Origin of the sequence: Streptomyces sp. NPDC090994, from assembly GCF_044768905.1 — a bacterium.
GTDB lineage: Bacteria > Actinomycetota > Actinomycetes > Streptomycetales > Streptomycetaceae > Streptomyces.
In genome coordinates, this window is record NZ_JBIVWS010000003.1 from 168,577 (window position 1) to 224,324 (window position 55,748).

Sequence of the window (55,748 nt, forward strand, 5' to 3'; positions counted from 1 at the left end):
CCCGGACTTCGACGAGTACCGCGCCTGGCTGGAGCGGCACGGCGTCGACACCGACTCGGTCCGCATCTCCGAGACCCTGCACACCGCCCGCTTCGTGTGCACCACCGACGCCGACCACAACCAGATCGGCTCCTTCTACACGGGTGCGATGAGCGAGGCCCGCCTCATCGAGCTGAAGACCGTCGCCGACCGCGTGGGCGGCCTCGACCTGGTCTCCATCGGCGCGGACGACCCGGAGGCGATGCTCCGCCACACGGAGGAGTGCCGGACGCGGAACATCCCGTTCGCCGCCGACTTCTCCCAGCAGATCGCCCGCATGGAGGGCGACGAGATCCGCATCCTGCTGGACGGGGCGACGTACCTCTTCTCCAACGAGTACGAGAAGGGGCTCATCGAGACCAAGACCGGCTGGAGCGACGAGGAGATCCTCGGCCGGGTCGGCCACCGCGTCACCACCCTCGGCGCGCGGGGCGTGCGCATCGAGCGGGCCGGCGCGCCGGTCATCGAGGTCGGCGTCCCGGACGAGGAGCGCAAGGCCGACCCCACGGGCGTCGGCGACGCCTTCCGCGCCGGGTTCCTCTCCGGCCTGGCCTGGGGCGTCGGCCTGGAGCGCGCCGCCCAGGTCGGCTGCATGCTGGCGACGCTCGTCATCGAGACGGTGGGGACGCAGGAGTACCAGCTGCGGCGCGGGCACTTCATGGAGCGCTTCACCAAGGCGTACGGGGACGAGGCGGCGGCGGAGGTCCGGGGGCATCTGGGCTGAGTTTTCCGGGTGCGGGTGCGGGTGCGGGTGCGGGTGTGTGGGGGGCTGAGCGCGCAGTCCCCCGCGCCCCTGAGGTCAGTCACCCGAGCCGGCGGATCACGTAAGCGGTTCCCCTCTCCTCCCTCTCCTCACCTACGTACTCCTGCCCCCGCATCGCGCACCACGCCGGGATGTCCAGGCGGGCCGCCTCGTCGTCGGCCAGGACGCGGACCGTGCCGCCCACCGGGACGTCGCCGATGACCTTGGCGAGTTCGATGACCGGGACCGGGCAGAGCTTGCCGAGCGCGTCCACCACCAGGGCGTCCCGCTCCACCACGGTGGCCGGCGTCGGAGCCCCCAGCTTCTCCCGCACCCCCGCCACCGCTCCCGGCAGCACCTCCAGGAACCGCTCGACCTCCGCCTCCTCCGCCCCGAACGGCAGCGAGACCCGCACATTCCCCTCACTGAGCACGCCCATCGCCCGCAGCACATGACTCGGCGTCAGCGTGCTGCTCGTGCAGGACGACCCGGAGGAGACGGAGAAGCCCGCGCGGTCCAGCTCGTGGAGCAAGGTCTCCCCGTCGGCATAGAGACAGGAGAAGGTCACGATCCCCGGCAGCCGGCGCTCCGGATCGCCGACCACCTCCACGTCCGCCACCAGTTCCGGCACCCGCGCCCGGACCCGGTCCGTCAGTTCCCGCAGTCGCGCCGCCTCCTGGGCCGCCTCCGCGCGCACCGCCCGCAGCGACGCCGCCGCCGCCACGATCGCCGGGAGGTTCTCGAACCCGGCCGCCCGCCCGGACTCCCGCTCGTCCCCCGGCCCCACCGGCGCGAACCGCACGCCCTTGCGCACCACGAGCAGCCCGACCCCCGACGGCCCGCCCCACTTGTGGGCGCTCCCCGTCAGCAGCGACCAGTCCCCCTCCACCCGCCCCCAGGCCAGCGACTGGGCCGCGTCCACCAGCAGCGGCACCCCGGCCGCCCGGCACGCCTCGGCCACCCGCGCCACCGGCTGTTCGGTACCCACCTCGTGGTTGGCCGACTGGAGACAGGCCAGCGCGGTGTCCTCGCGCAGGGCGGCGGCGTACGCTTCCGGACCGACCGCGCCCGTACGGTCCACGCCCACCTGGGTGACCGTCCCGCCCTCGGCCTCGTGCGCCTCACCCGCATGGAGCACCGACGAGTGTTCGACGGCTGACACGACCAGGTGACGCCCGACCCGCCGGCGCCCGGCCAGCGCCCCCGCCACACCCGCGTGCACGGCGCGGGTCCCGGACGGCGTGAACACCAGCTCGTCCGCCCGGCACCCCACCGCCTCCGCCGCCGCCTCCCGCGCCGCGTCCAGCAGCATCCGCGCCCGCCGCCCCTCCCTGTACAACCGCGAAGGATCGGCCCACCCCTCGTCCAAGGAGGCCAACAGCGCCTGCCGAGCGACAGGATGAAGAGGAGCGCCGGAAGCAGCGTCGAAGTAGCCCATACGGCAAACGCTAAACGCCCGCTCACTCAAACGCCGGAAAGGGGCGCGGGCAGTATCGATATGCGGCTCCGCCGCGGGGCGCGACCAGCCCCCGCGCACCCGCACCCGCCAAACCAGCGAACCACCCTCCCCACTAGGCACCCCTCCCCGCGAACCCTCGGAGAGCGTCGGCTAGGGTTTGGTCCGCATAAACATCCAAACCCCTGCCCGACGCAGGGCGGCGACCGACCAGCGAGAAGGCCGCAGCCGACCGCGCGGGCGAGACTCTCGGGAAGGCGCTACGTGAGTCCCAACGGCTCCGACCGCTCGCCGCGGCGCCCGATGCGGCGGAAGCTGCTGCAGGCACTGACCGCGGGCCTGGTCCTGGCGACCGCCACCGGTTGCACATGGGAGGACTTCCCCCGCCTTGGTATGCCCACCCCCACCACGGAAGAGGCTCCGCGGATCCTCTCCCTCTGGCAGGGTTCCTGGGCTGCCGCGCTCGCCGTCGGCGTGCTGGTGTGGGGCCTGATCCTGTGGAGTGCTTTCTTCCACCGGCGCAGCCGCACCAAGGTCGAGGTTCCTCCGCAGACCCGGTACAACATGCCCATCGAGGCGCTGTACACCGTGGTTCCGCTCGTCATCGTCTCGGTGCTTTTCTACTTCACCGCCCGCGACGAGTCCGAACTGCTCAAGCTCGACAAGAAGCCGGCCGTCACGGTCAACGTGGTCGGCTTCCAGTGGAGCTGGTGCTTCAACTACGTCGAGAACGTCGACGGTTCCACCGGTGACGCCAAGACGGCCACGGAACTGGACGCGATCCCGGACCGCTACAAGGAGGCCTTCCCCGACAACGCGGGCGGCGTCTACGACTGCGGTACCCCGGGCACCCGCAACGAGCAGACGAACAACCCCGGCCCCACCCTGTGGCTGCCCGAGGGCCAGCGCGTCCGCTTCGTCCTGACCTCCCGTGACGTCATCCACTCCTTCTGGGTGGTGCCGTTCCTGATGAAGCAGGACGTCATCCCCGGCCACACCAACGCCTTCGAGGTGACTCCCAACAAGGAGGGCACCTTCCTGGGCAAGTGCGCCGAGCTCTGCGGCGTCGACCACTCCCGGATGCTGTTCAACGTCAAGGTCGTCTCCCAGGAGCGCTACGAGCAGCACCTGAAGGACCTCGTGAAGAAGGGGCAGACCGGTTACGTGCCCGCGGGCATCGCCCAGACGGACCACGAGAAGAACCGGGAGACGAACAACCTGTGAGCATCCTCAACGAACCCCAGGGTGCCGCGGCAGGGTCCCACTACGCGGACGAGCTGCCGGTCCGGCGCCAACGGCGCGGCGAAGTCGTCGTCAAGTGGCTGACCACCACGGACCACAAGACGATCGGCACGCTGTACCTGGCCACGTCGTTCGCCTTCTTCTGCATCGGCGGCGTCATGGCGCTGCTCATGCGCGCCGAGCTGGCCCGTCCGGGCCTGCAGATCGTGTCGAACGAGCAGTTCAACCAGGCGTTCACGATGCACGGCACGATCATGCTGCTGATGTTCGCGACGCCGCTGTTCTCCGGTTTCGCGAACTGGATCATGCCGCTGCAGATCGGCGCGCCCGACGTGGCGTTCCCGCGGCTGAACATGTTCGCCTACTGGCTGTACCTCTTCGGCTCGCTGATCGCGGTGGCCGGCTTCCTCACCCCGCAGGGCGCGGCCGACTTCGGCTGGTTCGCGTACTCCCCGCTGTCCGACGCGGTGCACTCGCCGGGCGTCGGCGGTGACCTGTGGATCATGGGTCTGGCCTTCTCCGGCTTCGGTACGATCCTCGGCTCGGTCAACTTCATCACCACGATCATCTGCATGCGCGCTCCGGGCATGACGATGTTCCGCATGCCGATCTTCACCTGGAACGTGCTGCTGACCGGTGTGCTGGTCCTGCTCGCCTTCCCGGTGCTGGCCGCGGCCCTGTTCGCCCTGGAGGCGGACCGCAAGTTCGGTGCCCATGTCTTCGACGCGGCCAACGGCGGCGCGTTGCTGTGGCAACACCTGTTCTGGTTCTTCGGGCATCCAGAGGTGTACATCATCGCGTTGCCGTTCTTCGGCATCGTCAGTGAGATCATCCCGGTCTTCTCCCGCAAGCCGATCTTCGGTTACATGGGCCTGATCGGCGCGACCATCGCGATCGCGGGTCTGTCGGTCACGGTGTGGGCGCACCACATGTACGTCACCGGTGGCGTGCTGCTCCCGTTCTTCTCCTTCATGACCTTCCTGATCGCGGTCCCGACCGGTGTGAAGTTCTTCAACTGGGTCGGCACCATGTGGAAGGGCAGCCTGTCCTTCGAGACGCCGATGCTGTGGTCGACCGGCTTCCTGATCACCTTCCTCTTCGGTGGTCTGACCGGTGTCCTCCTCGCGGCCCCGCCGCTGGACTTCCACGTCTCGGACTCGTACTTCGTGGTGGCCCACTTCCACTACGTGGTCTTCGGCACCGTCGTCTTCGCGATGTTCGCCGGCTTCCACTTCTGGTGGCCGAAGTGGACCGGCAAGATGCTCGACGAGCGCCTCGGCAAGATCACCTTCTGGACGCTGTTCATCGGCTTCCACGGCACCTTCCTGGTCCAGCACTGGCTGGGCGCCGAGGGCATGCCGCGCCGGTACGCCGACTACCTGGCGGCCGACGGCTTCACCGCCCTGAACACGATCTCGACGATCAGCTCGTTCCTGCTCGGCATGTCGATCCTGCCGTTCTTCTACAACGTCTGGAAGACGGCCAAGTACGGCAAGCCGGTCAATGTGGACGACCCGTGGGGCTACGGCCGTTCGCTGGAGTGGGCGACCTCCTGCCCGCCGCCGCGGCACAACTTCCTCACGCTGCCGCGCATCCGCTCCGAATCCCCGGCCTTCGACCTGCACCACCCGGAGATCTCCGCGCTCGACCAGCTGGAGAACGTCGGCCACGGTGACAAGGCCCTCGCTGGCGGCAAGGAGGCCGGCAAGTGAAGATCCAGGGCAAGATGTTCATCTGGCTGAGCGTCTTCATCCTCGTCATGGCGATCGTCTATGGCGTGTGGTCGAAGGAGCCGGCCGGCACCACGGCGCTCTTCCTGGCCTTCGGGCTCTCGATCATGATCGGCTTCTACCTCGGCTTCACCGCCAAGCGGGTCGACGCGAGCGCCTCGGACAACAAGGAAGCGGACGTCGCCGACGAGGCCGGCGAGGTCGGGTTCTTCAGCCCGCACAGCTGGCAGCCGCTCTCCCTGGCCATCGGCGGCGCGTTCGCCTTCACGGCCGTGGCGATCGGCTGGTGGCTGATGTACTTCTCGGCCCCGCTGCTGCTCATCGGTCTGTTCGGCTGGGTCTTCGAGTACTACCGCGGTGAGAACCGCACCCAGTAGCACACCCGGTCATCCGAAGGGCCCGGACACTCCGCCAGGAGGGTCCGGGCTCCTTCTTTCGGCGCAGCGCGCCACCCGTCCGGCTTACCCACCGCGCCGCACCGCGCCGGGCTTCCTACGTTGAGGCCATGAGCCACTTCGTTCACTTCCCGGCACGGAGGCGCACCGCCGTCGGCTGCACGCTGCTGGTCATGGCGCTCGGCGCGGGCGCCACCGGCTGCGACGGCGACGAGAACCCGCTGGCGGCGGCGCCGTACGACGCGGCCGGCACCATCACCTTCAACGGTCCCGTGGGCGCGGGGAAGAAGGCCGACCCCGACAAGCCCCTGGAGGTCGTCGCCGAGGGCTCCGACGGGCGCATCACGGACGTCACGGCCAAGGACGCGGCGGGCCGCTACGTGGCGGGCGAACTCTCCGCCGACGGCGCCCGCTGGCACAGCACCTCACCGCTGGCCGCGAACGCCTCCTACACGGTCCGGGTCAGCACCGAGAGCGCGGACGGCGCACCCGGCCGCAAGGTGCTCACCTTCGACACCGGCAAACCCGCCGCCAAGAAGCGCCTCGACATCACCTTCGGGCCCGAGGCGGGCACCTACGGCGTCGGCCAGCCGGTCACCGCCGAGCTGAGCGAGCCCGTCAAGGACCCGGCCCAGCGCAGGACCGTCGAACGGGCCCTCAAGGTGGAGTCCACGCCCGCGGTCGAGGGCGCCTGGCACTGGGTGGACGACGAGGAGCTGCACTACCGCCCCAAGGACTACTGGCCCGCCCACGCCACCGTCCGGGCCCGCTCCACCCTGGAGGGCATCAAGATCGGCGACCGGATGTGGGGCGGCCGGACCGAGGAGCTGAAGCTCTCCATCGGCGACCGCGTCATCGCCGTGACGGACGCCGCGTCCCACACCATGACGGTGTTCCGCAACGGCGAGGAGATCAAGCAGATCCCGGTCACCACCGGCAAACCCGGCTTCGAGACCCGCAACGGCGTCAAGGTCGTGCTGGGCAAGGAGCCGTTCGTCCGGATGCGCAGCACCACCGTCGGCATCGCCGAGGGCTCCTCGGAGTCGTACGACCTGCCCGTGCACTGGGCCACCCGGGTGACCTGGAGCGGCGAGTACGTGCACGCCGCCCCCTGGTCGGTCGGCTCCCAGGGCTCGGCCAACGTCAGCCACGGCTGCACCGGCATGAGCACCGGCAACGCCGAGTGGTTCTTCGACACCGTCCGCGAGGGCGACCTGGTCGAGGTCGTCAACTCCTACGGCGACACGATGGAGACCTTCGGCAACGGCTTCGGCGACTGGAACCTCGACTGGGACAAGTGGCGCACGGGCAGCGCCCTCACCGGCGGCAACCCGAAGGCGACCCGGCCGGAGGACACGGCCCGTCTGCGCCCGACGGTCGCGTGAGGAGCTCTTTCGACGAGCCGAGCTACTACGCGCTCTGCAACTTCCGCTGCCGCAGCAGCGACGCCAGCGCCGAGGCGAACTCCACCGGCTCCACCGGCAAGGTCACCGCCGCGTCCGCCCGGCTCCACGTCGCCAGCCACGCGTCCTGCGGACGTCCGATCAGCAACAGCACCGGCGGGCAGGCGAACACCTCGTCCTTGATCTGCCGGCACACCCCCATTCCCCCCATCGGCACCGCCTCGCCGTCCAGCACGCACACGTCGACCCCGCCCCGGTCCAGCTCCTTCAGGACCGCGGCCGGCGTCGCGCACTCCAGGAACTCCACGACGGGCACGTCCGGAGCGGGCCTGCGGCCGGTCGCCAGCCGCACCTGCTCCCGCGTGGTGGAGTCGTCGCTGTAGACCAGTACCGTGACGGTCGGCTGCATGCTTCCTCCGAGAGGTCGTAGCCCGTTGGGCGGTAGCCCGTTGCGCGGGATGCTACTCCCTCCCACACCCCGTCAACACCGGGCGAAACACGGCTTCCCGCGGCCTTTCGCTGGGCCATACGGGCAGTCCGGGAGGGGTGAACACTCCGAACGGCACCCCCGGGAGTGAGGGCGGGATAAGCGACCGACATAATGTCGGTCGTGGCGACAGCAACGACAGTAGATACCGGGCACGCGCACCCGTCGGTCAACCGGCCGAACCTCACCAGTGTCGGAACCATCATCTGGCTGAGTTCCGAGCTGATGTTCTTCGCGGCCCTCTTCGCGATGTACTTCACCCTCCGATCGGTGACGGGTCCCGATCACTGGAAGGAAATGGCGTCCGCCCTGAACTTCCCGTTCTCGGCGACCAACACCACGATCCTGGTGCTCTCCTCCCTCACCTGCCAGCTCGGCGTGTTCGCCGCCGAGCGCGGTGACGTGAAGAAGCTCAGGATGTGGTTCATCGTCACCTTCATCATGGGTGCGATCTTCATCGGCGGTCAGGTGTTCGAGTACACCGAGCTGGTCAAGAAGGACGGCCTCTCGCTGTCCTCCGACCCCTACGGCTCGGTGTTCTACCTGACCACCGGCTTCCACGGCCTGCACGTGACGGGTGGTCTCATCGCCTTCCTGCTGGTCCTCGGCCGTACCTACGCGGCCCGGAGGTTCACCCACGAGCAGGCGACCGCCGCCATCGTCGTGTCCTACTACTGGCACTTCGTCGATGTCGTCTGGATCGGCCTCTTCGCCACGATCTACATGATCAAGTAGGCGCGGACCGCTCCCGCGCACACATCCAGAAGCATCGACGCAGAAGATCCTGACACCGGGGTAATCCGTGAAAAAGCTCTCCGCACGACGACGCCACCCGTTGGCGGCGATCGTCGTCCTACTCCTCGCGCTGGCATGCACCGGGGGGCTCTACGCCGTGTTCGCGCCCGCGGACAAGGCGCAGGCCGATGAAACGGCCCAGTCCCTCGCCATCGACGAGGGCAAGAAGCTCTACGCCGTCGGCTGTGCCAGCTGTCACGGCACCGGCGGTCAGGGCACCACCGACGGCCCCAGCCTGGTGGGCGTGGGCGCCGCGTCCGTGGACTTCCAGGTGGGCACCGGGCGCATGCCGGCCCAGCAGCCGGGCGCGCAGGTCCAGAAGAAGAAGAACATCTACTCGCAGGCCGAGATCGACCAGCTCGCGGCCTACATCGCCTCGCTCGGCGCCGGTCCCGCGATTCCCTCCGAGGAGAAGTACGGCACCGAGGGCGCGGACGTCGCCGAGGGCGGTGAGCTCTTCCGCACCAACTGCGCGCAGTGCCACAACTTCACCGGCAAGGGCGGCGCGCTGACGAACGGCAAGTACGCCCCGTCCCTCGAAGGCGTCTCCGCGAAGCACATCTACGAGGCCATGCAGACCGGCCCGCAGAACATGCCTTCGTTCCCCGACACCACGCTGACGGAGCAGAACAAGAAGGACATCATCGCGTACCTGAACGCGGTCAACGGGGACGAGACCGTGGACCCGGGCGGTCTTTCGCTGGGCGGCCTCGGGCCGGTCAGTGAGGGCCTCTTCGGCTGGATCTTCGGGCTCGGCTCCCTCATCGCCGTCGCCGTGTGGGTCGCCGCTCGGACCGCAAAGGCCAAGAAGTCATGAGTAGCCAAGACATTCCAGAAGAGAACCTGCCCGCAGCGCGGGACCACGCCCACGGCGAGGTGGCGGACGAGCAGCACCCGTTCGCCGACCCGGGGCTGCCGCCCCACGAGCACCGCATCCAGGACATCGACGAGAAGGCCGCGAAGCGCTCCGAGCGCGCCGTAGCCTTCCTGTTCACCCTGTCGATGCTGGCCACGGTCGCCTTCATCGCCGCGTTCGTGGCGATCGACCACGAGAAGTCGATCTACGTCTTCCCGATCGGGCACATCAACGCGCTGAACTTCGCCCTCGGCCTGACCCTGGGCGTGGCGCTGTTCTGCATCGGCGCGGGCGCGGTCCACTGGGCCCGCACCCTGATGTCCGACGTGGAGGTCGCCGACGAGCGGCATCCGATCGAGGCGTCCCCCGAGGTCCGTGCCAAGGTGCACGCCGACTTCAAGCAGGGCGCCAAGGAGTCCGGCTTCGGCCGGCGCAAGCTGATCCGCAACACGATGTTCGGCGCGGTCGCCCTGGTGCCGCTCTCCGGTGTCGTGCTGCTGCGCGACCTCGGCCCGCTGCCCGAGGACAAGCTGCGCCACACCCTGTGGAACAAGGGCAAGCTGCTCGTCAACATGAACACCAACGAGCCGCTGCGTCCCTCCGACGTCGCGGTGGGCTCCCTCACCTTCGCCAAGCCCGAGGGCCTGGAGGAGCACGACGAGGAGTTCCAGAACGAGATCGCCAAGGCGGCCCTGATGATCGTCCGGCTCCAGCCGGACAACATCAAGGACAAGCGCGAGCTCGAGTGGTCGCACGAGGGCATCGTGGCGTACTCGAAGATCTGCACCCACGTCGGTTGCCCGATCTCCCTGTACGAGCAGCAGACGCACCACGTGCTCTGCCCCTGCCACCAGTCCACCTTCGACCTCTCCGACGGCGCCCGGGTGATCTTCGGTCCCGCCGGTCACGCCCTGCCGCAGCTGCGCATCGGCGTGAACGACGAGGGTTACCTCGAAGCGCTCGGCGACTTCGAGGAGCCCGTCGGTCCTGCATTCTGGGAGCGCGGATGAGTACACATGAGAGCACCACGGCCCGCTCTCGCGGGAAGGCACCGGCCGGCGAACGCGTCGCCGACTGGGCCGACGGCCGGCTCGGGATCTACTCCCTGGCCAAGGCCAACATGCGCAAGATCTTCCCCGACCACTGGTCGTTCATGCTGGGCGAAGTGTGCATGTACAGCTTCATCATCATCATCCTCACGGGTGTGTACCTGACGCTGTTCTTCCACCCGTCGATGAACGAGGTGGAGTACCACGGCAGCTACGTCCCGCTGCAGGGCCAGCTGATGAGCGAGGCATTCAAGTCGACGCTCGACATCAGCTTCGACGTGCGCGGTGGTCTGCTGATCCGGCAGATCCACCACTGGGCGGCGATCATCTTCCTCGCCGGCATGTTCGTGCACATGATGCGCGTCTTCTTCACCGGCGCGTTCCGCAAGCCGCGTGAGATCAACTGGCTGTTCGGCTTCCTGCTGTTCGTCCTCGGCATGTTCACCGGCTTCACCGGTTACTCGCTCCCGGACGACCTGCTCTCCGGCACCGGTGTCCGCTTCACGCAGGGCGCGATCCTGTCCGTGCCGATCGTCGGCACGTACATCTCGATGTTCCTGTTCGGCGGGGAGTTCCCGGGGACCGACTTCGTCGCCCGGTTCTACTCGATCCACATCCTGCTGCTGCCGGGCATCATGCTCGGGCTCATGGTGGGCCACCTGATCCTGGTCTTCTACCACAAGCACACCCAGTTCGCGGGCCCCGGCAAGACCAACAAGAACGTCGTCGGCATGCCGCTGCTGCCGGTGTACATGGCCAAGGCCGGAGGCTTCTTCTTCCTGGTCTTCGGTGTGATCGCGGCCATCGCCGGCATCGCGTCCGTCAACCCGATCTGGGCGCTCGGCCCGTACCGGCCCGACCAGGTCTCCACCGGCGCCCAGCCCGACTGGTACATGGGCTTCGCCGAGGGTCTGGTCCGCGCCATGCCGGGCTGGGAGATCAACTTCTGGGGCCACACCCTCGTCCTGGGTGTGTTCGTCCCGCTGGTGATCTTCGGCATCTTCCTCGCGGCGATCGCCGTGTACCCGTTCATCGAGTCCTGGGTCACCGGGGACAAGCGCGAGCACCACATCCTGGACCGCCCGCGCAACGCCCCGACCCGTACGGCCTTCGGCGTCGCCTGGGTCACGGCGTACATGATCATGCTGATCGGTGGTGGCAACGACATCTTCGCCACCCACTTCCACCTCTCGATCAACGCCGTCACCTGGTTCGTCCGCGTCGGCTTCTTCGCCGGCCCGGTCATCGCCTTCGTGATCACCAAGCGGATCTGCCTCGGCCTGCAGCGCCGGGACAAGGAGAAGGTGCTGCACGGCCGCGAGTCGGGCATCATCAAGCGCCTGCCGCACGGTGAGTTCATCGAGGTGCACGAGCCGCTCAGCCAGGAGCAGCTGTACACGCTCACCGCGCACGAGCAGTACAAGCCGGCCGAGATCGGTCCGACCGTGGACAAGAACGGCGTCGAGCGGAAGCCGAAGAGCACCGAGAAGCTCCGGGCCAAGCTCAGCAAGTCCTACTACGGCGAGGAGTCGCAGATTCCGAAGCCGACCGTCGAGGAGTACCGGGAGATCACCAGCGGCCACGGCCACCACTGATCCCCGAGCGTCGCCACGCCACGGCGAAGGGCCCCGTCCGATCTTCGGACGGGGCCCTTCGTCATGCCTCCGGGCTGGATAGGGTGGACCCGGTTCCGAACGCGGTTCCGGATCCGGTTCTTTCCGATCTCACTCTCACAGGAGCGGCAGATGAGCGCTGTGACCCCCGCTGGAGGCGACACCGCGGCGGGCCGCTCCTGGCCCGTCCTGCTGAACGGACTGCTGGGCGGACGGGACCTGTCCGCCGACGAGACCGCGTGGGCGATGGACACGATCATGCGCGGCGAGGCGACCGACGCGCAGATCGCCGGGTTCGCGGTGGCGCTGCGGGCCAAGGGCGAGACCGTGGACGAGATCGGCGGCCTGGTCCGCGCGATGTACGAGCACGCCCATGTGATCCAGGTGCCCGGCGACACGGTCGACATCGTCGGCACCGGCGGCGACGGCGCCAAGACCGTCAACATCTCCACCATGTCGGCGATCGTCGTCGCCGGCACGGGCGCCAAGGTCGTCAAGCACGGCAGCCGCGCGGCCTCCTCGGCCTCCGGCGCCTCCGACGTCCTGGAGAAGCTCGGCGTCAATCTGGAGCTGACCCCGAAGCGGGTGGCCGAGGTCGCCGAGGAGGCGGGCATCACCTTCTGCTTCGCGGTGAAGTTCCACCCCGCGCTGCGCCACGTCGCCGCCGCCCGCGGCCAGCTCGGCATCCGCACGGTCTTCAACTTCCTCGGCCCGCTGACCAACCCGGCCAAGGTCCGCTCCCAGGCCATCGGCGTCGCCGACGCCCGGATGGCCCCGATCATCGCCGGGGTCTTCGCCGAGCGCGGCAACTCCGCGCTGGTCTTCCGCGGCGACGACGGCCTGGACGAGCTGACCACGACGGCCACCTCCCGGGTGTGGGTGGTGCGGGACGGCACGGTGACCGAGGAGGTCTTCGACCCGCGCGACGTCGGCATCGAGATCGTGCCGGTCGAGGCGCTGCGCGGCGCCGACGCCTCCTACAACGCGGACGTGGCCCGCCGGCTGCTGGGCGGCGAGCCGGGCCCCGTCCGGGACGCGGTGCTGCTCAACTCGGCGGCGGCCCTGGTGGCCCTGGAGCCCGGCGAGGGGCCGCTGACCGACCGCATCCGGGCCGGCATGGCACGGGCCGCCGAGTCGATCGACTCGGGGGCGGCCCGGCACGCCCTGGAGCGCTGGGTGGCCGCCAGCAACGCCTGACGGCGCCTGTGACGTCCGTCCCGTGATCCGGACACGGGTTGCGGGACGGCGATCACCTCACGTACGTTTTCGAACCAGGTCATGAGTGACAGTCATGAGGCCCCGGCCGACTGTCCGGCAACCCTCCGTCCGTGGCGGGGTGCCCCGGGTGAAGACCAGGCCGTGGACAGCAAGGTCCACGGCAAGCGCGGACCCCTCGCGTACCAGGGGTCCTGGGTCGTCCGAGGGAGTCTCCCGTGAATCAGCGAATGCGCTAGGGCCGCCGAGCCCCGCCTCCGCACCCCCCTTTCTTTCTCTTTCTTCGCCTCGCGCGTCGTACTCACGGGAGTCCGCCATGTCCGTGCCCACCGCTGTCCTCGCCCCGCTGCCCGTCCTCGGCCGGGACGTCACCGTGCCGCTCGTCACCGGTGGCGAGGTCACCTACGCCGCCCTCGACTACGCCGCCAGCGCCCCCGCGCTCCAGAGGGTCTGGGACGACGTGGCCGCCTACGCGCCGTACTACGGCAGCGTGCACCGGGGCGCCGGGTACCTGTCGCAGCTCTCCACCGACCTGTTCGAGAACGCCCGGCGGACCGTGCACGACTTCCTCGGCTGCCGGGACGACGACCAGGTGGTGTTCACCCGGTCCACCACCGACTCCCTGAACCTGCTGGCCGCCGCGCTGCCCGCCGGCTGCCGGGTCTTCGTCTTCGAGACCGAGCACCACGCCTCGCTGCTGCCCTGGCGCGACGCCGAGGTCACCTTCCTCGACGCCCCCCGCACCCCCGCGCAGGCCGTCGAGACCCTGGAGCGGGCCCTCGCCGACCGGGAGCCGTACGGCCCGGCCCTGGTCTGTGTCACCGGCGCCTCCAACGTCACCGGCGAGCTGTGGCCGGTGCGGGAGCTGGCCGCCGCCGCGCACGCGCACGGCGCCCGGATCGTCCTGGACGCCGCCCAGCTCGCCCCCCACCACCCGGTGAGCGTCCGCGACCTGGACGTCGACTGGGTCGCCTTCTCCGGGCACAAGCTGTACGCCCCCTTCGGCTCGGGCGTGCTGGCCGGCCGCGCCGACTGGCTGCGCGAGGCCGAGCCGTACCTCGCGGGCGGCGGCGCCAGCCGCAAGGTCGCCCGGCGCGCCGACGGGGGAGTGGACGTCGAGTGGCACGAGGGCGCCGCCCGGCACGAGGCCGGCTCGCCCAACGTCATCGGCGCCTACGCGATCGCCGCCGCCTGCAAGGCGCTCACCGAGGCCGGGTTCGAGGCGCTGGTGGCCCGGGAGGAGTACCTGATCGGCAAGGTGCGGGAAGGGCTCGCCGAGGTGCCCGAGGTGCGGGTGCTGTCACTGTTCGGGGACGACGCGCCGCGCGTCGGGGTGCTCTCCTTCGTCGTCGACGGCTGGAACAGCTCCCACTTCGCCGCCGCCCTCTCCGCCGAGTACGGCATCGGTGTGCGCGACGGCCTGTTCTGCGCCCACCCGCTGGTGCGCACCCTGCTCGGCAGCGACCCGGGCGGCCAGGGCGAGTGCGGCGCCCCCGAGGCGGCGCCCGGCGAGAAGTCGCTCAACGCGGTGCGGGTCAGCTTCGGCGCGGGCACCCCCGACGAGCACGTGGAGCGGTTCGTGACGGCGGTGAAGGAACTGGTGCGGGACGGCGCCCGCTGGAACTACCGCACCGAGGACGGCCGTTGCGTGCCCGACACCTCCGCCGAGGCGGCGTGAGCGGGTAGCCGGGCGCCCAGCAGGATCATCCTGAGGGCCCGCTCGGTCGCGTCGGTGAGCAGTTCCGCGCCCCGGGTCAGCGCCTCCGCCAGGGCCATCGGCGCGGGCAGGATGCCGTGGCAGGCGTCCACCCCCGGCACGTCGTACGCGCCCTCGCCCAGCGTGCCCGCCAGCGCCAGCACCGGGCGTCCGGACAGCTTGGCGCGGCGGGCCACCTCCGCCGGGATCTTGCCGCGCGGCGTCTGGTGGTCGAGCGCGCCCTCGGCGGTGATCACCAGGTCGGCGCGGGCCAGCCGGGCGTCGAGGTCGAGCTGGCCGAGGAGGACGTCGAAGCGGGGCAGCAGCCGCGCGCCGAGCGCCGCCAGGCCCGCGCCCAGCCCGCCGGAGGCCCCGGTGCCGGGGCCGGTGCGCAGGTCGAGGCCGGTCGGGCGGAGGTCGCGGGTGAGGACGTAGGCCCAGTTCTCCAGGCCGGCCGAGAGGTGCTCGACCTGGGCCGGGGTCGCGCCCTTCTGCGGGCCGAAGACGCGAGCCACGCCGCGTTCGCCGCACAGCACGTTGAACGGGTTGCAGGCGACGAGGAGTTCGGTGTCCCGCAGGCGGGGGTCGAGGCCGGCCGGGTCGACGCGGGCCAGCCGGGTCAGCTCCCGGCCGCCGGGCGGCAGTTCGAAGCCGTCCGCGTCCAGCAGGCGGGCGCCGAGGGCCTGGAGGGCGCCCGCGCCCCCGTCGGAGGTGCCCGAGTCGCCGCAGCCGACCAGGACGCGCCGCACCCCGGTGTCCAGCGCGGCGCGGATCAGCTCGCCGACGCCGTACGTGGTGGTGGCGCCGGGGTCGCGCAGGGTGCGCGGGACCAGGGAGAGACCGGCGACCGCGGCCATCTCCACCACCGCCGTGTCCCGCGTGCCCAGCAGCGCGAAGTGGGTGCCGATCCGCTCGCCGAGCGGGCCGGTCGCGGCCAGCGCCACCAGCCGTCCGCCGGTCCCGGCGGCCAGCGCCACGGCCGTGCCCTCACCCCCGTCCACCAGCGGCACCCGGTCGATCTCCGCGCGGGGCAGCACCCGGCGCACCCCGGCCGCGATGGCGTCGGCGGCTGCCTGGGCGGACAGCGACTCCTTGAAACCGCTGGGGGCGACGACGACTCGGTTCAGCATGGCGGGCTCCTCAGCGGGTCACGGGTACGCCGAGCAGCGGCCACACCGCGGCGGCGAAGAACAGGACGAGCGCGGCGGTCAGCGGGGCCAGCACGGCGGACAGCCGCAGCAGGTCGCGCGGGGTGTAGGTGGGGACGCCGGGGACGTCCGCGAAGAGGGCGACCGGTTTCGCGGAGGCCGGCAGGGTGTGGCAGAACCCGGCCGCGGCGGTGGAGGCGAGGGCGGCGGCCACCGGGTTGACGCCCGCCGAGACGGCCGCCGCGATCACCAGCGGGACCAGCACCGAAGAGCGGGCGGAACGGGACTGGAGGAGCAGGTGGGCGGCGGTGCTCACCACGACCACGACGGCGAGGAAGACGGCCGGCCCGGTGTCCGAGGGCAGCCCGGACACCAGCCACTTCGCCGCGCCGGAGTCGGCCAGCGCCACGCCCATCGCCATGGTCGCCGCCATGAACAGCAGCAGCGACCAGGGCACCGTCTTCAGCGCGTCCTTCAGGCGTACGGTGCCCAGGGCGGGGGAGGCGGCGACGACCGCGCCGATCAGCGCGACGACGGCGGGCGGCACCCGGTGCAGGGGCTCGCCGCACCACAGGGCCACCACCGTGGCCAGCAGCAGGGCGCAGCGCCGCTCCGCCTGCGTCCACTCCCCGGTGACCGGCGACTCCGTGTGCCGCTGGATCTCCTCGGGGGTGATCCGTACCGGGCCCGCGCGGTCCGCCCGCCGGGTGGTCGTCAGCAGGACGGCCTCGGCGGCCAGGTGGGAGGAGACCACCGCCAGCGGGAGGCCCAGCAGCAGCCACTCGGTGAAGCCGATCCGGTCCCCGGTCGTCTCCCACAGCACCGACACGGTGATCAGGTGCGCGCCCGCGCCGATCAGGGTCGCCACCGCCGACAGAAGGATCACGGTCGGGAACAGCAGTGCCAGCATCACGACCAGCCGTCTCCGGTCGGCCAGGGCCTTGGCGAGGGCGAGGAACACCGGGAGCGCCAGCGCCGCCCGGCCCGAGGTCGCCGGCACCGCGAACGCCGTGACGACCAGCGCGGCCGTGGTCAGGTGGACCAACTGCCGCACCGTGCGCGCCCCGCCGACCAGGAACACCGCCGCCCGCCCCGCGAGCCCGGTCCGGGTCACCGCCGCCGCCAGCACGAAGGCGCAGATCAGCAGCCACACGGTCGGGTCGCCGAGGGTGCCGAACAGGGTGTCGCTGCTGATCACCCCGGTGGCGGTCAGGGCGAGCCCGGCGCCCAGGGCGATGTACGTGTCGTCGACCGGGGTGCCGATCCAGGCGCAGGCGGCCAGTGCGAACACGGCGAGGGTGAGGCGGGCGTCGCCGCCCAGGGCGGGGAAGACGCCGGGTATCGCCAGCGGTGCGCACAGGGACAGCGCCACGCACAGCGTCGCGGTCAGCCGGAGGTTCGGGGTCACGTCATCGAGGGTTCACCCGGGCGGTGAGCCGTCGATGAGCCGCACATGAAGGAAACTTCACCGGCCGTCACCAGGAGGGCAGCCGGTACCCCATCCCGCGCACCGTCTCCACCGCCTGCGCCCCGAGCTTCTTGCGCAGCGCCCGTACGTAGACGTCCACGATGTTGGAGCCGGGGTCGAAGTCGTAGCCCCACACGTGGGAGAGGATCTGCTCCCGGGACAGTACCTGCCCCGGATGTCTCAGGAACAGCTCCAGGAGCACGAACTCACGGGCCGTCAGGTCGACCCTCCGCTCCCCGGCGCGGGCCCGGCGGGTGCGCAGGTCCAGGGTGAGCGTGCCGGACCTGAGCACCGTCACCTCCGGGGCGCGGGCCGCCGTACGCAGCCGGAGCCGGATCCGGGCGAGGAGTTCCTCGAAGCGGAACGGCTTGGTCATCCAGTCGTCGGCGCCGCCCTCCAGGCCGGCCACCGTGTCCCGTACCGAGTCCCGCGCGGTCAGCACGATCACCGGGGTGGTCACCCGGGCCTCGCGCAGGGCGCGCAGGACGGTGAAGCCGTCCCGGCCGGGCAGCCCGATGTCCAGTACGACCAGGTCGAAGCCGCCGGTGAGGGCGTACTCGTAGCCGGCCTCGCCGTCGGCCGCCACCGTGGTGGTGAAGCCGTTGGCGCGCAGGCCCTTCTGGACGAAGGAGGCGATGCGTTCCTCGTCCTCGACGATGAGGATGCGGTTCAAGGGTGTGCCTCTTCCAGAGTTCCCGGAGTCGCCAGGGGTCCCGGGTTTCCCGGAGTTCCCGGATTCCCCAGGGTGAGGATGAAGGTGGCGCCGCCGCCGTCGGTGTCGTGCAGCCGGACCCGGCCGCCGTGGCCCTCCGCGATCGCCTTGACGATCGACAGACCGAGCCCGGCGCCCGAGCCGCGCGCGCCGCGCCGGGCGGTGCCGCGCCGGAACCGTTCGAAGATGACGCCGGCGTCCTGCGGCTGGACGCCGGTGCCGGAGTCCGCGACGTACAGCTCCACGTGTCCCTGCCGGACGCGGGAACCTATGCCGACCCGCTGGCCGGGCACGGTGTGCTGGACGGCGTTCTGCGCGAGCTGCACCATGGCCTGGGTGATCCGCTGGGCGTCCAGCAGGGCTTCCCCGTCGGCGACTTCGGCGAGGACCCAGTCGCGGTCCCCGAGGGTGCGGGCCTTGACGTAGACGTCGGCGGTGAGTTCGGCGAGCTGGACCGGCCCGGGGCGGACGAAGTCGGGGCGTTCGGCCTTGGCGAGCAGCAGCAGGTCCTCGACGATCCGGCTCATCCGGTCGAGTTCGTCGGTGACCAGGCGGACGGTCTCCTCGCGTTCGGCCGGGTCGTCGCCCATCAGCTCCAGATGGCCGCGGACGATGGTGATCGGGGTGCGCAGCTCGTGCCCGGCGTCGTCGACGAACTCGCGCTGCGCGGCGAAGGCCCGCTCCAGCCGGTCCAGCATCGCGTTGAACGTCTCGGCCAGCGCCGCCACGTCGTCGTTGCCGTGCACCGGGATACGGCGGGTCAGGTCCTGCTCGGTGAGCTGGGCGGCGGTGGCGCGCACCAGGCGTACCGGTTTGAGGATGCGGCCGGCGACCACCCAGGCGATGCCGGTGGTCATCAGCAGGGCCACCCCCGAGATGGCGAGCAGCACGCGGAACACCTGGTCGGCGCGGGCCTGCTCCCGGCCGGGGTGGAAGGCGACCACGAACGCGGCGGCCGTCTCGCCGCCGTACCGGGCGACGTTGACCTTGGCCCAGCGGATCTCGCCCTCGGGGCGGTGCAGGGTGCCGGTGGGGTGCGGGGAGTCGAAGACGCGGCGCCGGGCGTCGGCGTCCTTGTGCAGGGGCAGGGCGACCGGGATGTCACGCTGCTGGATGAGCTGGGCGGGGGCGGTGCCCGGGGCGCCGACCAGGCCGATGAGTTCCTCGTCGAGGTCGGCGTACTGGCGTTGCAGGAAGACCCGCAGCAGCCGGTCCGGCTCGGTGAACCGGCGGCCGGTCTCCGGATCGAACCCCTGCTCCTCGAAGTTGGCGAACTCCCCGGCCTCCTGCGCCAGCAGGTTGTTGATCCGCTGGTCGGTGTCGCGCAGCAGGATCGACCGGGTGGTCGCGGCCACCGAGGCGAGCGCCACCGCCATCACCAGCAGCAGCCAGAGCAGGATGCGGACCCGGGCGGAGATGCGCCGGCGTTCCCGGTCAGCCGTCGTCACCGGCGCCGTCGTCGTCCCCGTCCCCGTATCCGTCGTCGGAGGTCCGGCCGGGCTCGTCGTCATCGTCGTCGTCCGGGGGGCTGTCGGTCACCGGGGGCCGGGAGACGACCTCGTCCGGGGACACGGAGGCGGATGCGGAGTCGGATGCGGAGGCGGAGGCGGATGCGGACGGGGACACCGGGGTGGGCGTGGGCGTGGGGGTCGGGGAGCCGCTCTCCAGCTCCACCTTCGCCGGCACCTCGGGCTCCCCGGGACTGTCGGTGAGCGCGAAGCTGGTCGCGGCGATGCCCAGGGGGATCAGTACGACGGCCGCGAGCGCGGCCATCCGGCGGGAGAAGACCATGCGCCCGATCCTGCGCCCGGCACCCGGCGGCCCGGATGAGCCGCGGATGAAGAACCCTTCATCCGCGCGCGGGACGGGGTCAGTTCTCCAGCCCGATGGAGAACGCCGCCTCCAGGTCGTGCTGCGAGTACGTGCGGAACGCCACATGGGTGTCCGTGCCCTCCACGCCCGGGATCTTGCTGATCCGCCCGGGGATGACCTCCGCCAGCTCCTCGTGCTCGCGCACCCGCACCATGGCGATCAGGTCGTAGGTGCCGGTGACGGAGAAGACCTCGCTGACGCTCTCCAGCGCGGCGATCCGTTCCGCGATCTCGGGGATCCGGTCCACGCTGGTCTTGATGAGGACGATCGCGGTGATCACGGCAGGTTCTCTCCCTCGGGGGCGGGCGCTGGGGCGGCCTTCACTCTAGCCCGCCGCCCGAAACGCACCCAGGCGTAGAGGAAGCCGAGGCCGAAGCCGACCAGGTGCGCCAGGTACGCCACCCCCGGCCCGTCCCCGGCCCGCCATGCCGACAGCCACTGCAGCACCGCCCAGAACGGCAGCACCACCCAGGCCGGGAAACGCAGCGGCATGAACAACAGGAACGGCAGGAGACTGGTCACCCGCGCCCGGGGGAACAGGTACAGGAATGCGCCGAGGACCGCCGAGATCGCCCCGGAGGCACCGACCAGGGACTGCCGGGAGTCGTCGTTGGCGATCGCGTACCCCAGCAGGGCCAGATACCCGCAGCCGAGGTGGAACAGCAGGAACCGGACGTGGCCCATCCGCTCCTCGGTCATCGCCCCGAAGACATAGAGGAAGAGCATGTTGCCGAACAGGTGCACCCAGCCGCCGTGCACGAAGAGCGCCGTGACCGGGGTCAGCAGCGCCCGCGGCGCCCCGTCGAACAGCTCCGCGGGGATCACGCCCCAGCGCTGGAAGTAGACGCGCTGCGCGGCGAGCAGTTCCTCGCCGGAGCCGTCGTACCGCGGGTCGAGGCCCGCCGCGGGGCTGACCAGGAACAGCAGACAGCACAGGACGATCAGGCCGTGCGTCACCGGCGCCGCGCCCCGGGCCGGACGGCGGAACCCGGCCGTCCGCACCGCGCGCAGCGCCCGGCCGGCCGCCGAGCTCCAGTTGCGGATCATGGGTACAGAGCATGACGTAACCGGACGCAAGCCCACGGAACGCCTCGCCGCCGTGGACAGGCGGGCGGCCGGTACCCGCCAGGCCGTAGGGTTACGAGCCACACGTACCGGGGAGGCCGGTGCGTCGGGCGACACTGGAAGAGAGCGAACAGCCACGATGACGGTTCCCCAGCCGACCGGCACGACGCGGTGGCGCTGCACCCTCTGCGGCAACCTCACCCGCTTCGACGTGACCCGCGCCTCGAAGGTCGTGGAGTACGTCCACCTCGATCTGGCCGGCGAGCCGACGGTCGAGGAGCGCGAGGTGCTCAGTGAGACCATCGAGTCGGTGCGGTGCCGCTGGTGCAACGCCGTGGACCAGGTGGAACTCGTGGACAGGCCGGGTGCCGGCTCCTGACGGAGCGGGCACCCCGCACAGGCATTGGGGTGACGGATGGCGGAGACACAGGGCGGGGAGCCGGGCGACGGCGCCGCTGAGGTGCTCGACCGTCCGCTGCCCGACGGGGTGCGCCGCAGGGTCGTACAGCTGGCCGCGGACGGCTTCGGCGGGCTGACCCTCGCGGAACTTCCCGCGCAGCTGCGGCAGTACGCGCGCTTCACACCGAACCGGCGGGCCAAGTTCGCGGGCAACGCGATGGCCGCCGCGCTGGAGACGGACACGCTCTTCCGCCAGCGCATCGGCGAGAAGCTCAGGGAGTCGCAGCCGGAACTGGCCGACGCCCTCGCCTCCGGTTCCCCGCCGCCGGCCGCGGACCCGCTCGACGTGGCGGCCGCGGCCTACGTACTGCGCCCGGCCGGCTGGGTCAAGCTCGTGGCCGCCGCCGGCGAGGAGGCCCAGCGGGCCGACGCCGAGCGCGCCGACGAGGAGACCCGCGCCGAGCTGGAGCGGCTGCGCGCGGAGCTGGAGCGCGCCCGGGAGCACGGCAAGGGCGAGACCGAGCGGCTGCGCACCGAGCTGGACGCCGCCAGGAAGGAGGCGGAGTCGCTCCACCGCAAGCTGCGCGGCGCGCTCAGCGACGTCAAGCGCGGCGAGGCGGCGGTGCGCAAGATGCGCGGCGAGCTGGACGCCGTACGCACCGAGGCGCAGACCCAGGTGTCCGCCGCCGAGAGCGAGACGCGGCGGCTCAAGGCCCGGCTCGGCGAGGCGGAAGCGGCCCTGGAGGCCACCCGCAAGGCCGCCCGGGAGGGCCGCAGCGTCGAGGACATGCGGGTACGGCTGCTCCTGGACACCCTGCTGGACGCCACCCAGGGGCTGCGCCGGGAACTGGCGCTGCCGCCGGTCTCCGTGCGCCCCGCCGAGACCGTGGACGCCGTGGAGCCCGGCCGGATGACGCCGAAGGACATCGCGGCCCGCGCGCTGTCCGAGCACGACCCGGCCGTCCTGGACCAGTTGCTCGCGCTGCCCCAGGCCCATCTGGTCGTCGACGGTTACAACGTCACCAAGACCGGCTATCCGCAGATGCCCCTGGAGAAGCAGCGGCTGCGGCTGCTCGGCCAGCTCTCGCAGCTCGCCGCGCAGACCGGCGCCGAGGTGACCTGCGTCTTCGACGGGGCCGAGCTGGCCGCCCCGGTGCTGCTGGCGCCGCCGCGCGGGGTCCGGGTGCTGTTCTCGAAGCCCGGCGTCACCGCCGACGAGCTGATCCGCCAGCTGGTGCGGGCCGAGCCGCCGGGCCGGCCGGTCATCGTCGCCTCCACCGACCGCGAGGTCGCCGACGGGGTGGCCCGCGCGGGAGCCCGCCCGGTGGCCTCGGCGATGCTGCTGAAGCGGCTTTCCTGACCCGCTGCCTGACGTAGTGTCAATCATGCGTCACTGCTGGTGATATTGAGGTAAAAGATGCTGTCGGTGACCGGGTTTTTCCTGAGAAGGATTTGAACTGATCACGAGTAGGTCACTAGGGTCTGGCTTCGAACCCTAGAACGGGTGATCACTCACACGAAGGAGTTCGCCTCCCGTGGCGTCCCACCGTCGACCCAAGCAGCCCAGCCGCGCGCGCGTCACCGTGCTCACCACCGCGGCCGCCGCCGCCGTTGTGCTCAGCTCGCAGGCAGCCAACGCCGCTCCCAGCGAGAAGCAGAGCAAGGACGAGGTCAAGTCCGAGGTCGACAAGCTCTACGACGAAGTGGAGCAGGCCTCCGAGAAGCTCAACGGGGCCACGGAGAAGCAGGACAAGCTCCAGAAGGAGATCTCCACCCTCCAGGACAACGTCGCCCGCGGCCAGGAGGAGCTCAACGAGCTGCGCGACGGCCTCGGTTCGATGGCCAGCGCCCAGTACCGCTCGGGCGGCATCGACCCCTCCGTGCAGCTGTTCCTCTCCGCGGACCCGGACGACTACCTCGACAAGGCGTCCACCCTCGACCAGTTGAGCGCCCAGCAGGTCGACGCGCTCAAGGAGATCCAGGACAAGCAGCGCGACCTCGCCCAGCAGCGCAAGGAGGCCGCCGAGAAGCTCAAGGACCTCTCGGCCACCCGCGCCCAGCTGAGCGAGAACAAGAAGGAGATCCAGGGCAAGCTCTCCGCCGCGCAGAAGCTGCTCAACAGCCTCACCGCCGCCGAGAAGGCCGAGCTGGACGCCGATGAGCAGCGCGCCACCCGCAGCAGCGAGCGCACGGCCCTCTCCGGCTCCACGGCCTCCGCCTCCGGCCGCGCCGGCGCCGCCTTCTCCGCCGCCCAGAGCAAGATAGGCAGCCCGTACGTCTACGGCGCCACCGGCCCGTCCTCGTACGACTGCTCGGGCCTGACCTCCTGGGCCTACGCCCAGGCCGGCGTCTCCATACCGCGCACCTCCGAGGCCCAGTCGCAGATCGGCACGCGCATCACCAGCCAGAGCGACCTCCAGGTCGGCGACCTGGTCTTCTTCTTCAACGACCTGCACCACGTCGGCCTCTACGCCGGCAACGGCCAAGTGCTGCACGCCCCGCGCACCGGCACCGTCGTGCGGTACGAGTCGATGAGCACCATCGGCGGCCCCTTCATGTGGGGCGTCCGCGTCTGATCCCGCGTCCGGCCCCCGGTCTTGCTCCGAGGGCCGTCCGGATCAACCCGACATGCCGCCCGAACGAGCGAATCACAGAACCCTCCTGTGACCCGGCGCCCCGCCGCTGACCTGCGTCAGCGGCGGGGCGCCCGGCTGTGCGGACGCCGAGGCCGTTGGCCGTGGCCTCGCGGCGGGGCTACTGTCTGCCGCGTTTCCCGTCCGCCAGCGGAAGGAGTGCGGCTTCCCGTGGGGTCCCATCGCCGCCTTGCACCAACCGGGTCCGACCGGGGCGCCACCGCCGTGGCCGGCTTCCTGTCCGCCGCCGCAGCCGTCCTGGGCGCCGCCGTACCGGCCGCCGCCGCACCGCACGACGACACCCGTGCCGAGGTGGACCGCCTGCACACGGAGGCCGAGCAGGCGACCGAGGCCTACAACGAGGCCGCCGAGCGCACCGACGCCCTGCGGGAGGAGGTCGGCGTCGTCCAGGACCGGATCGCCCGCCAGCAGGGGCGCATCAACACCATGCGGGACGCGCTCGGTTCGCTGGCCGGCGCCCAGTACCGCTCCGGCGGCCTGGACCCGTCCGTCGCGCTGCTGCTCTCCGCCGACCCGGACGACTACCTCGACAAGGCCGCGGCCCTCGACCGGATCGGCGCCCACCAGGCGGGCGAGCTGCGGCGGTTGCAGCACGCCCTGCGCCACCTCGCCCAGGACCGCGCCGAGGCCGGCCGGACCCTGGAGCGGCTGAACAAGAGCCTGCGCACGGTCGCCGCCCACAAGAAGACCGTGGAACGCAAGCTCGCCGAGGCCCGGCGGCTGCTCAACTCCCTCTCCGCGACCGAACGGGAGGCCGACCGGGCCTCCCGCTCCGGCCGCGCCGGCCTGCCCGACCCGTCCGGCGGCGCCGCCGCCTCGGGCCGCGCGGCGTCCGCCCTCGCCGCGGCGCAGTCCGCCCTCGGCAAGCCGTACGTCTGGGGCGCCAACGGCCCCTCCGGCTTCGACTGCTCGGGCCTGACCCAGTGGTCGTACGCGCAGGCCGGCATCGCCCTGCCGCGCACCTCCCAGGCGCAGGCCGGCGCCGGGCAGCGGGTCCCGCTGGACCAGGCACGCCCCGGCGACCTGGTCGCCTACCGCGACGACGCCAGCCACATCGGGATGTACGCGGGCAACGGCCAGGTGATCCACGCGCCCTACCCCGGCGCCCCCGTGCGCTACGACCCCGTCGGCATGATGCCCGTCTCCTCGGTCACCCGGCCCTGACCGCTCCGGCCCGCCTCCCCGTACCCTCGGGAGATGGCTGGTCGCAGGCGGGTGTCGAGGTCCTCGGTGGTGCTGCTGTGCCTGCTGCTGCTTTCTCCGGTGGCCTGTGGCGGCCGGCCGGCCGCCGACTCCGTCCGCACCGAGGTGCAGGGCGTGCTGGACCGGCGGGCGCGGGCCCTCCTCGACCGGGACCGGGCCGCCTACGCGGCGACCGGCACCCGGGCCGGGTTCGACCGGGTCGGCGCGGTTCCGCTGGCCGACTGGTCCTACCGGGTCGGCGAGGTGACCCGCGCCGGCGCCACCGCCACCGCCGCCGTCGAACTGCGCTACCGCCTCGCCGGGTACGACGCCGGAGCGGTCGGCGCCGGCCGCACCGTCCGCCTGGAACGCGCGGACGGCGCCTGGCGGGTCACCTCCGACCGGCCCGCGGAGAAGGCCGGCCGGCAGCTCTGGGACCAGGGCACGGTCCACGTCGTACGCGGCGCGCACAGCCTCGTCCTGGGGGTCGGCCGGTCCGACGGGGCGCTGCGCGGCTACGCGGCGCTCGCCGACCGCGCGGTGCCGGCCGTGTCGGCGGCCTGGGACGGCGGCTGGGCGGAGCGGGTCGTCGTCATCGTGCCCCGCTCCCTGGCGGACATGGCGGGGCTGCTCGGCTCGCCCGCCTCCTCCTACCGGGGCATCGCCGCGGTCACCACGGGCGAGACCGGCGGCCGGGCCGACGCCCCCGCCGACCGGATCGTCGTCAACCCGGACGCGTACGGCCTGCTCGGCTCGCTCGGCAAGCAGGTCGTGCTCACCCACGAGACCACCCACGTCGCCACCCGCGCCCACACCACCGCCGCGACGCCCCTGTGGCTGTCCGAGGGGTACGCCGACTGGGCCGGCTACCGCGGCACCGGCCGCACCCCCGCCCAGGCCGCCCCGGAACTGGCCCGCGCCGTCGCCGACGGCCGGGTGCCCGACGCCCTCCCGGGCGACGACGACTTCGGTTTCACCGACGACGCGACCGAACTGGCCCGGGCGTACGAGGGCGGCTGGATGGCCTGCCGCCTGATCGCCGAGGAGTGGGGCGAGGCCCGGCTCGACGCGTTCTACCGCGCCGTGGGCGCGCATCCGGAACGCGACGGGGCGGTGGAGGACGCGATGCGCCGGGTGCTCGGGACGACGCCGGAGGATTTCACGTTGCGGTGGGGGGAGTATCTGCGGGAGGAGTTCGGGTGAGGTGAGGTGAGGTGAGGTGAGGTGAGGGGCGGGCCCGTGGGTGGGGTTCGGGTGCGGCCGTACGGTGGGCGGGCTGGTCAGGAGGAGACCGGTGTCCCGCTCGCCCGCGCGGACGGCCGCTCGGGCAGCGGTGCCGGCTCCGAGCCCGGCACCGTCCCGTGCCACAGCACCCGCGCCGCGGCGACCGCGGCCGCCACCAGCAGGCCGTTGCGGACGAACATCAGGGTGACGCCCAGCGTGTCACTGGCGACCACGTGCGCGAACCACAGCGGGAACTCCAGCACCGTCACCGCACTCGCCGCCAGCACCAGCGCGGTCGGCAGCCCCATCCGAGAGGCCCGGAAGCACAGGCACACCGCCCCCAGCCCGATCAGCCACACCATGTACTGCGGACTGATCACCCGGCTGGTCACCGTGAACATCAGCACCGCCGTGAACGCCGCGTCCGCCGCCGTGTGCGCCTCGAACCGCGTGGCCCGCAGCCGCCACAGCAGCAGCCAGCCGAACGCCATCCCGGTCAGCGTCAGCGCCCCCGTGCTCACCCAGTCCACGTACGGGCCGAGGAACTCCACCGAGCCGTAGTTGAGCAGCACCTGCCCGTCCCAGCCGACGTTCCGGGCGACGTGGAAGACCAGCGCGCCCAGCGACTCCACCTCGGTGCCCCGGTCGCGCTGGAACGTCAGGAAGGCGAACGCCCCGGGCATGGCCACCGCGAACGCCCCCGCCAGCACCACGCCGGCGACCACCGCGGCGGCCCAGGAGACGCGCCGCCGCATGCCGAGCAGCAGCAGCGCCGGCCACACCTTCAGCAGCGCGCCCAGCGCCGCCAGCGCCCCCGCCACCCGGGGATGCCGGGCGACGGCGGCCAGCGCGGCCACCGCGACCGCGGTGACCATCAGGTCGTAGCGGGCGTACACCGTCGGACCGAGCAGCGGCACCCCGGCCACCCACACCCAGGCCCCGCGCGGGGTCCCGCCCGGCCGCAGGCCCACCCGCAGCAGCATCCCCAGCACCACCAGGTCCGCCACGCAGACCAGGACGAAGAACGCCGTCGCGTAGTCGAGGAAGGGCAGCAGCCCGGGGGAGAGGATCGCCGTGGCCGCCGCGGGCGGGTACTGCCAGGTGACGTCGTTCAGCGGAAACGTTCCGCTGCGCAGCACCTCGTACCAGCCCTGGTAGATCACCGACACATCGCTGGTGACGTCCGGGCCGGGGAAGACCCACACCTTCAGCACCCACAGAAGCAGCACCAGCCGGGTCGCGCACCAGGCCACCGGAAGCCATGCCAGGGACCGCCCGGTGCTCGTCGTCTCCACGTGTTCCCTGCCCGCCCGTCCGGTGCCGTCCGACGCTGTCATGATGTCCCGAACTGCTGTGTGTCTGCCACACGCACAGCCGGAGGCTGCTGTGAACGGGGGCTTCGATAGGGTCTCGGGCGATGCACAAGACCTTGATCGTGACGAACGACTTCCCGCCCCGCCCCGGCGGCATCCAGGCCTTCCTGCACAACATGGCCCTGCGCCTGGACCCCGACCGGATCGTCGTCTACGCCTCCACCTGGAAGCGCACCCGCGAGGGCGTGGCGGCCACCGCCGCCTTCGACGCCGAGCAGCCCTTCACCGTCGTACGGGACCGTACGACGATGCTGCTGCCGACACCGGGGGCGACCCGGCGGGCGGTCGGGCTGCTGCGGGAGCACGGGTGTACCTCCGTGTGGTTCGGAGCGGCGGCACCGCTCGGGCTGATGGCGCCGGCGCTGCGCGGGGCGGGCGCCGAGCGGATCGTCGCCACCACCCACGGGCACGAGGCCGGCTGGGCCCAGCTGCCCGCGGCCCGGCAGCTGCTGCGCCGGATCGGGGAGGCGACGGACACGATCACGTACCTGGGGGAGTACACGCGCTCCCGGATCGCGGACGCGCTGACCCCGGCCGCCGCCGCGCGGATGGTCCAGCTGCCGCCGGGCGTCGACGAGAAGACCTTCCACCCCGGCTCCGGCGGCGACGAGGTCCGCGCCCGGCTCGGGCTGGCCGGCCGGCCGGTCGTCGTCTGCGTCTCCCGCCTGGTACCGCGCAAGGGCCAGGACACCCTGATCCGGGCGATGCCCCGCGTCCTGGCCGCCGAGCCCGACGCGGTGCTGCTGATCGTCGGCGGCGGGCCGTACGAGCAGGACCTGCGCCGCCTCGCCGCCGAGACCGGCGTCGCCGCCTCGGTCCGCTTCACCGGCTCCGTCCCCTGGTCCGAGCTGCCCGCCCACTACGGCGCCGGCGACGTCTTCGCGATGCCCTGCCGGACGCGGCGCGGCGGCCTGGACGTCGAGGGCCTCGGCATCGTCTACCTGGAGGCGTCGGCGACGGGGCTGCCGGTCGTGGCGGGGGACTCCGGCGGGGCGCCGGACGCCGTGCTCGACGGCGAGACCGGCTGGGTCGTCCGGGGCGGCTCCGCCGAACAGACCGCCGACCGGATCACCACCCTCCTCGCCGACCCGGAGCTGCGCCGCAGGATGGGCGAGCGGGGGCGGCAGTGGGTGGAGGAGCGGTGGCGCTGGGACCTGCTGGCGGAACGCTTGAGAACGCTGCTGTAGCCGACCAGGGGGGCGGGGCCGCGACAGGTGCGGCTCCGCCGCGTGGGCACGGGCGACCACCGGTGACCCGCACCCGCCGACGGCGATCAAGTGGCACGCCTACTTGGCGTAGATCGCCTCGATCTCCCCCGCGTAATCCCGCGCGACCACACCCCGCTTCAGCTTCAGCGACGGGGTCAAGTGCCCCGACTCCTCCGTGAACTGGGCGGGCAGCACCCGGAACTTGCGTACGGACTCCGCCTTGGACACCGCCGCGTTCCCGTCGTCCACCGCCGACTGGATCTCCGCCAGCAGATCGGGGTCGTCCCGCAGGGACTCGGCCGTCGCGCCGGCCGGCTTGCCGTGGTCCGCGCACCAGCGGGCCAGGAACTCCTCGTCCAGCGTGACCAGCGCGCCCACGAACGGCCGCCCGTCCCCGACGACCATGCACTCCGCCACCAGCGCGTGCGCGCGGATACGGTCCTCGATCACCGCCGGGGCGACGTTCTTGCCGCCCGCGGTCACCAGGATCTCCTTCTTGCGGCCGGTGATCCGCAGGTACCCGTCCTCGTCGAGGGTGCCGATGTCGCCCGTGTGGAACCAGCCGTCGGCCAGCGCCTCGGCGGTCGCCTCCGGGTTGTTCCAGTATTCCTTGAACAGGTGCTCCCCGTGCAGCAGCACCTCCCCGTCGTCCGCGATCCGGATCACCGAGCCCGGCAGCGGCTGCCCCACCGTGCCGATCTTCTGCCGGTCCCAGGGGTTGAACGCGGTGGCCGCGCAGGACTCGGTCAGGCCGTAGCCCTCCAGGACGGTGAAGCCGATGCCGCGGAAGAAGTGGCCGAGCCGCTCGCCGAGCGGGGCGCCGCCGGAGATGGCGTACTCGCCGCGCCCGCCGAGGACGGCGCGCAGCTTGCTGTAGACCAGCTTGTCGAAGATCTTGTGCTTGAGCCGCAGGCCGAAGGACGGGCCCGACGCGCCGTCCAGTGCCCGGCTGTAGGCGATCGCCGTGTCCGCGGCCTTGTCGAAGATCTTGCCCTTGCCGTCGGCCTGCGCCTTGGCCCGCGCCGAGTTGTACACCTTCTCGAAGACGCGCGGCACGCCGAGGATCAGCGTGGGCCGGAACGACGCCAGTTCGTCGGTGAGGTTCTTGATGTCCGGCAGGCAGCCCAGCCTGATCGGCGCGAGCATCGGGGCGACCTGCACCAGCCGTCCGAAGACGTGCGCCAGCGGAAGGAAGAGGAGCACGCTGCACTCGCCGGTGCGGAACAGCGGACGCAGCCGCTCCACCACGTTGCCGCACTCCGCGAAGAAGGAGCGGTGGGTGAGGACGCAGCCCTTGGGGCGGCCGGTGGTGCCGGAGGTGTAGACGATGGTCGCCGGGTCGTCGGCCTTGGCGGCCGAGCCGCGCTCCTCGACCGTCTCGTCCGTGACGCCCTGGCCGAGCCGGCGCAGCTCCTCCACGGCCCCGGCCTCGATCTGCCAGACGTGCTTGAGGGCGGGCAGCCCCTCGCGCACCGACTCCACGGCCTCGGCGTGCGCGGCGGACTCCACGACGCACGCGGTGGCGCCGGAGTCGCCGAGTATCCACCCCACCTGCTCCGGCGAACTGGTCTCGTACACCGGCACGGTGACCGCGCCCGCGCTCCAGATCGCGAAGTCGAGCAGCGTCCACTCGTAGCGGGTCCGCGACATCAGGGCGACCCGGTCGCCCGGCTCGACGCCCGCGGCGATGAGCCCCTTCGCGGCGGCGTGCACCTCGGTGAGGAAGTCCCGCGCGGTCACGTCCTGCCAGGCACCTCCCGCCTTGCGGGAGATGACGGCGACATCAGGGTGCTGCGCGGCGTTTCTGCGGACGATGTCGGTCAGATTGCCGTCCGCGGGGACCTCGTACAAAGCGGGAAGGCTGAACTCGCGCAAGACTGCTGCTCCTCATAGGGCGCCGGCGCCACGACGTTGTGTGATGCGACGGTGCGGTCCATGGCTGGGGCGGGTGCTCGGGGGACAAGGGACACGGGTGCGGGGTTTCTGAGCACGACTGGACTGCCTGGACGTTACCCGCCGGTATGGCGTCTTTGACAGGGGGGCCCGGCGAGATGTTCGCTGCGTCACACAGCTGCTGTTCTCTGGGCGCACAGTAGTCGACACGCCGACCGACCAGCCAGTAACCGCAGGTCCGGCCACCACTGTTCACAGGGGACCTGCTGCTCCTACTCTTGATCGCCATGACTTCCACACCGGCCCGGAACGCCCCGGACACGAAGACGCGCGTGCATGTGGTCAGCGACGTGCACGGCAACGCCCGCGACCTCGCCCGGGCCGGTGAGGGGGCGGACGCACTGGTCTGCCTCGGCGACCTCATCCTCTTCCTCGACTACGCCGACCACTCCCGCGGCATCTTCCCGGACCTGTTCGGCGTGGAGAACGCGGACCGCATCGTCGAGCTGCGCACCGCCCGCCGGTTCGCGGAGGCGAAGGAGTTCGGCGCCCGGCTGTGGGCGGGTGTCGAGGAGGACCGCGCCGCCGTGATGGAGAAGGCGGTGCGCAAGCAGTACGCCGAGCTGTTCGCCGCGTTCCCCACCCCGACGTACGCCACCTACGGCAATGTCGACATGCCGGCGCTGTGGCCGGAGTACGCCCGCCCCGGCACCACCGTGCTGGACGGCGAGCGCGTCGAGATCGGCGGCCGGGTCTTCGGCTTCGTCGGCGGCGGCCTGCGCACCCCGATGCGCACCCCCTTCGAGATCAGCGACGAGGAGTACGCCGCGAAGATCGAGGCGGTCGGCGAGGTCGACGTGCTGTGCACGCACATCCCGCCGGAGGTCCCGGAACTGGTCTACGACACGGTGGCGCGGCGCTTCGAGCGGGGCAGCCGGGCGCTGCTCGACGCGATCCGGCGCACCCGCCCCCGGTACGCCCTCTTCGGCCACGTCCACCAGCCGCTGGTGGGGCGGACGCGGATCGGGGCGACCGAGTGCGTGAACGTCGGGCACTTCGCGTCGACCGGCCGGCCGTGGGTGCTGGAGTGGTAGCCGTGCGGGCGGACAGGGGTGACGGCCGTCCTCCTGGTGCGCGGTAGCCTTCACGCTGCACGCACATCCGTACGCGCGTACGCGATGTCTCAACCGGCCCGCATCTGGAGGACCCACCGCGATGGCGGAACACACCAGCTCGAGCATCACGATCGAGGCGGCACCGGCCGACGTCATGGCAGTGATCGCCGACTTCGCCCGCTACCCGGACTGGACCGGCGAGGTGAAGGAGGCCGAGGTGCTCGCCACCGACGGGCAGGGCCGCGCCGAGCAGGTCCGGCTCGTCATGGACGCCGGGGCGATCAAGGACGACCAGACCCTCGCCTACACCTGGGCCGGTGACGACGAGGTCTCCTGGACGCTGGTGAAGTCCCAGATGCTGCGCTCCCTCGACGGCTCCTACCTGCTGCGCCCCGCGGGCACCGGCACCGAGGTCACCTACCGGCTCACCGTCGACGTCAAGATCCCCATGCTCGGCATGATCAAGCGCAAGGCCGAGAAGGTCATCACCGACCGCGCGCTGGCGGGACTGAAGAAGCGGGTGGAGTCGGGCGCCGCCTAGCTCGTCCGGCGCGCAGGTACCGTTCACCCTCATGCGCACCCTCCTGATCATGGGCCCGGGCGGCAGCGGCCGGACGACCGTGGCCGCCGCCACCGCGCTCACCGCAGCCCGGTCCGGAACCCGCACCCTGCTGCTGGGCGCCGACCCCGAGGACACCCTCGGCGCCGCGCTCGGGGTGCCCACCGGCTCCACGCCGGCCGCCGTCGAGGCCAACCTCACCGCCTGGCGGCCCGACCCGGCCCGGGGGTTCCGGGACGGCCTCGCCGCCCTCCAGGACCGCGCCTCCGCCGCCCTCGACCTGCTCGGCGCCGCCCGCCTCGACCCCGAGGAGCTGACCCCGCTGCCCGGCGCCGGGGAACTGGCGCTGCTGCGCGCCCTGCGCGACGCCGCCCTCGCCGAGGAGCACGACCTGCTCGTCGTCGACCTGCCGCCCGCCCCGCGCGCCCTCGCCCTGCTCGCCCTGCCCGAGGAACTCCGCCGCTACCTGCGCCGCCTGCTGCCGCCCGAACGGCAGGCCGCCCGCGCCCTGCGCCCAGTCCTCGGCCGCCTGGCCGGCGTCCCCATGCCCACCGAGGCGCTCTACGAGCACGCCGCCCGCTGGGACCTGGAACTGGCCGCCGTCGAAGCCGTCCTCACCGACCGGGACACCGTCGTCCGGCTGGTCGCCGAACCCGGCCCGGCCGGCCTCGACGCGGTGCGCACCGCCGCCCTCGGCCTGGCCCTGCGCGGCCTGCCCGTGGAACTGCTGGCCGCCAACCGGACCCTGCCCGAGGACGCCCCCGCCGACAGCTGGCTCGCCGGACCCGTCGCCCAGCAGCGCAAGGCCCTGGAGGAGTGGCAGGGCGCCCACGACGTCCGCACCCTGCCCCACCTGGGACACGACCCGCGCGGCACCGACGACCTCGCCGCCCTCGCGGCCCCCGGCGTCAACCCGGACACCGCCCCCGTCGAGTGGCCCGTCACCGACCGGCTCCCCGACGACGGCGTCCTGGTCTGGCACCTCCCGCTGCCCGGCGCCGCCCGCGGCGAACTGGACCTCGTCCGGCGCGGTGACGAACTCGTCGTCACCGCCGGCCCCTTCCGCCGTATCGTTCCGCTGCCGTCCGCGCTGCGCCGCTGCACCGTGGACGGGGCCGCCCTGCGGGAGGGCCGGCTGAGCGTACGGTTCGCGCCCGACCCGCGGCTGTGGCCCCGGAGCCGGTGAAGCCGTGGCGGCCGTTCGGGTAACGTCGTAGGGACGAACCGTAGTCAGGAGTCCGTCATGAGCGAAGAGCTCCCGCAGCCCGGCGCCGCGGGCGACGAGGCCGCCGGACAGGAGCGGTCGGCGGCCGGCGAGCGGCGGGCGGCCGACGCCGACGCCTGGGCGACGGCGGCCGCCGAGGACCTGGAGGCGGAGAAGGCCCGCCGCCGCGCCGCCTACGGGCCGCCCCCCGGCTCGGCCGCCGAGGAACTGCGCCGCCTCGTGGACACCGTGGCCGACAAGCTGTCCGGCCTCCAGGCACCGCTGCTCGGCCCGGTCGCCGGGACCGCCGCCCAGCAGGTGGTCCGGCAGGTCGTCCAGCAGGCCAAGGCCGCCGTCGAACCGGTCATCGAGCGCAACCCGGACGTCTTCGACCACCTCGCGGCGGCCGGCGGCGAACTGCTCGCCGCCTACCGCTCCGCCGTCCAGCGCCAGGAACAGCGCTGGACCAGCCAGGAGCCCGGCCCCCGGGACGGGGACCCGCGGGACGACGAGGGCGGCCCGGACGCCGGTCCCGGCCAGCGCATCGACCTGGACTGACGGGCCCCGGCGGCGGCGCCTCGGGTACGGTTGGCCATAGCGGGGCTCGACCGAAACTGAGGGATTCATGGGACTCACCATCGGCGTCGACATCGGCGGCACGAAGATCGCGGCCGGGGTGGTCGACGAGGAAGGCAACATCCTCTCGACCTTCAAGGTGCCGACTCCCACCACGCCCGAGGCCATCGTGGACGCCATCGCCTCGGCGGTGGAGGGAGCGCGCGCCGGGCACGAGATCGTCGGCGTGGGCATCGGCGCGGCCGGCTACGTCAACCGGCAGCGCTCCGAGGTCTACTTCGCGCCCAACATCGACTGGCGCAACGAGCCGCTCAAGGAGAAGGTCGAGGCCCGCGTGGGCCTCCCGGTCGTCGTGGAGAACGACGCCAACGCGGCCGCCTGGGGCGAGTACAAGTTCGGCGCGGGCAAGGGCCACCGCAACGTCATCTGCATCACGCTGGGCACCGGCCTCGGCGGCGGCATCATCATCGGCAACAAGCTGCGCCGCGGCCACTTCGGCGTGGCCGCCGAGTTCGGCCACATCCGCATGGTGCCCGACGGCCTGCTGTGCGGCTGCGGCTCGCAGGGCTGCTGGGAGCAGTACGCCTCAGGGCGTGCCCTGGTGCGCTACGCCAAGCAGCGCGCCAACGCCACCCCCGAGCGCGCCGAGACGCTGCTCGGCCTCGGCGACGGCAGCCCTGACGGCATCGAGGGCAAGCACATCTCGATGGCCGCCCGGCAGGGCGACCCGGTCGCCGTCGACTCCTACCGCGAGCTGGCCCGCTGGGCCGGCGCGGGCCTGGCGGACCTGGCCTCGCTCTTCGACCCGTCGGCGTTCATCGTCGGCGGCGGTCTGTCGGACGAGGGCGACCTGGTCCTCGACCCGATCCGCAAGTCGTACAAGCGCTGGCTGGTCGGCGCCCACTGGCGCCCGGTGGCGGACGTGATCGCGGCCCAGCTCGGCAACAAGGCCGGGCTCGTAGGAGCAGCGGACCTGGCCCGCGAACCCGACCCGATCATGTAGACAAGCGGTCTTCTCAAGGGACGCGGGGGGCTGTGTCGATGGGCGGCCGGCGCCGCGTGGCGCCGGCCGGCCACGACGTACCGTCAGCCGCGCACGCACCCCCGCGCCCCACCCCCTTGGGCGTACATTGATCGACATGCCGCAGTTCCCCGACTCCCGTACCGAACCCGACGGTTCCGCCGTCGTCCGCGTCCTGAGCTACAACATCCGCTCGATGCGTGACGACACCGACGCCCTCGCCCGCGTCATCGGGGCCTGCGCCCCCGACCTGGTCCTCCTCCAGGAGGCCCCCCGCTTCTTCCGCTGGCGCAAGAAGCTCGCCCGCCTCGCGGCCGCCTCCGGCCAGGTGATCCTCTCCGGCGGCGGCACCGCCGCGGGACCCGCGCTGCTGTGCTCCCTGCGCGCCACCGTCGAGCGCACCGAGGACGTCCTGCTGCCGCTCACCCCCGGCCAGCACCGCAGGGGCTTCGCCACCGCCGTCGTCCGCTTCGGCGGCGCCCGCGTCGGCGTCCTCAGCTGCCACCTGTCCCTCCAGAAGGACGAGCGCTACGAGCAGAGCGGCCTGCTCCTCGACCGGCTCGCCGCCCTCGGTGTCCCGCACGCCGTCGCGGGCGGCGACCTCAACGAGCGCCCCGACGGCCCCGCGTTCCGGCGGATCGCCAAGGACCTCCAGGACTGCTGGGCCACCGCCCCCTGGGGCGACGAGCACACCTCGACCCCCAGCCGCCCGCACCAGCGCATCGACGCCCTCTTCGCCACCCCGGGCGTCGAGGTCCTCGCCTGCGGCGTGCCGCGCGGCCTGCCCGGCGTACGGGAAGACGACCTGAGGGCGGCCACGGACCACCTCCCGGTCCTGGCCGCCCTCAGAATCCCCGCAGGCCGTTAGCGGTCCGCGTCAGACCACCGCACCCCGGCCGGGATCGTCGTCCTCGTCGTCGTCCGTGCGCATCCGCATCACCAGCGTGGCGAAGCCGCCGAGGAAACCGCCGATGCACACGGTCGCCAGCCACCAGGTCATCTCCCAGCCCAGCAGGATCGCCACCAGCAGCAGGAGCGGGCCGCCCAGCACACCGAGCCAGGCGAACCGGGCGGTGACGTCGCCCTCCGGCAGCGGCGGCGGCTCGGGCGGCACGAAGTGGCCCTCGTCGTCCTCGCCGAGGTCGTCCTCGGCGGGCTCGGCCAGGCTGTGGTCGCGCGGACCGATCCCCGGCGCGAACGCGACCGAGCTGCCCAGCGGCTCGGCCGGGGCGGGTTCCCCGGGCTTCTCGGGCTTGTCGGACTTCTCGGCGGGCTCGGGTGCCCCGCCGTCGTCGTTGGTCTCCGGCTCCAGCAGCGCCAGGTCCTCGACCGACTTGAACGGCTTGGCGCCCGGCGGGTCCGGCGGCTCCTCGCCGTAGCCGGCGACGATCGCGGCCCAGGCGGCGTCCTCGTCGAACGGCACGTGCTGCTCCTGCGGGGCGCCCGTGCCCGTACCTTCGCGCTCTGCGCGCTCCCCGCGCTCCTCGCGGTCCTCACGGTCGGAGTCGTGCTCAGCCACCTGCGGCCGTCCCTTCCTTGCCGAGACCGGGCTCCGGCTCCTTGACGAGACCGGGGGCGAGCCGGGCGACGAAGGCGACGCTCTCCGTGTGGATCCGGTCCGCGTCGTGGTCCAACGTCGCCACGTGGTAGCTCTGTTCCAGCAGGATCTCCGTCACGTCCACCGACGACACCCGGCTCAGGATCCGGGCCGAGTCGGCGGGCGGCACCACATGGTCGCGCGGGCTGCGCATCAGCAGCAGCGGCTGGGTGACCTGCGGCAGATCACGGTCGACGACCCGGAAGAAGTCGCGCAGGGAGTACGCCGCGTGCAGCGGCACCCGGTCGTATCCCAGTTCGGCGCTGTTCGGCTTGGCGATGTCGCTGGCGATGCCCTTGGTGGCCGGTACCAGGTGGCGGACGACCGGGAGGGCGTGCGGCGCCAGGCCGTGCATGCGGTTGGCCGGGTTGACGACCATGACACCGCTCACCACGTCACCGTGGCGCGCCGCCAGCCGCAGCGCCAGCGCGCCGCCCATCGACAGCCCCGCCACGAACACCCGGGAGCACCGCTCGCGCAGCACGCGCAGCTCGCGGTCCACCTCGGCGTACCAGTCGGGCCAGCCGGTGAGCTGCATGTCCTGCCAGCGGGTGCCGTGTCCGGGCAGCAGCGGCAGCGCGACCGTCAGACCGTGCCCGGCCAGATGCCGGGCCCAGGGGCGCAGTGACTGCGGGGAACCGGTGAAGCCGTGACAGAGGAGGACGCCCACCTCCCCGCCCTCCTGGCGGAACGGCTCGGCTCCTGCGAGGACCGGCACGTCTTCGACTCCTGTTCGTCAAGGGGCTGGCGCCGCTGGCACGTCGTGGTGCGGGTACTTCACCGTACGCGACCCCACGGACACCGACCAGGGCCGCAGGGCCCTTTGCCGGTGCTCCGGGTTATGGTCTGTGCGACACATACAGGAGGCACTCGGTTGTTGTACGGCGCGATGAAGGTCACCGTCGGCGGTTCGCTGAAGCTAGCCTTCCGACCCTGGGTGGAGGGACTGGAGCACGTTCCCGCCACCGGGCCCGCCATCCTGGCCAGCAACCACCTGTCGTTCTCCGACTCGTTCTTCCTGCCGGCGGTGCTCGACCGCAAGGTCACCTTCATCGCCAAGGCCGAGTACTTCAACACGCCGGGCGTCAAGGGACGGCTGACCGCAGCGTTCTTCAAGGGCGTCGGCCAGCTCCCGGTGGACCGCTCCGGGGCGCGCGGCGCCGGCGAGGCCGCGATCAAGAGCGGCATAGAGGTCCTGGAGCGCGGCGAGCTGTTCGGCATCTACCCCGAGGGCACCCGCTCGCCCGACGGCCGCCTCTACCGCGGCAAGCCGGGCGGCCTCGCGCGCGTGGCGCTCGCCACCGGCGCCCCCGTCCTCCCGGTCGCCATGATCGACACCGAGAAGATCCAGCCGCCGGGCAAGGTGGTGCCCAAGCTGATGCGCCCCGGCATCCGCATCGGCAGGCCGCTGGACTTCACCCGCTACCAGGGCATGGAACACGACCGGTTCGTGCTCCGCGCGGTGACCGACGAGGTCATGTACGAGATCATGAAGCTCTCCGGCCAGGAGTACGTCGACATGTACGCGACCGCCATGAAGCGGCAGCTCGCGGACGCGGCGAAGGCGGAGAAGGAAGCGGAGAAGGAGGCGGCCAGGGAGGCCAAGGAGGCCAGGGCCGCCCTCGCCCGCGCGGAGAAGGAACAGGCCGAGAAGGAGCGCGCCGCGCAGGCGGACGACGGGGACGAGAGCCCCGGGTCCTGACGGGACCCGGACGGGGGTGGGGGAGATGGCCAGGCGCGAGCGGGTCATGCGGATGTCGGTCGAGCAGCCCCTGTGGCGCGCGCTGACCGCCTACCGCGTGCTCACCATGGTCTACGCGATCGGTCTCTTCACCACCGCCTACGAGCACTTCACCCGCCCCTGGCTCGCCATCGGCTACTACGTCGTCCTGGTCGCCTGGACGCTCGCCACCCTGCCGCGGGTCGCGAACGCCGCCGCCTGCACCAAGCGGTTCCTCACCCTCGACCTCACCGTCGCCCTCACCGGCATCCTGCTCACCCCGCTCGCCGACACCCACGAGCGCATCACGGCCGGCGGCCCGACCCTGCCGTCGATATGGACCGCCGGTTCCGTCCTGGCCTTCGCCATCAAGGGCGGCTGGCGCTGGGCCGCCGTCGCCTCCACCCTGGTCGCCGCCGCCAACCTGGTCGAGCGCGGCAGCCCGGCCCGCGACACCGTCCACAACGTCATGCTCGTCTGGGTCGCCGCCATCGCCATCGGCTACGTCGTCGAGGTCGCCCGCGCCTCCGAGCGCACCCTCGCCCGCGCCCTGGAGATCGAGGCCGCCACCCGGGAGCGGGAACGCCTCGCCCGGGACATCCACGACAGCGTGCTCCAGGTGCTGGCCATGGTGCAGCGGCGCGGCGCCGTCCTCGGTGGCGAGGCGGCCGAGCTGGGCCGGATGGCCGGCGAGCAGGAGATCGCCCTGCGCACCCTCGTCTCCGGCGGCCTGGTCCCCGTCTCCCGGGTGTCGGAGGACGCCGCCGACGGCGCCGTCGTACGGGCCGTGGACGAACCCGGGGACCACGACCCGGACGCCCCGGACGCCCCGGCCGACCTGCGCGCGCTGCTCGCCCCGTACGCCGGCGCCCGCGTCAGCCTCGCCGAACCCGGGGCGCCCGTGGAGCTGGCCCCCGCCGCCGCCCGGGAGGTCGCGGCGGCCGTCGGCGCGGCCCTGGACAACGTCCGCGCGCACGCCGGCGAGCACGCGCGCGCGTGGATCCTCGTCGAGGACGAGCCGGACGAGGTGATCGTCACCGTCCGCGACGACGGCCCCGGCATCCCCGAGGGCCGCCTCGCCCAGGCCGAGGGCGAGGGACGGATGGGCGTGGCCCTGTCGATCCGGGGCCGCCTGCGCGACCTCGGCGGCTCCGCCGAACTGATCTCGGTGCCGGGCCAGGGCACGGAGGTCGAGCTGAAGGTACCGAAGGACGCGACGGGCGTGACACACGCGCACGTGCGGGGGAAGGCGGCAGGACATGACTGAACAGCGGGGGCCGATCAAGGTCATGGTGGTCGACGACCACCCCATGTGGCGCGACGCGGTCGCCCGGGACCTGGCCGAGTCCGGCTTCGAGGTGGTCGCCACCGCCGGCGACGGCGACCAGGCCGTACGCCGGGCCAGGGCCGCCGCGCCCGACGTCCTCGTCCTCGACCTCAACCTGCCCGGCAAACCCGGCGTCCAGGTCTGCAAGGAGGTCGTCGGCGCCGACCCCCGGGTGCGCGTCCTGGTGCTGTCCGCGAGCGGCGAGCACGCCGACGTCCTGGAGGCGGTGAAGTCCGGCGCCACCGGCTATCTGCTGAAGTCCGCCTCGACCGGCGAACTCCAGGACGCCGTCCGCCGCACCGCCGCCGGCGACCCCGTCTTCACCCCGGGCCTGGCCGGACTCGTCCTCGGCGAGTACCGCCGCCTCGCCTCCGAACCGGCCCCCGCCCCCGACACCGACACCCCCGGCGCGCCCCGCCTCACCGACCGCGAGACCGAGGTACTGCGGCTGGTCGCCAAGGGCCTGAGCTACAAGCAGATCGCCGAACGCCTGGTCATTTCCCACCGCACCGTCCAGAACCACGTCCAGAACACCCTCGGCAAACTCCAGCTGCACAACCGCGTGGAACTGGTGCGGTACGCGATAGAGCGGGGTCTGGACGACGCGTGACCCGCGGGTCCGGACGACGCGTGACCCGCGGGCCCGGACGGCGCCTGACCCGCGGGCCCGGCCGAGCGGCACCGCCGCGCCGGGCGCCCTGTGGCCGGGCGCCCTATATTCGGGAGCACCAGCCCAGCGAGACGGGAGCGTCCGCGTGGAGATCCTCGCCTTCGGGGTGCAGGCCGACGAGCAGCCCCTCATCGAACGGGCCTTCGCGGGCCGCGCCGAGGTCCGCTGCCTCGACGTCTTCCTCAACGAGGACACCGCCCCCATCGCCGCCGGCCACGAGACCGTCTCCACGTCGGTCAACGCCGACCTCGGCGCGTCCGTCCTGGAGATCCTCGCGGCGGGCGGCACCCGGATGGTCGCCCAGCGCTCCACCGGCTTCAACAACATCGACCTGGACACCGCCGAGCGCCTCGGCCTGACCGTCGCCCGGGTGTCGTCCTACTCGCCGTACTCGGTCGCCGAGTTCGCCTGGGCGCTCGCGATGGCCGTCAACCGCCGTATCGTGCGCGCCTCCACCCGCACCCGTGACTTCGACTTCCGCCTGAACGGCCTGATGGGCCGCGACATGCACGGCCGCACCGCGGGCGTCCTCGGCACCGGCAGGATCGGCGAGGCGTTCGCGCGGATCGCGCACGGCTTCGGCATGCGGCTGCTCGGCTGGGACGCGGTGGAGAACCCCGCCTGCCTGGAGCTGGGCATGCGCTACGTCCCCAAGGACGAACTCCTCGCCGCCTCCGACCTGGTCACCCTGCACGTCCCCCTGATGCCGGAGACCCGCCACCTGATCGACGCCGCCGCCCTGAAGGTGATGCGGGACGACGCGATCCTGGTCAACTCCAGCCGCGGCGGTCTCGTCGACACCGCCGCCCTCGTCGGCGAGCTGCGCGCGGGCCGCTTCACGGGCGTCGGCCTGGACGTGTACGAGGCGGAGGCGGGCCTGTTCTTCCTCGACAAGTCCCTCACGGCCGTCGAGGACGACACCCTGGCCCGCCTCGTCACCTTCCCGAACGTCCTGGTCACCTCGCACCAGGCGTACTACACCGAGGACGCCGTCGGCCAGATCGTCGACGCCACGGTGAAGAACGTCCTGGACTACCGGGCCGGCCGCCGCTCGGAGAACGTGCTCGTGCCGCGCAGCTGACCCACCAGCTCCCGCACCACCGTCGCGCCGTTCAGCGACAGCACCGACTCGGGGTGGAACTGCACGGACGCGAAGCCGGCCCCGCGCAGCGCGTGCACCTCCCCGCCCGCCGACCGGCTGACCTCGATCCCGTGCGCGGCCAGCTCCTCGTACTCCTCGTCGTCGCAGCACGCCACGAAGCTGTTGTAGAAGCCGACGGTCTCCCGCCGCCCGAACAGGTCGATCTCCGTCTGCGCCCCCTGGTACGGCACTTCCTTCCGTACGATGTCCAGCCCCAGCTCGGCCGCGATCAGCTCGTGCCCGAGGCAGACCCCGAGCACCCCGTGCCGGTGCTCGCGCACGAGGCCGGCGGTGAGCGAGCGCAGCAGCCGCATCTTGGGATCGGCCAGGTCGGCGGGGTTGCCGGGGCCCGGCCCGAGCACCACCGGCCCGGCAGCGTGCCCGAGCACCGCCGCCCGCAGCCCCGGCTCGTCGTACCGCCGGACGGTCACCTCCAGACCGCCCGAGCGCAGCACGTGCGCCAGCATCGCCGTGAAGGTGTCCTCCCCGTCGACGACCAGGGCGTGCCCGGTCAGCTCCCCGGAGCGCTCCTGCATCCGCAGCCAGAACGGCGCCAGCGACGAGCGGCGCCCGTCCAGCGCGGCGCGCACCCGGGGGTCGTCGGCCAGCCCGGGCCGCGTGGTGTCCCGGCCGGGCCGTCCCGGCCGTACGCCGAGGGCGGCGAGCACCCCGGCCGCCTTGGCGTGGGTCTCCGCGACCTCGCCGGCCGGGTCGGACCCGCGTACCAGCGTCGCCCCGACCGGCACCCGCAGCCGCCCGTCCGCGTCGATGTCGGCGGTCCTGATGAGGATCGGTGAGTCGAGGGTCTGGGCGCCTCCGGAGTCCCGCCCGATCAGCGCCAGCGCCCCCGCGTAGTAGCCCCGCCCGCCGTCCTCGTGCCGCTCGATGACCCGGCAGGCGTTCTGCACCGGCGACCCGGTCACCGTCGCCGCGAACATCGTCTCCCGCAGCACGTCCCGCACGTCCAGCGAGGACTTCCCGCGCAGCTCGTACTCGGTGTGCGCGAGGTGCGCCATCTCCTTCAGGCGCGGTCCGACGACGACGCCGCCCATGTCGCCGACGGTGCACATCATCTTCAGCTCCTCGTCGACCACCATCGACAGCTCCTCGATCTCCTTGGCGTCGGCGAGGAAGCCGAGCAGGTGCTCGGGGGTGGGGCCCTCGGCGGGATAGCGGTACGTGCCGCTGATCGGGTTCATGACGACCGTGCCGCCGCTCATCCGCACGTGCACCTCGGGACTGGCCCCGACCAGCGTGCGGTCCCCGGTGTGCACCACGAACGTCCAGTACGCGCCCCGCTCGCCCGCGAGGAGCCGCCGGAACAGCGCCAGCGCGTCGGCCCGCCCGAAACCCCGGATCCCGCCCCGGTAGGTCCGCCGGATCACGAAGTTGGCGCCCTCGCCCCGCCCGATCTCCTCGTCCAGCACCCGCCCGACGATCCCGGCGTACTCCGCGTCACCGACGTCGAAGCCGCCGCCCTCGACCCGGACGTCGTGCACGGGGAGCTGTTCCATGGCGGCGGCGAGGGGGATCTCGTACCGCTCCTCGGGGGTGAGCGCCAGCAGCGGGGTGCCGTCGTCGCGGACGTCGAAGCCGCGCTCGCGGATCTGCCGGAAGGGGATCAGCGCCAGGCAGTCGTCGGGGAGGCCGGCGAGCCGGTCGTACTCCGCCACCGGCCCGCGCAGCAGTTCCACCGTCTCCTGGTCATGGCCAGGGGTGCGGCGCCGCAGCAGGGCGAAGGGGCGGGGGTCGTCGAGCAGAGCGGGCAGGAGGCTGGCCACGGGTCGGTCCATCGGTCGTCGTGTTCCCTCGGTGAAGGAGAGACGGACCCGGAGCCGGAAACACCGAAGGCCGCCTCTCGGGCGGCCTTCGCGAAGTCTGAGTACGCGCAGTCAGCGGGCCGCCGGAGGAGCGGTCCACCACCAGTTCTGGGTCGAGTGCGCGAACATGCCACGCACCCTACCGCATGCCCACGCTGCGTATCCGTCGTCTCATTTTCTGGTCACCGGCCGGAGGGCCCGACATCACCCCGTAATGTTGAGGTCGTGACCGTGAACGCTAAGACCAGCGCGAGCGCTGGCAACACCTGGCGAGACCTGCCCGCGGCGCAGCAGCCCGAGTACCCCGACACCGAGGCTCTGCGCGCAGTCGTTGCGGAGCTGGAGTCGTATCCGCCGCTCGTCTTCGCGGGCGAGTGCGACCAGCTGCGCGCCCGGATGGCGGCCGTCGCCAAGGGAGAGGCGTTCCTCCTCCAGGGCGGCGACTGCGCCGAGGCGTTCGACGGGGTCTCGGCCGACCACATCCGCAACAAGCTCAAGACGCTGCTCCAGATGGGCGCCGTCCTCACCTACGCCGCGTCCGTGCCGGTCGTGAAGGTCGGCCGGATCGCGGGCCAGTACTCCAAGCCGCGCTCCAAGCCGACCGAGACCCGCGACGGCGTGACGCTGCCGACGTACCGGGGCGACTCGGTCAACGGCTTCGACTTCACCGAAGAGGCCCGCATCCCGGACCCCGAGCGGCTGAAGCGGATGTACCACGCGTCCGCCTCCACGCTGAACCTGGTGCGCGCCTTCACCACCGGCGGCTACGCCGACCTGCGCCAGGTGCACGCCTGGAACCAGGACTTCGTGAAGTCGTCCCCGTCCGGCCAGCGCTACGAGCAGCTCGCCCGGGAGATCGACAACGCGCTGAACTTCATGCGGGCCTGCGGCACCGACCCGGAGGAGTTCAAGACCGTCGAGTTCTACGCCTCCCACGAGGCGCTGCTGCTCGACTACGAGTCCGCCCTGACCCGCGTGGACTCCCGTACGGGCCAGCTGTACGACGTCTCCGGGCACATGGTGTGGATCGGTGAGCGCACCCGGCAGATGGACCACGCGCACATCGAGTTCGCCTCGAAGATCCGCAACCCGATCGGCATCAAGCTCGGCCCGTCGACCACGGCCGAGGAGGCGCTGCAGTACATCGAGCGCCTCGACCCCGAGCGCGAGCCCGGCCGGCTGACCTTCATCGTCCGGATGGGTGCGGACAAGATCCGCGACAAGCTCCCGGAGCTGGTGGAGAAGGTCACCGCGTCCGGTGCCTCGGTCGCCTGGGTGACCGACCCGATGCACGGCAACACCTTCGAGGCCGCCTCCGGCCACAAGACGCGCCGCTTCGACGACGTGCTCGACGAGGTCAAGGGCTTCTTCGAGGTCCACAAGGAGCTGGGCACCCACCCCGGCGGCATCCACGTGGAGCTGACCGGCGACGACGTCACCGAGTGCGTGGGCGGCGGCGACGAGATCTTCGTCGACGACCTGCACCAGCGCTACGAGACGGCCTGCGACCCGCGGCTCAACCGCAGCCAGTCGCTGGACCTGGCGTTCCTGGTGGCGGAGATGTACCGGGACCAGTAGGGAAGCCGCTTCGCGGAAGTAAATGGGGCGCGGGTCACATACGATCCGCGCCCCCTTCGCTTTTGCGGTACCTGAGGGATGGGTAAGGTTAGGTTTGCCTCACCGGCACGGCCGGTAGGGCGCGACCATGACCCCGCCCGGGAGGTGAACCGCGTGTTCGTCTGCTCTTGCTTCGGTGTGACCGAGGAACAGGTGAGGGCCCACGCGGACGCCGGCGCCTGCACGCCCCGGCAGATCGCCTCCGCCTGCAAGGCCGGCACCGACTGCGGCGGCTGTGTCCGACGCATCCAGGCGCTGCTCGGCCGCGGCGCCTGCCCCCGCCGGCAGCTGATCGACCAGGGTGCGCCGACCCCGCTGACGGCGGAGCTTCCGGACGCCGCCTGAGCCGTCCCGGTGCCTTCCCGGTACCTTCCCGGCTCTCGGCGGAGCCTTCTCAGTGGGTCGAGAAGCCGCCGGTGCCCGGTCCTGACGCGTCCGGCTGGGACTGCTCGATCACCGTCGACAGGTACAGCGACTCGCCCAGCTTCTCGATCAGTTCGAGCTGGGTGTCCAGGTAGTCGATGTGGTGCTCCTCGTCGGCGAGGATCGCCTCGAAGACGTTCGCGGACGTGACGTCGTTCTTGCTCCGCATCACCGCGATGCCCCGGCGCAGCCGGTCGATGGCCTCGACCTCGATCTCCCGGTCCGCCTGGAACATCTCGGTGACCGTCTGCCCGACCCGGACGTGGAAGAGCCGCTGGTAGTTCGGCAGACCGTCCAGGAGCAGGATGCGGTCGGTGAGGACCTCCGCGTGGCGCATCTCGTCGAAGGACTCGCGTCGCGTGTACTCGGCGAGCTTCGTCCAGCCCTTGTGGTCCTGCAGCTTCGAATGCAGGAAGTACTGATTGATCGCGGTCAGCTCGGCGGTCAGCTGCTCGTTGAGGAATTCGATGACCTCGGGGTCGCCCTGCATCGCAGAGGCTCCTTCCATACGAAAACTGGCAGGTTGCGCCGCATGATTGCATTGGTTCCGAAGATCGTCCAGTAAGTCTGCACTTAGTAAGTAAGTCCTGGCTTAGTGAATTTTGTGGTTTATTGCCGGAATTCAAGACTGACTTTAAATGGGCCCGTTCTCGGACAACGGCCCCGGTCTGTCAGGATGGAGACATGGGTCAGCCGGTGGGACGCGAGTCGGGAGAAGGTGCTTCGAGAGGGGCGGCACAGCCCGATCTCCCGCCGGGGCAGCGGCTCCAGCGCGGCTGGCCGGTCACGCACTACGGGCCGGTCCCCAAGTTCCGGCCCGAGCGCTGGGAGTTCCGGGTCTTCGGCGCCACCGCCGACGGCGAGAAGCACTGCTGGAACCACGAGGAGTTCACCGCCCTGCCGTACACCACGGTCGTGGGCGACCTGCACTGCGTGACGAAGTTCAGCATGCTCGGCGCCGAGTGGGGCGGCGTCCCCGCCCGCACGGTCCTCGACATCGCCCCGCCCGCCCCCTCCGTCACCCATGTGATGGTGTGGGCGGAGTACGGCTTCAGCTCCAACCTGCGCCTGTCCGACTTCGCGGCCGAGCGCACCCTCTTCGCCACCCACAAGGACGGCGAACTGCTCACCGCCGAGCACGGCTTCCCGCTCCGGCTGGTCGTGCCGCACCTGTACGCCTGGAAGGGCCCCAAATGGGTCCGCGGCGTCGAGTACATGACCGCCGACCGCCGCGGCTTCTGGGAGGAGCGCGGCTACCACAACATCGGCGACCCGTGGCGCGAGCAGCGCTACTCCTACCAGGAGGAGCCGGGGGAGGGGCCGGAGCTGTAGGGGCCCCGGCGGTAGGGGCCCCGGTTGCGGGGGCCCGGACGGAGGGCCTCAGCCGTCCCGGAGCTTCTTCAGGCGCTCCACGTCCGCCGCGTGCCCCTCCTTGCCGCCGGGCGTCTCGATGACCAGCGGTACGCCCGCGGTCGCCGGGTGCGCCATCAGTTCGCGGAACGGGTCCTCGCCGATGTGACCGGCGCCGATGTTGGCGTGCCGGTCCTTGTGGGCGCCGGCCACGTCCTTGGAGTCGTTGGCGTGGATCAGCTTCAGCCGGCCCTCGCCGACGGTGTCCACCAGCAGGTCCAGGGTCTGCCGCATGCCGTCCGGGCCGGCCAGGTCGTGCCCGGCGGCGAAGACGTGGCAGGTGTCCAGGCAGACGCCCAGCTTCGGGTGGGCGTCCAGCGCCTCGAAGTACGGCCCGAAGTCCCAGGTCCGGGCGCACAGCGAGGCGCCCTGCCCGGCGGTCGACTCCAGCAGCAGGTACGGGTCGTCGTCGTGGGTCAGCTCGTCCAGGAGCGGCAGCAGGCGCTCCCGTACCTGCGCCAGCGCCACCGCCCGCTCCCGGCCGCCGGTGGCGCTGCCGGTGTGCACCACCACGCCGAGGGCGCCGATCTCCCGGCCCCGGCGCAGCGAGTGCCGCAGCGACTCGACCGACTTCTCCGCGGTCGCCTCGGTGTGCGAGCCGAAGTTGATCAGGTACGGGGCGTGGACGTAGGCGGGGATCGACTCCGCCGCGCAGGCCGCGCGGAACGCCTCGTCCTGCTTCGGGTTGCCGACGGGGGTGGCCCAGCCGCGCGGGTTGGCGACGAAGACCTGGACGGCCTCGGCCTTCAGGTCACGGGCGTAGGGCAGGCCCACGGAGTGCAGGCCGCCGGCGACGGGGACGTGGGCGCCGACGGGGTTGCGGCGGGCGGGCGGGGGCGAAGGTGGTGTGCTCATGTCCTGGTCCAGGATGCCAGGCCGGCTCGGGGTCGCCGTCAGTGGATCTTCAGTGGACGGTCGCGCGGCCGGTCGCGCGACCGGTCGGTGCAGCGGTCAGCGGATCGTCAGGGTGATCTTCGAACCCTTCGGTGCCGTGTCGCCGCCCTCGACGGACTGGCTCTTGACGGTGTCGCCGAACAGGCCGAGCAGCCCGCGGTCCTCCTCGACCTCGAAACCGGCGTCCTCCAGCTCCTGCCGCGCGTCGTCGACGTCGTCACCGACCACGTCCGGGACCTCGATCCGCTCCGGGCCCTTGGAGACCGTCAGCGTCACCGTGTCGCCCTCGGCGACCCGCTCGCCGTCGCCGGGCGACTGCCGCGCGACCTGGCCCGCGTCGTAGTCGTCGGAGTTCACCCGCTCCGTGGCGACCTCCACCTTCAGGCCGGCGTCCGCCAGTTCGGCGCGCGCGTCCGCCAGGTCGTCGCCGGTGACGTCCGGGACGTCCACCGCCCTGCCCTTGCTGACGGTGAGGGCGACGGCCGATCCGGCGCGCACCGTGGTGCCCGCCCCGGGCTCGGTGGAGATCACGAAGCCCTCGGGGACGTCGTCGCTGAAGGCGCGGGTGACCATGCCGGGCTCCAGCCCGTCCTCCTTCAGCACCGACTTGGCCCGGTCCAGGCGGTAGCCCTCCACATCGGCCAGCTCCACCGTCTTCGGCCCGTCGGAGACGGTGAACGACACGGAGTCGTTGTTCCGGATACGGGTGCCCGCCGCCGGGTCGGTGCTGATGACCGCGCCGCGCTCCACCGTGTCGCTGTACGCGTGCTCGATGTCGCCGACGTCCAGGCCGGACTGCTCCAGCCGGGCCTTGGCCTGTGCCTCGGTCTTCTCCAGCAGCGGCGGGACCTCGGTGAACTGGCCCGAGTTGATGTACCAGACGCCCGCGCCGACGCCGAGCGCCAGCAGGACGGCGACGACGATCGCCAGCGGGCCGCGTCGCAGGCCGGGGCCGCGCCGGGGCGGGGGCGGCGGCGGGTCCAGTCTGCTGGTGCGGTCGTAGCCGTCCGCGGCAGGTGCCTCCTCCTCGTTCACCGGCAGCGGACGGATCATGGTCAGCGCGCGCGGGATCACGCTCGTACGGTCGTCCGCGTTGTCGTGCGCGCCGGACAGCGCCTGCGGCGGTACGGCGTCCAGCTGGTCGGCGGTGAGCGCCGCGCGTGCCTCGCGGGCCCGCGCGAGCAGCGCCACCGCGTCGTGCGGGCGGATCTCGGGGTTGCGCGCGGTCGCCGTGGCGACCAGGTCGTCCAGCTCGTACGCCAGGTCCGGCACGGCGGCGGACGGCGGCGGCACGTCCTCGTTGAGGTGCTGGTAGAGCACCTGGGCGGGGGAGTCCCCCTGGTGCGGCTTGGCGCCGGTCAGCATCTCGTACAGGACCACACCGCACGCGTAGACGTCGACGCGCGGGTCGGCGGTGCCGTGCTCGATCTGCTCGGGCGCCAGGTAGGAGACGGTGCCCAGGACGGCGCCGGTGGTGCTGGTGACCGTGTTGACGGCGCGGACCAGGCCGAAGTCGGCGACCTTGACCCGGCCGTCGTCCCCGATCAGCACGTTCTCCGGCTTCATGTCGCGGTGCACGAACCCCGCGCGGTGCGCGGCGCCGAGCGCGGCCAGTATCGGCTCCAGGATGTCCAGGGCGGCCCGGGGCCGCAGCGCCCCGCGCTCGCGCAGCACGTCCCGCAGGGTGCAGCCGGAGACGTACTCCATCGCCAGGTAGACGTAGCCCCCGTCGGTGCCCTGGTCGAAGACCTGGACGACGTTGGGGTGGGCGAGCCGGGCGACCGACTTGGCCTCGCGGATGAACCGCTCGACGAACGTGCCGTCGGCCGCCAGCGTCGGGTGCATCACCTTCAGCGCGAGCACACGGTCCAGGCGGGTGTCCACGGCCCGGTAGACCGTGGCCATCCCGCCGACCGCGATCCGCGCGTCGACGCGGTACCGGCCGTCGAGCTCCTGCCCGACCAGAGGGTCCTGAAGGGTCGTGTCCACGCAGGTGAGTGTACGAGCCGTCGCTGACAGACGGCTGTGTACGAGCGCCCAGCGGGTGCTGCCGCGACCGTCCTGTGACGCACCCCACGCGGCGACCGGCCGGGCGGCCGCCGCCGCGCCCCGGGTCGGAACGCGGGCGGCTTCGGGTCGGAACGCGGGCGGCTTCGGGTCGGAACGCGGGCCGCTCCGGATCAGAACGCGGGCCGCTCCGGGTCCAGGGCGGCCATGCCGGACGTCGGGGAGGACGCCTCGGCGAAGTGCCGGCGCGGGATGCGTCCCGCCCGGCGGGCCAGCCGGCCGGCCTCCACCGCGTGCCGCATCGCCTCCGCCATGAGGACCGGCTCCTGCGCCCGGGTCACCGCCGAGGCGAGCATCACACCCGCGCAGCCCAGCTCCATCGCCAGCGCCGCGTCCGACGCCGTACCGGCCCCGGCGTCCAGGATCACCGGTACGCGCGCGTGCTCGACGATCAGCTGGAAGTTGTGCGGGTTGCGGATGCCGAGCCCGGAACCGATCGGCGAGCCCAGCGGCATGACCGCCGCGCAGCCGACGTCCTCCAGCTTCCGCGCCAGTACCGGGTCGTCGTTGGTGTACGGCAGCACCGTGAAGCCGTCGTCGACCAGGGTCTCGGCCGCGTCCAGCAGCTCGACCGGGTCCGGCAGCAGGGTGCGCTCGTCGGCGATGACCTCCAGCTTGACCAGGTCGGTGCCGAGGGCCTCGCGCGCCAGGCGGGCGGTCAGTACGGCCTCCCCGGCGGTGAAGCAGCCCGCCGTGTTGGGCAGCACCCGGATGCCGAGCCTCTCCAGCACCGACAGCACCGACCCGTGCACGGAGGGGTTCACGCGCCGCATGGCGACCGTCGTCAGGTCGGTCCCGGACGCCACCAGGGAGCGCTCCAGCACGTCCAGGCTGGGCGCCCCGCCGGTGCCCATGATCAGGCGGGACGTGAAGGACGTACCGCCGAGGACGAAGGGATCGTCGGCCATGGTTCTCAGCCTCCTTGCACGGCGGTGAGTACTTCGACGCGGTCGCCGTCGGACAGCGCGGTGTCCGACCACCGCGCGCGTGGGACGACGGTTTCGTTGAGGGCGGCGGCCACCCCGGACGGCGCCTCCGTGAGGGTCCGTACGAGGGTGTCGAGCGCCGTCCCGGGGGCCACCTGGCGCGGCTCCCCGTTGACCGAGATGCTGATGCTCATGCGGGCTGCTCCGTGGGTGCGGGGGCGGGCGCCTGGACGGGCGCCTGGACGGGCGCCTGGACGGGCGCCTGGGTGGTGCCGAACCGGCCGGGGGTGAACGGGCGGGCCTCCTCGGGCAGCTCGCCGGTGGTCAGGACGTGCGCCATGACGTCGCCGGTGACCGGGGTGAGCAGCACGCCGTTGCGGAAGTGCCCGGTGGCCAGCAGCAGGCCGGCCAGGGCGGTCGGGCCGAGCAGCGGCGCGTTGTCCGGGGAGCCGGGGCGCAGTCCCGCGAGGGTCTCCGTCAGGGGCAGCTCGGTGATGCCCGGGACCAGCTCGTGGGCGTCGCGCAGCAGCTCGTAGACGCCGCCGGCGGTGACGGTCGTGTCCCAGCCCAGCTCCTCGCTGGTCGCGCCGACGACGAGCTCGCCGCTGACGCGGGGCACCAGGTAGAGCGGGTTGCCGCGCACCACCGCGCGGACGGTGCGCTGGAGCAGGGGCGGCCGTCCCGGCGGCATCGTCAGCCGCAGCACCTGGCCCTTCACGGGCCGCACCGGCGGCAGCACCCCCTCCGGCACGCCCGCCAGACGGCCGCTGAGGCTGCCCGCGGCCAGGACGACCTGCCCGGCCGCCAGGGCGGTGCCGTCGGCCGTCACGACGCCCGTGGCGCGGTCCCCGGCGACGGTGAGCCGCTCGGCCGTGGTCCGGTGGAAGCGCACGCCCGCCCGTTCGCAGGCGGTCAGCAGCGCCGCGGCCAGCCGCCGGGGGTCGATCTGGTGGTCGCCGTCCACCCGGAGCCCCCCGCGCACGCCCGGCGCGAGCATCGGCTCCAGGCGCCGGCAGTCACGCCCCGACAGCCACTCGGACTCCAGCCCCGACTGCCGCTGGAAGGCGTGCAGCTCCCGCAGGTGCGCCCGGTCGTCGGAGTCGAGCGCGACGGCGAGGGTGCCGCAGCGGCGGTGGCCGAGGTCGTGCCCGGTGGCCTCGGACAGCTCCGCGGCGAAGGCGGGGTAGCGGCGGACCGAGGCGAGGTTCAGGGAGAGCAGGGTCTGCTCGCCATAGTGCAGTTCGGTGACGGCGGCCAGCATCCCGGCCGCCACCCGGGCGGCCCCGCCGCCCGGCGCCGGGTCCACCACCGCCGTGACCAGCCCGCGCTGCGCGGCCCGCCACGCGGTGACCAGGCCGATGATCCCGCCCCCGACGATCAGGACGTCGGGGGTCCCCAACCTGTTCGACATGGGTGCTGAACCCCTCCCTTCGCCGGCATGACCCGGATCAGGTTCGTACGGTCGGAGGCCGCCAGCCTCCCTCTCAGCCCGGTGCGTCCGGGCTCCCGCGAGTGCCTTACGTTGGCCACCCTAACTGTTCGATGTCCGCCTCTGTAAGGGAGTGTCCGCCGGTGGCACGTTCGCTTGACGGTCTCGTGTTCGCCCCGGTCGCCGACCAGGCACCCGGCCAGGTCGGCACCCGTACCCGCTTCGCCTACCACGAGCAGGACGGCGCCGTCTGGGCCGAGTACGCCGGCGGCGACGTGGTCCGCGGGCACCTGGTGGGGACGCGCGAGGGGGACCGGCTCGACTTCCGGTACGTGCAGCTCAGGACGGACGGCTCCACGGCCGGCGGGCACTGCGTGTCGCATGTCGTCGGCCTGCCGGACGGGCGCGTGCGGCTGGAGGAGAGCTGGGAGTGGGAGTCGGCGGAGGGCAGCGGGACCAGCGTGGTGGAACAGGTCCGGTGACGGCGAGGGCCGGCGTGCGGCGGGTACGGCAGGCGCCGGCGTGCGACAGGTGTGCGGCAAGTGTGGAGCAGGTCACTGAACGTGCCCCCTGACCGACAGTGAGTCAGGTGTCTAAGGTGATCAGGTGAGCGAGCAGACGCAGGAGCGAGGCGGCTCCGCGCGGCGCGTGGTCGTCGTGGGCGCGGGCATGGCCGGCGTGCAGACGGCGGTCGCCCTGCGCGAACGGGGCTTCACCGGCACCGTCACACTGATCGGCGCCGAACCGCACCAGCCGTACGACCGGCCCCCGCTGTCCAAGGCCGTCCTGCTGGGCACCGCCGAGGGCTCCGCCTTCGACGTCGACTTCGAGGCGCTCGGCATCGAGCTGCGGCTCGGGCAGGAGGCGCTGGGCGTCCGCCCCGGCGCGCACCTGCTGGACACCTCCGCGGGGCCGGTGCCGTACGACTCCCTGGTCCTGGCGACCGGCGCCGAGCCGCTGCGGCTGCCCGGCGCCGAGGGCGTCCCCGGCGTTCATCTGCTGCGCACCCTGGACGACGCCGAGCGGCTGCGTCCGGTGCTCGCCCGGCAGCACGACATCGTGGTCGTCGGCGCGGGCTGGATCGGCGCCGAGTTCGCCACCGCCGCGCGGGAGGCCGGGTGCGCGGTGACCGTCGTGGAGGCCGCCGGCCGGCCGCTCGCCGGGGCGCTGCCCGCCGAGGTCGCCGCCCCGATGGCCGACTGGTACGCCGACGCGGGAGCGGTGCTGCGCACCCACGCGCGCGTGGAGCGCGTCGAACCGGGCGCCGTGGTCCTCGACGACGGCACGCGCGTGCCCGCCGGCGCGGTCGTCGTCGGCATCGGCGCCCGGCCCGCCACCGCCTGGCTGGCCGGCTCCGGGATCGCGCTCGGCCCCCACGGCGAGGTCCTGGCCGACGACCGCCTGCGCACCACCGTCCCCGACGTCCACGCTGTCGGCGACTGCGCCTCCTTCCCCTCCGGCCGGTACGGGGAGCGGCTGCTCGTGCACCACTGGGACAACGCCCTCCAGGGGCCGCGCACGGTGGCCGCCGACATCATCGGCGCCGCCACGGGGGAGCCGGCGCCGGTGTACGACCCGGTGCCGTACTTCTGGTCCGAGCAGTTCGGCCGCTTCGTCCAGTACGCCGGGCACCATCCGGCCGGCGACACCCTGGTCCGGCGCGGCGACCCCGCCGGACCCGCCTGGACCGTCTGCTGGCTGCGCGCCGACCGCCTCGTCGCGCTGCTGGCGGTGGGCCGGCCCCGGGACCTGGCCCAGGGGCGTCGGCTGATCGAGTCGGGCGCGGCGCTGGACGCCCGGCTCCTGGCGGACCCGGCCAGGCCGCTGAAGTCGGCGGTGGCGTGACGGGGGAGCGGGGTCGCGGGGCGAGGGATCACGGGGCGCGGTCCCGGCTCGTCCGCGCTGGTCGGAGGGGTCCGGCTTCCGCGTGTCAGTGGCAGATGGCAGGCTTGAGGGGTGACCGAGATTGACGCAAAGATCGATGCTCTCGTCCCTGCCTGGCTCACCCTTCCCGACATCGCCGAGATGCTCGACGTCGAGGTGACCCGGGTGCGGCAGCTGGTCAAGGACGGCCAGCTCATCGCCGTACGCCGCGGTGAGAACCGCGCGCTGCACGTTCCCGCGGCCTTCATCGACGGCGACAAGGTCGTCAAGGGCCTGTCCGGGACGCTGACGCTGCTGCGGGACGACGGCTTCACGGACGAGGAGATGCTGGAGTGGCTCTTCACGCCGGACGACAGCCTGCCCGGCACGCCGGCGCAGGCACTCAGTGAGAATCGCGGCACGGAGGTGAAGCGCCGCGCCCAGGCGCTGGCCGTCTGACCTGCCCGCCCGGCCCCGTCCGGCGTGCGCGTGCGGGCGTCCCGCACGCCGTCGGGCGGGGCCGACCCGGCGGGGCCGCCCCACCCGAACGGGGCCGCTCACCCTCCATCACCCACACGGGGCCCATCACCCACACGGGATCCATCACCCACACGGGATCCATCACCCACACGGGGGGACGCACCACCCATGCCCGAAACCGCCGCCACCACCGCCCGAGCCCGCCTCGCCGACGCCCGCCTCTACCTCTGCACGGACGCCCGCAAGCGCCAGGGCGACCTGCCGGAGTTCCTGGACGCGGTGCTGGCCGGCGGCGTCGACATCGTGCAGCTGCGGGACAAGGGCATGGAGGCGGCGGAGGAGCTGGAGCACCTCTCCGTGTTCGCCGAGGCCTGCGCCCGGCACGGCAAGCTCCTCGCGGTCAACGACCGGGCGGACGTCGCCCACGCCGCCCGCGCCGACGTACTCCACCTCGGCCAGGGCGACCTCCCGGTGCCCGCCGCCCGCGCGATCCTCGGGGACGAGGTCCTCATCGGCCGCTCCACCCACGCCGAGTCCGAGGCCGCCGCCGCTGCCGCGCAGGACGGCGTGGACTACTTCTGCACCGGCCCCTGCTGGCCCACCCCCACCAAGCCCGGCCGCCACGCCCCCGGCCTGGACCTGGTCCGGTACGCCGCCTCCCTCCGCACCGACCGCCCCTGGTTCGCCATCGGCGGCATCGACCTGGGCAACCTGGACCAGGTCCTCGACGCGGGCGCCCGCCGGGCCGTCGTCGTCCGCGCGCTCACCGAGGCCGACGACCCGGGCGCGGCGGCGGCCGAGTTCGCCGAGCGGCTCAGGAGTGCCGGGAGCGCCGCCGATGTCCAAGGGATGGACAAGTAACCGACAATAGGGACATTTTTTCGACTCCGGTTGGGTGACCGGGGGCCCCTGGTTAACCTGCCGGTATGGCCCTCGGAACGGCATCCACCAGGACTGATCACGCGCGCACCGT

Annotated in this window: 56 protein-coding genes and 2 riboswitches (2 of these 58 only partly in view); of the genes, 35 read left to right on the plus strand and 21 right to left on the minus strand. The window is 72.4% G+C overall.

Features of this window, described 5'->3' with window-relative positions; genetic code table 11:
- A protein-coding gene (locus ACIQR3_RS08170; protein ID WP_403535841.1) for a carbohydrate kinase family protein crosses the window boundary here: on the plus strand, positions 1-763 show its 3' portion. Its footprint begins 212 nt before the window's first position; the window shows 763 of its 975 coding nt (coding positions 213-975); the start codon falls outside the window, past its left edge; its stop codon occupies positions 761-763.
- A gap of 79 nt (positions 764-842) precedes the next feature.
- Here ACIQR3_RS08170 and ACIQR3_RS08175 read toward each other — a convergent pair whose 3' ends face one another.
- Positions 843-2,219, minus strand: coding sequence for a cysteine desulfurase/sulfurtransferase TusA family protein (locus ACIQR3_RS08175; protein ID WP_403535843.1), 1,377 nt, complete (start codon positions 2,217-2,219; stop codon positions 843-845).
- A 282-nt stretch (positions 2,220-2,501) separates the two neighbouring features.
- Here ACIQR3_RS08175 and coxB point away from each other — a divergent pair, with 282 nt between their 5' ends.
- From coxB to ACIQR3_RS08195, 4 genes are all read left to right on the plus strand, one after another.
- Positions 2,502-3,461 carry a cytochrome c oxidase subunit II gene (coxB, locus tag ACIQR3_RS08180; protein WP_403535846.1) on the plus strand — a complete coding sequence of 320 codons (960 nt, stop codon included), beginning with the start codon at positions 2,502-2,504 and terminating at the stop codon, positions 3,459-3,461.
- Positions 3,458-5,191: a cytochrome c oxidase subunit I gene (gene ctaD / locus ACIQR3_RS08185; RefSeq protein WP_403535849.1), complete on the plus strand. Its 1,734-nt coding sequence runs from the start codon at positions 3,458-3,460 to the stop codon at positions 5,189-5,191. The genes coxB and ctaD overlap by 4 nt, the downstream gene beginning before the upstream one ends.
- Entirely contained in the window at positions 5,188-5,586 is a 399-nt protein-coding gene (locus tag ACIQR3_RS08190) for a cytochrome c oxidase subunit 4 (RefSeq protein WP_215165835.1), read from the plus strand. Before ctaD ends, ACIQR3_RS08190 begins: the two co-directional genes overlap by 4 nt.
- 128 nt (positions 5,587-5,714) lie before the next feature.
- Positions 5,715-6,989, plus strand: a complete 1,275-nt coding sequence (locus tag ACIQR3_RS08195; RefSeq protein ID WP_403535853.1) for an Ig-like domain-containing protein — start codon at positions 5,715-5,717, stop codon at positions 6,987-6,989.
- Positions 6,990-7,014: 25 nt separating this feature from the next.
- Here ACIQR3_RS08195 and ACIQR3_RS08200 read toward each other — a convergent pair whose 3' ends face one another.
- Positions 7,015-7,416 carry a hypothetical protein gene (locus ACIQR3_RS08200; protein WP_215165839.1) on the minus strand — a complete coding sequence of 134 codons (402 nt, stop codon included), beginning with the start codon at positions 7,414-7,416 and terminating at the stop codon, positions 7,015-7,017.
- A 192-nt stretch (positions 7,417-7,608) separates the two neighbouring features.
- Between ACIQR3_RS08200 and ACIQR3_RS08205 the strand changes: the two genes are divergently transcribed.
- The 6 genes from ACIQR3_RS08205 (at position 7,609) to ACIQR3_RS08230 (ending at position 14,700) form a co-directional block, all read left to right on the plus strand.
- Positions 7,609-8,229, plus strand: a complete 621-nt coding sequence (locus ACIQR3_RS08205) for a heme-copper oxidase subunit III (RefSeq protein WP_215165840.1) — start codon at positions 7,609-7,611, stop codon at positions 8,227-8,229.
- A gap of 67 nt (positions 8,230-8,296) precedes the next feature.
- The gene (locus ACIQR3_RS08210; RefSeq protein ID WP_215165841.1) at positions 8,297-9,106 is read left to right on the plus strand and encodes a c-type cytochrome; all 810 of its coding nucleotides are present in this window, start codon (positions 8,297-8,299) and stop codon (positions 9,104-9,106) included.
- Positions 9,103-10,155 carry a Rieske 2Fe-2S domain-containing protein gene (locus ACIQR3_RS08215; protein WP_403535856.1) on the plus strand — a complete coding sequence of 351 codons (1,053 nt, stop codon included), beginning with the start codon at positions 9,103-9,105 and terminating at the stop codon, positions 10,153-10,155. The genes ACIQR3_RS08210 and ACIQR3_RS08215 overlap by 4 nt, the downstream gene beginning before the upstream one ends.
- On the plus strand, positions 10,152-11,789 hold the full coding sequence (locus ACIQR3_RS08220) for a cytochrome bc complex cytochrome b subunit (RefSeq protein WP_403535859.1): 1,638 nt from the start codon (positions 10,152-10,154) through the stop codon (positions 11,787-11,789). Before ACIQR3_RS08215 ends, ACIQR3_RS08220 begins: the two co-directional genes overlap by 4 nt.
- Before the next feature lie 150 nt (positions 11,790-11,939).
- Positions 11,940-13,004: an anthranilate phosphoribosyltransferase gene (gene trpD / locus ACIQR3_RS08225; protein WP_403535861.1), complete on the plus strand. Its 1,065-nt coding sequence runs from the start codon at positions 11,940-11,942 to the stop codon at positions 13,002-13,004.
- Between the two features lie 77 nt (positions 13,005-13,081).
- Positions 13,082-13,198: riboswitch (SAM riboswitch) on the plus strand.
- A 140-nt stretch (positions 13,199-13,338) separates the two neighbouring features.
- Entirely contained in the window at positions 13,339-14,700 is a 1,362-nt protein-coding gene (locus tag ACIQR3_RS08230) for an aminotransferase class V-fold PLP-dependent enzyme (protein ID WP_403535864.1), read from the plus strand.
- Here the strand turns inward: ACIQR3_RS08230 and ACIQR3_RS08235 are convergent.
- The 7 genes from ACIQR3_RS08235 to ACIQR3_RS08265 form a co-directional block, all read right to left on the minus strand.
- Positions 14,646-15,848, minus strand: coding sequence for a glycerate kinase (locus ACIQR3_RS08235; protein ID WP_403535867.1), 1,203 nt, complete (start codon positions 15,846-15,848; stop codon positions 14,646-14,648). The two genes, ACIQR3_RS08230 and ACIQR3_RS08235, sit on opposite strands and share 55 nt — an antisense overlap.
- A 10-nt stretch (positions 15,849-15,858) precedes the next feature.
- Positions 15,859-17,274 (minus strand): SLC13 family permease, encoded by a 1,416-nt coding sequence (locus tag ACIQR3_RS08240; protein ID WP_403535870.1) that lies wholly within the window; start codon positions 17,272-17,274, stop codon positions 15,859-15,861.
- A gap of 67 nt (positions 17,275-17,341) precedes the next feature.
- Positions 17,342-18,007, minus strand: coding sequence for a response regulator transcription factor (locus ACIQR3_RS08245; RefSeq protein WP_403535872.1), 666 nt, complete (start codon positions 18,005-18,007; stop codon positions 17,342-17,344).
- Positions 18,004-19,494, minus strand: a complete 1,491-nt coding sequence (locus tag ACIQR3_RS08250; protein ID WP_403535875.1) for an ATP-binding protein — start codon at positions 19,492-19,494, stop codon at positions 18,004-18,006. Before ACIQR3_RS08250 ends, ACIQR3_RS08245 begins: the two co-directional genes overlap by 4 nt.
- The gene (locus tag ACIQR3_RS08255) at positions 19,481-19,837 is read right to left on the minus strand and encodes a small secreted hydrophilic protein (RefSeq protein WP_403535878.1); all 357 of its coding nucleotides are present in this window, start codon (positions 19,835-19,837) and stop codon (positions 19,481-19,483) included. The genes ACIQR3_RS08250 and ACIQR3_RS08255 overlap by 14 nt, the downstream gene beginning before the upstream one ends.
- Before the next feature lie 79 nt (positions 19,838-19,916).
- Entirely contained in the window at positions 19,917-20,198 is a 282-nt protein-coding gene (locus tag ACIQR3_RS08260) for an Lrp/AsnC family transcriptional regulator (protein WP_403535880.1), read from the minus strand.
- Positions 20,195-20,965 carry a rhomboid family intramembrane serine protease gene (locus tag ACIQR3_RS08265; RefSeq protein WP_403535882.1) on the minus strand — a complete coding sequence of 257 codons (771 nt, stop codon included), beginning with the start codon at positions 20,963-20,965 and terminating at the stop codon, positions 20,195-20,197. Before ACIQR3_RS08265 ends, ACIQR3_RS08260 begins: the two co-directional genes overlap by 4 nt.
- Before the next feature lie 157 nt (positions 20,966-21,122).
- Between ACIQR3_RS08265 and ACIQR3_RS08270 the strand changes: the two genes are divergently transcribed.
- The 5 genes from ACIQR3_RS08270 to ACIQR3_RS08290 all read left to right on the plus strand — a co-directional run bounded on the left by ACIQR3_RS08270 (position 21,123) and on the right by ACIQR3_RS08290 (position 26,421).
- Entirely contained in the window at positions 21,123-21,362 is a 240-nt protein-coding gene (locus ACIQR3_RS08270; RefSeq protein WP_189413508.1) for a hypothetical protein, read from the plus strand.
- A gap of 36 nt (positions 21,363-21,398) precedes the next feature.
- Positions 21,399-22,742 carry an NYN domain-containing protein gene (locus ACIQR3_RS08275; protein WP_403535886.1) on the plus strand — a complete coding sequence of 448 codons (1,344 nt, stop codon included), beginning with the start codon at positions 21,399-21,401 and terminating at the stop codon, positions 22,740-22,742.
- A 175-nt stretch (positions 22,743-22,917) separates the two neighbouring features.
- Positions 22,918-23,958 (plus strand): NlpC/P60 family protein, encoded by a 1,041-nt coding sequence (locus ACIQR3_RS08280; protein WP_403535889.1) that lies wholly within the window; start codon positions 22,918-22,920, stop codon positions 23,956-23,958.
- A 228-nt stretch (positions 23,959-24,186) separates the two neighbouring features.
- Positions 24,187-25,200: an NlpC/P60 family protein gene (locus ACIQR3_RS08285; protein ID WP_403535891.1), complete on the plus strand. Its 1,014-nt coding sequence runs from the start codon at positions 24,187-24,189 to the stop codon at positions 25,198-25,200.
- 33 nt (positions 25,201-25,233) lie between these two features.
- Entirely contained in the window at positions 25,234-26,421 is a 1,188-nt protein-coding gene (locus tag ACIQR3_RS08290) for a hypothetical protein (RefSeq protein ID WP_403535894.1), read from the plus strand.
- A gap of 77 nt (positions 26,422-26,498) precedes the next feature.
- On the opposite strand, the gene ACIQR3_RS08295 is transcribed toward ACIQR3_RS08290, so the two are convergent.
- On the minus strand, positions 26,499-27,779 hold the full coding sequence (locus ACIQR3_RS08295; RefSeq protein WP_403535896.1) for a glycosyltransferase 87 family protein: 1,281 nt from the start codon (positions 27,777-27,779) through the stop codon (positions 26,499-26,501).
- An 80-nt stretch (positions 27,780-27,859) separates the two neighbouring features.
- Here ACIQR3_RS08295 and ACIQR3_RS08300 point away from each other — a divergent pair, with 80 nt between their 5' ends.
- Positions 27,860-29,002, plus strand: coding sequence for a glycosyltransferase family 4 protein (locus ACIQR3_RS08300; RefSeq protein WP_403535898.1), 1,143 nt, complete (start codon positions 27,860-27,862; stop codon positions 29,000-29,002).
- Positions 29,003-29,101: 99 nt separating this feature from the next.
- Here ACIQR3_RS08300 and ACIQR3_RS08305 read toward each other — a convergent pair whose 3' ends face one another.
- Positions 29,102-30,898, minus strand: a complete 1,797-nt coding sequence (locus ACIQR3_RS08305; protein WP_403535900.1) for an AMP-dependent synthetase/ligase — start codon at positions 30,896-30,898, stop codon at positions 29,102-29,104.
- Positions 30,899-31,203: 305 nt separating this feature from the next.
- Here ACIQR3_RS08305 and ACIQR3_RS08310 point away from each other — a divergent pair, with 305 nt between their 5' ends.
- The 6 genes from ACIQR3_RS08310 to ACIQR3_RS08335 all read left to right on the plus strand — a co-directional run bounded on the left by ACIQR3_RS08310 (position 31,204) and on the right by ACIQR3_RS08335 (position 36,259).
- Positions 31,204-32,010 (plus strand): metallophosphoesterase, encoded by an 807-nt coding sequence (locus tag ACIQR3_RS08310; protein ID WP_403535902.1) that lies wholly within the window; start codon positions 31,204-31,206, stop codon positions 32,008-32,010.
- Positions 32,011-32,131: 121 nt separating this feature from the next.
- Positions 32,132-32,572: an SRPBCC family protein gene (locus tag ACIQR3_RS08315; RefSeq protein WP_215165867.1), complete on the plus strand. Its 441-nt coding sequence runs from the start codon at positions 32,132-32,134 to the stop codon at positions 32,570-32,572.
- A 31-nt stretch (positions 32,573-32,603) separates the two neighbouring features.
- Entirely contained in the window at positions 32,604-33,776 is a 1,173-nt protein-coding gene (locus ACIQR3_RS08320; protein ID WP_403535905.1) for an ArsA family ATPase, read from the plus strand.
- A gap of 57 nt (positions 33,777-33,833) precedes the next feature.
- Positions 33,834-34,352: a DUF5304 family protein gene (locus ACIQR3_RS08325; protein WP_403535908.1), complete on the plus strand. Its 519-nt coding sequence runs from the start codon at positions 33,834-33,836 to the stop codon at positions 34,350-34,352.
- A gap of 67 nt (positions 34,353-34,419) precedes the next feature.
- Positions 34,420-35,373 (plus strand): ROK family glucokinase, encoded by a 954-nt coding sequence (locus ACIQR3_RS08330; protein WP_403535911.1) that lies wholly within the window; start codon positions 34,420-34,422, stop codon positions 35,371-35,373.
- 136 nt (positions 35,374-35,509) lie between these two features.
- Positions 35,510-36,259 carry an endonuclease/exonuclease/phosphatase family protein gene (locus ACIQR3_RS08335; protein ID WP_403535914.1) on the plus strand — a complete coding sequence of 250 codons (750 nt, stop codon included), beginning with the start codon at positions 35,510-35,512 and terminating at the stop codon, positions 36,257-36,259.
- A 9-nt stretch (positions 36,260-36,268) separates the two neighbouring features.
- Here the strand turns inward: ACIQR3_RS08335 and ACIQR3_RS08340 are convergent, their stop codons facing one another.
- Both ACIQR3_RS08340 and ACIQR3_RS08345 read right to left on the minus strand, forming a co-directional pair.
- Positions 36,269-36,910 carry a hypothetical protein gene (locus ACIQR3_RS08340; protein ID WP_403535917.1) on the minus strand — a complete coding sequence of 214 codons (642 nt, stop codon included), beginning with the start codon at positions 36,908-36,910 and terminating at the stop codon, positions 36,269-36,271.
- Positions 36,903-37,706, minus strand: coding sequence for an alpha/beta hydrolase (locus ACIQR3_RS08345; RefSeq protein ID WP_403535920.1), 804 nt, complete (start codon positions 37,704-37,706; stop codon positions 36,903-36,905). Before ACIQR3_RS08345 ends, ACIQR3_RS08340 begins: the two co-directional genes overlap by 8 nt.
- Before the next feature lie 171 nt (positions 37,707-37,877).
- Between ACIQR3_RS08345 and ACIQR3_RS08350 the strand changes: the two genes are divergently transcribed.
- The 4 genes from ACIQR3_RS08350 to ACIQR3_RS08365 all read left to right on the plus strand — a co-directional run bounded on the left by ACIQR3_RS08350 (position 37,878) and on the right by ACIQR3_RS08365 (position 41,786).
- Positions 37,878-38,690 (plus strand): lysophospholipid acyltransferase family protein, encoded by an 813-nt coding sequence (locus ACIQR3_RS08350; RefSeq protein WP_403536767.1) that lies wholly within the window; start codon positions 37,878-37,880, stop codon positions 38,688-38,690.
- Between the two features lie 25 nt (positions 38,691-38,715).
- Entirely contained in the window at positions 38,716-39,975 is a 1,260-nt protein-coding gene (macS, locus tag ACIQR3_RS08355) for a MacS family sensor histidine kinase (protein ID WP_403535923.1), read from the plus strand.
- Complete coding sequence (locus tag ACIQR3_RS08360) at positions 39,968-40,645, plus strand: response regulator (protein WP_403535926.1); 678 nt, start codon at positions 39,968-39,970, stop codon at positions 40,643-40,645. Before macS ends, ACIQR3_RS08360 begins: the two co-directional genes overlap by 8 nt.
- A gap of 145 nt (positions 40,646-40,790) precedes the next feature.
- Entirely contained in the window at positions 40,791-41,786 is a 996-nt protein-coding gene (locus tag ACIQR3_RS08365) for a 2-hydroxyacid dehydrogenase (protein ID WP_403535929.1), read from the plus strand.
- Here ACIQR3_RS08365 and ACIQR3_RS08370 read toward each other — a convergent pair.
- Both ACIQR3_RS08370 and ACIQR3_RS08375 read right to left on the minus strand, forming a co-directional pair.
- A complete protein-coding gene (locus tag ACIQR3_RS08370) occupies positions 41,738-43,639 on the minus strand; it encodes an anthranilate synthase family protein (RefSeq protein WP_403535931.1) in 1,902 nt (633 codons plus the stop codon). The two genes, ACIQR3_RS08365 and ACIQR3_RS08370, sit on opposite strands and share 49 nt — an antisense overlap.
- 99 nt (positions 43,640-43,738) lie before the next feature.
- Complete coding sequence (locus ACIQR3_RS08375; protein WP_215167924.1) at positions 43,739-43,795, minus strand: trp operon leader peptide; 57 nt, start codon at positions 43,793-43,795, stop codon at positions 43,739-43,741.
- 96 nt (positions 43,796-43,891) lie between these two features.
- Here ACIQR3_RS08375 and ACIQR3_RS08380 point away from each other — a divergent pair, with 96 nt between their 5' ends.
- Positions 43,892-45,244, plus strand: a complete 1,353-nt coding sequence (locus tag ACIQR3_RS08380; protein ID WP_403535934.1) for a class II 3-deoxy-7-phosphoheptulonate synthase — start codon at positions 43,892-43,894, stop codon at positions 45,242-45,244.
- A 153-nt stretch (positions 45,245-45,397) separates the two neighbouring features.
- The gene (locus tag ACIQR3_RS08385) at positions 45,398-45,628 is read left to right on the plus strand and encodes a bacterioferritin-associated ferredoxin (protein ID WP_403535937.1); all 231 of its coding nucleotides are present in this window, start codon (positions 45,398-45,400) and stop codon (positions 45,626-45,628) included.
- A gap of 49 nt (positions 45,629-45,677) precedes the next feature.
- On the opposite strand, the gene bfr is transcribed toward ACIQR3_RS08385, so the two are convergent.
- A complete protein-coding gene (gene bfr, locus ACIQR3_RS08390) occupies positions 45,678-46,196 on the minus strand; it encodes a bacterioferritin (protein WP_403535940.1) in 519 nt (172 codons plus the stop codon).
- Positions 46,197-46,390: 194 nt separating this feature from the next.
- On the opposite strand from bfr, the gene ACIQR3_RS08395 reads away from it, so the two are divergent.
- Positions 46,391-47,038 (plus strand): sulfite oxidase-like oxidoreductase, encoded by a 648-nt coding sequence (locus tag ACIQR3_RS08395; RefSeq protein WP_403535942.1) that lies wholly within the window; start codon positions 46,391-46,393, stop codon positions 47,036-47,038.
- Positions 47,039-47,086: 48 nt separating this feature from the next.
- Here the strand turns inward: ACIQR3_RS08395 and ACIQR3_RS08400 are convergent, their stop codons facing one another.
- The 5 genes from ACIQR3_RS08400 to thiO all read right to left on the minus strand — a co-directional run bounded on the left by ACIQR3_RS08400 (position 47,087) and on the right by thiO (position 52,414).
- Positions 47,087-47,971 (minus strand): deoxyribonuclease IV, encoded by an 885-nt coding sequence (locus tag ACIQR3_RS08400; protein WP_403535945.1) that lies wholly within the window; start codon positions 47,969-47,971, stop codon positions 47,087-47,089.
- Positions 47,972-48,067: 96 nt separating this feature from the next.
- Positions 48,068-49,999: a Stk1 family PASTA domain-containing Ser/Thr kinase gene (gene pknB, locus ACIQR3_RS08405; RefSeq protein ID WP_403535948.1), complete on the minus strand. Its 1,932-nt coding sequence runs from the start codon at positions 49,997-49,999 to the stop codon at positions 48,068-48,070.
- 191 nt (positions 50,000-50,190) lie between these two features.
- A complete protein-coding gene (locus ACIQR3_RS08410; RefSeq protein ID WP_403535949.1) occupies positions 50,191-50,985 on the minus strand; it encodes a thiazole synthase in 795 nt (264 codons plus the stop codon).
- A 5-nt stretch (positions 50,986-50,990) separates the two neighbouring features.
- Complete coding sequence (gene thiS, locus ACIQR3_RS08415) at positions 50,991-51,191, minus strand: sulfur carrier protein ThiS (RefSeq protein WP_403536771.1); 201 nt, start codon at positions 51,189-51,191, stop codon at positions 50,991-50,993.
- 2 nt (positions 51,192-51,193) lie between these two features.
- Positions 51,194-52,414 (minus strand): glycine oxidase ThiO, encoded by a 1,221-nt coding sequence (thiO, locus tag ACIQR3_RS08420; RefSeq protein WP_403535951.1) that lies wholly within the window; start codon positions 52,412-52,414, stop codon positions 51,194-51,196.
- Positions 52,411-52,523: riboswitch (TPP riboswitch) on the minus strand. Its footprint overlaps the gene before it by 4 nt.
- A gap of 52 nt (positions 52,524-52,575) precedes the next feature.
- On the opposite strand from thiO, the gene ACIQR3_RS08425 reads away from it, so the two are divergent.
- From ACIQR3_RS08425 to metF, 5 genes are all read left to right on the plus strand, one after another.
- Positions 52,576-52,914, plus strand: a complete 339-nt coding sequence (locus ACIQR3_RS08425) for a hypothetical protein (RefSeq protein ID WP_403535954.1) — start codon at positions 52,576-52,578, stop codon at positions 52,912-52,914.
- Positions 52,915-53,038: 124 nt separating this feature from the next.
- Complete coding sequence (locus ACIQR3_RS08430; RefSeq protein WP_403535956.1) at positions 53,039-54,277, plus strand: NAD(P)/FAD-dependent oxidoreductase; 1,239 nt, start codon at positions 53,039-53,041, stop codon at positions 54,275-54,277.
- A 111-nt stretch (positions 54,278-54,388) separates the two neighbouring features.
- Positions 54,389-54,754, plus strand: a complete 366-nt coding sequence (locus ACIQR3_RS08435; protein ID WP_215167853.1) for an Rv2175c family DNA-binding protein — start codon at positions 54,389-54,391, stop codon at positions 54,752-54,754.
- Positions 54,755-54,943: 189 nt separating this feature from the next.
- Positions 54,944-55,636: a thiamine phosphate synthase gene (gene thiE, locus ACIQR3_RS08440; protein ID WP_403535958.1), complete on the plus strand. Its 693-nt coding sequence runs from the start codon at positions 54,944-54,946 to the stop codon at positions 55,634-55,636.
- Positions 55,637-55,701: 65 nt separating this feature from the next.
- Positions 55,702-55,748, plus strand: partial view of a methylenetetrahydrofolate reductase [NAD(P)H] gene (metF, locus tag ACIQR3_RS08445; protein WP_403535961.1) — the 5' portion only. Its footprint extends 877 nt past the window's final position; 47 of the gene's 924 nt are visible here — the first part of the coding sequence; its start codon is at positions 55,702-55,704; its stop codon lies off the right edge, out of view.

Excerpts from the sequence above, each read along its gene's own strand:
- ACIQR3_RS08175 (WP_403535843.1), bottom strand. The coding sequence starts at position 2,219 with ATGGGCTACTTCGACGCTGCTTCCGGCGCTCCTCTTCATCCTGTCGCT.
- ACIQR3_RS08195 (WP_403535853.1), top strand. The coding sequence starts at position 5,715 with ATGAGCCACTTCGTTCACTTCCCGGCACGGAGGCGCACCGCCGTCGGC.
- ACIQR3_RS08200 (WP_215165839.1), bottom strand. The coding sequence starts at position 7,416 with ATGCAGCCGACCGTCACGGTACTGGTCTACAGCGACGACTCCACCACG.
- ACIQR3_RS08205 (WP_215165840.1), top strand. The coding sequence starts at position 7,609 with ATGTCGGTCGTGGCGACAGCAACGACAGTAGATACCGGGCACGCGCAC.
- ACIQR3_RS08215 (WP_403535856.1), top strand. The coding sequence starts at position 9,103 with ATGAGTAGCCAAGACATTCCAGAAGAGAACCTGCCCGCAGCGCGGGAC.
- ACIQR3_RS08220 (WP_403535859.1), top strand. The coding sequence starts at position 10,152 with ATGAGTACACATGAGAGCACCACGGCCCGCTCTCGCGGGAAGGCACCG.
- trpD (WP_403535861.1), top strand. The coding sequence starts at position 11,940 with ATGAGCGCTGTGACCCCCGCTGGAGGCGACACCGCGGCGGGCCGCTCC.
- ACIQR3_RS08230 (WP_403535864.1), top strand. The coding sequence starts at position 13,339 with ATGTCCGTGCCCACCGCTGTCCTCGCCCCGCTGCCCGTCCTCGGCCGG.
- ACIQR3_RS08235 (WP_403535867.1), bottom strand. The coding sequence starts at position 15,848 with ATGCTGAACCGAGTCGTCGTCGCCCCCAGCGGTTTCAAGGAGTCGCTG.
- ACIQR3_RS08255 (WP_403535878.1), bottom strand. The coding sequence starts at position 19,837 with ATGGTCTTCTCCCGCCGGATGGCCGCGCTCGCGGCCGTCGTACTGATC.
- ACIQR3_RS08265 (WP_403535882.1), bottom strand. The coding sequence starts at position 20,965 with ATGATCCGCAACTGGAGCTCGGCGGCCGGCCGGGCGCTGCGCGCGGTG.
- ACIQR3_RS08270 (WP_189413508.1), top strand. The coding sequence starts at position 21,123 with ATGACGGTTCCCCAGCCGACCGGCACGACGCGGTGGCGCTGCACCCTC.
- ACIQR3_RS08275 (WP_403535886.1), top strand. The coding sequence starts at position 21,399 with ATGGCGGAGACACAGGGCGGGGAGCCGGGCGACGGCGCCGCTGAGGTG.
- ACIQR3_RS08290 (WP_403535894.1), top strand. The coding sequence starts at position 25,234 with ATGGCTGGTCGCAGGCGGGTGTCGAGGTCCTCGGTGGTGCTGCTGTGC.
- ACIQR3_RS08295 (WP_403535896.1), bottom strand. The coding sequence starts at position 27,779 with ATGACAGCGTCGGACGGCACCGGACGGGCGGGCAGGGAACACGTGGAG.
- ACIQR3_RS08300 (WP_403535898.1), top strand. The coding sequence starts at position 27,860 with ATGCACAAGACCTTGATCGTGACGAACGACTTCCCGCCCCGCCCCGGC.
- ACIQR3_RS08310 (WP_403535902.1), top strand. The coding sequence starts at position 31,204 with ATGACTTCCACACCGGCCCGGAACGCCCCGGACACGAAGACGCGCGTG.
- ACIQR3_RS08315 (WP_215165867.1), top strand. The coding sequence starts at position 32,132 with ATGGCGGAACACACCAGCTCGAGCATCACGATCGAGGCGGCACCGGCC.
- ACIQR3_RS08320 (WP_403535905.1), top strand. The coding sequence starts at position 32,604 with ATGCGCACCCTCCTGATCATGGGCCCGGGCGGCAGCGGCCGGACGACC.
- ACIQR3_RS08325 (WP_403535908.1), top strand. The coding sequence starts at position 33,834 with ATGAGCGAAGAGCTCCCGCAGCCCGGCGCCGCGGGCGACGAGGCCGCC.
- ACIQR3_RS08330 (WP_403535911.1), top strand. The coding sequence starts at position 34,420 with ATGGGACTCACCATCGGCGTCGACATCGGCGGCACGAAGATCGCGGCC.
- ACIQR3_RS08335 (WP_403535914.1), top strand. The coding sequence starts at position 35,510 with ATGCCGCAGTTCCCCGACTCCCGTACCGAACCCGACGGTTCCGCCGTC.
- ACIQR3_RS08350 (WP_403536767.1), top strand. The coding sequence starts at position 37,878 with ATGAAGGTCACCGTCGGCGGTTCGCTGAAGCTAGCCTTCCGACCCTGG.
- macS (WP_403535923.1), top strand. The coding sequence starts at position 38,716 with ATGGCCAGGCGCGAGCGGGTCATGCGGATGTCGGTCGAGCAGCCCCTG.
- ACIQR3_RS08360 (WP_403535926.1), top strand. The coding sequence starts at position 39,968 with ATGACTGAACAGCGGGGGCCGATCAAGGTCATGGTGGTCGACGACCAC.
- ACIQR3_RS08370 (WP_403535931.1), bottom strand. The coding sequence starts at position 43,639 with ATGGACCGACCCGTGGCCAGCCTCCTGCCCGCTCTGCTCGACGACCCC.
- bfr (WP_403535940.1), bottom strand. The coding sequence starts at position 46,196 with ATGCAGGGCGACCCCGAGGTCATCGAATTCCTCAACGAGCAGCTGACC.
- ACIQR3_RS08395 (WP_403535942.1), top strand. The coding sequence starts at position 46,391 with ATGGGTCAGCCGGTGGGACGCGAGTCGGGAGAAGGTGCTTCGAGAGGG.
- ACIQR3_RS08400 (WP_403535945.1), bottom strand. The coding sequence starts at position 47,971 with ATGAGCACACCACCTTCGCCCCCGCCCGCCCGCCGCAACCCCGTCGGC.
- ACIQR3_RS08410 (WP_403535949.1), bottom strand. The coding sequence starts at position 50,985 with ATGGCCGACGATCCCTTCGTCCTCGGCGGTACGTCCTTCACGTCCCGC.
- thiO (WP_403535951.1), bottom strand. The coding sequence starts at position 52,414 with ATGTCGAACAGGTTGGGGACCCCCGACGTCCTGATCGTCGGGGGCGGG.
- thiE (WP_403535958.1), top strand. The coding sequence starts at position 54,944 with ATGCCCGAAACCGCCGCCACCACCGCCCGAGCCCGCCTCGCCGACGCC.